The 55,335-nt window shown below is 56.3% G+C and carries 61 protein-coding genes; 16 read left to right on the forward strand and 45 right to left on the reverse strand.

The features are described 5' to 3' along the window. Nucleotides 1-262 precede the first annotated feature (262 nt). Nucleotides 263-448 carry a hypothetical protein gene (locus OKC42_RS11755; protein WP_270819790.1) on the reverse strand — a complete coding sequence of 62 codons (186 nt, stop codon included), beginning with the start codon at nt 446-448 and terminating at the stop codon, nt 263-265. Between the two features lie 476 nt (nt 449-924). Here OKC42_RS11755 and OKC42_RS11760 point away from each other — a divergent pair, with 476 nt between their 5' ends. Beyond that, nucleotides 925-1,065, forward strand: coding sequence for a hypothetical protein (locus OKC42_RS11760; protein ID WP_270819791.1), 141 nt, complete (start codon nt 925-927; stop codon nt 1,063-1,065). A gap of 63 nt (nt 1,066-1,128) precedes the next feature. Here the strand turns inward: OKC42_RS11760 and OKC42_RS11765 are convergent, their stop codons facing one another. Next, on the reverse strand, nt 1,129-2,130 hold the full coding sequence (locus OKC42_RS11765; protein ID WP_270819792.1) for a Preprotein translocase subunit SecY: 1,002 nt from the start codon (nt 2,128-2,130) through the stop codon (nt 1,129-1,131). Nucleotides 2,131-2,385: 255 nt separating this feature from the next. On the opposite strand from OKC42_RS11765, the gene OKC42_RS11770 reads away from it, so the two are divergent. After that, nucleotides 2,386-2,682, forward strand: a complete 297-nt coding sequence (locus tag OKC42_RS11770) for a hypothetical protein (RefSeq protein ID WP_005348982.1) — start codon at nt 2,386-2,388, stop codon at nt 2,680-2,682. A gap of 19 nt (nt 2,683-2,701) precedes the next feature. Continuing rightward, a complete protein-coding gene (locus tag OKC42_RS11775) occupies nt 2,702-3,052 on the forward strand; it encodes a hypothetical protein (protein WP_270819794.1) in 351 nt (116 codons plus the stop codon). A 48-nt stretch (nt 3,053-3,100) separates the two neighbouring features. On the opposite strand, the gene OKC42_RS11780 is transcribed toward OKC42_RS11775, so the two are convergent. The 4 genes from OKC42_RS11780 to rpsF form a co-directional block, all read right to left on the reverse strand. Next, entirely contained in the window at nt 3,101-3,841 is a 741-nt protein-coding gene (locus tag OKC42_RS11780) for a ferredoxin--NADP reductase (protein WP_151286227.1), read from the reverse strand. 101 nt (nt 3,842-3,942) lie between these two features. Beyond that, nucleotides 3,943-4,389 carry a 50S ribosomal protein L9 gene (rplI, locus tag OKC42_RS11785; protein WP_005340490.1) on the reverse strand — a complete coding sequence of 149 codons (447 nt, stop codon included), beginning with the start codon at nt 4,387-4,389 and terminating at the stop codon, nt 3,943-3,945. A gap of 52 nt (nt 4,390-4,441) precedes the next feature. Next, nucleotides 4,442-4,672: a 30S ribosomal protein S18 gene (rpsR, locus tag OKC42_RS11790; RefSeq protein ID WP_005308890.1), complete on the reverse strand. Its 231-nt coding sequence runs from the start codon at nt 4,670-4,672 to the stop codon at nt 4,442-4,444. 30 nt (nt 4,673-4,702) lie between these two features. Next, nucleotides 4,703-5,089, reverse strand: a complete 387-nt coding sequence (rpsF, locus tag OKC42_RS11795) for a 30S ribosomal protein S6 (RefSeq protein WP_005308887.1) — start codon at nt 5,087-5,089, stop codon at nt 4,703-4,705. 237 nt (nt 5,090-5,326) lie between these two features. Here rpsF and OKC42_RS11800 point away from each other — a divergent pair, with 237 nt between their 5' ends. The 3 genes from OKC42_RS11800 to OKC42_RS11810 all read left to right on the forward strand — a co-directional run bounded on the left by OKC42_RS11800 (nt 5,327) and on the right by OKC42_RS11810 (nt 8,122). Further along, nucleotides 5,327-6,550: an Nramp family divalent metal transporter gene (locus OKC42_RS11800; RefSeq protein WP_270819796.1), complete on the forward strand. Its 1,224-nt coding sequence runs from the start codon at nt 5,327-5,329 to the stop codon at nt 6,548-6,550. A 111-nt stretch (nt 6,551-6,661) separates the two neighbouring features. Next, the gene (locus OKC42_RS11805) at nt 6,662-7,519 is read left to right on the forward strand and encodes a hypothetical protein (protein ID WP_270819797.1); all 858 of its coding nucleotides are present in this window, start codon (nt 6,662-6,664) and stop codon (nt 7,517-7,519) included. A gap of 159 nt (nt 7,520-7,678) precedes the next feature. After that, nucleotides 7,679-8,122 carry a PACE efflux transporter gene (locus tag OKC42_RS11810; RefSeq protein WP_005358045.1) on the forward strand — a complete coding sequence of 148 codons (444 nt, stop codon included), beginning with the start codon at nt 7,679-7,681 and terminating at the stop codon, nt 8,120-8,122. A gap of 142 nt (nt 8,123-8,264) precedes the next feature. Here OKC42_RS11810 and hupA read toward each other — a convergent pair whose 3' ends face one another. Further along, the gene (hupA, locus tag OKC42_RS11815; protein WP_005340484.1) at nt 8,265-8,537 is read right to left on the reverse strand and encodes a nucleoid-associated protein HU-alpha; all 273 of its coding nucleotides are present in this window, start codon (nt 8,535-8,537) and stop codon (nt 8,265-8,267) included. A gap of 337 nt (nt 8,538-8,874) precedes the next feature. Between hupA and OKC42_RS11820 the strand changes: the two genes are divergently transcribed. Next, nucleotides 8,875-9,357, forward strand: a complete 483-nt coding sequence (locus OKC42_RS11820) for an Rsd/AlgQ family anti-sigma factor (protein ID WP_005348975.1) — start codon at nt 8,875-8,877, stop codon at nt 9,355-9,357. A gap of 100 nt (nt 9,358-9,457) precedes the next feature. Then, a complete protein-coding gene (locus OKC42_RS11825; RefSeq protein WP_005340482.1) occupies nt 9,458-9,838 on the forward strand; it encodes a PilZ domain-containing protein in 381 nt (126 codons plus the stop codon). 81 nt (nt 9,839-9,919) lie between these two features. On the opposite strand, the gene radA is transcribed toward OKC42_RS11825, so the two are convergent. Beyond that, nucleotides 9,920-11,287, reverse strand: coding sequence for a DNA repair protein RadA (radA, locus tag OKC42_RS11830; protein WP_270819798.1), 1,368 nt, complete (start codon nt 11,285-11,287; stop codon nt 9,920-9,922). A 100-nt stretch (nt 11,288-11,387) separates the two neighbouring features. On the opposite strand from radA, the gene OKC42_RS11835 reads away from it, so the two are divergent. Beyond that, nucleotides 11,388-13,766 (forward strand): PilZ domain-containing protein, encoded by a 2,379-nt coding sequence (locus OKC42_RS11835; protein ID WP_019445559.1) that lies wholly within the window; start codon nt 11,388-11,390, stop codon nt 13,764-13,766. Nucleotides 13,767-13,820: 54 nt separating this feature from the next. Here OKC42_RS11835 and OKC42_RS11840 read toward each other — a convergent pair whose 3' ends face one another. After that, a complete protein-coding gene (locus tag OKC42_RS11840) occupies nt 13,821-14,726 on the reverse strand; it encodes an alpha/beta hydrolase family protein (protein WP_005340477.1) in 906 nt (301 codons plus the stop codon). 28 nt (nt 14,727-14,754) lie between these two features. After that, a complete protein-coding gene (gene serB, locus OKC42_RS11845; RefSeq protein WP_151286224.1) occupies nt 14,755-15,765 on the reverse strand; it encodes a phosphoserine phosphatase SerB in 1,011 nt (336 codons plus the stop codon). A gap of 120 nt (nt 15,766-15,885) precedes the next feature. Here serB and OKC42_RS11850 point away from each other — a divergent pair, with 120 nt between their 5' ends. Continuing rightward, nucleotides 15,886-16,506 (forward strand): YtjB family periplasmic protein, encoded by a 621-nt coding sequence (locus OKC42_RS11850; protein WP_005348965.1) that lies wholly within the window; start codon nt 15,886-15,888, stop codon nt 16,504-16,506. Between the two features lie 67 nt (nt 16,507-16,573). Here the strand turns inward: OKC42_RS11850 and deoD are convergent, their stop codons facing one another. The 7 genes from deoD to OKC42_RS11885 all read right to left on the reverse strand — a co-directional run bounded on the left by deoD (nt 16,574) and on the right by OKC42_RS11885 (nt 23,795). Next, complete coding sequence (gene deoD / locus OKC42_RS11855) at nt 16,574-17,290, reverse strand: purine-nucleoside phosphorylase (protein WP_005340471.1); 717 nt, start codon at nt 17,288-17,290, stop codon at nt 16,574-16,576. 76 nt (nt 17,291-17,366) lie between these two features. Further along, complete coding sequence (locus OKC42_RS11860; RefSeq protein WP_123173778.1) at nt 17,367-18,575, reverse strand: phosphopentomutase; 1,209 nt, start codon at nt 18,573-18,575, stop codon at nt 17,367-17,369. Nucleotides 18,576-18,589: 14 nt separating this feature from the next. Continuing rightward, nucleotides 18,590-19,921 (reverse strand): thymidine phosphorylase, encoded by a 1,332-nt coding sequence (gene deoA / locus OKC42_RS11865; protein WP_019445563.1) that lies wholly within the window; start codon nt 19,919-19,921, stop codon nt 18,590-18,592. A 109-nt stretch (nt 19,922-20,030) separates the two neighbouring features. Then, nucleotides 20,031-20,804 (reverse strand): deoxyribose-phosphate aldolase, encoded by a 774-nt coding sequence (gene deoC / locus OKC42_RS11870; protein WP_005340468.1) that lies wholly within the window; start codon nt 20,802-20,804, stop codon nt 20,031-20,033. Between the two features lie 424 nt (nt 20,805-21,228). After that, entirely contained in the window at nt 21,229-21,399 is a 171-nt protein-coding gene (locus OKC42_RS11875; RefSeq protein ID WP_005340467.1) for a XapX domain-containing protein, read from the reverse strand. Between the two features lie 125 nt (nt 21,400-21,524). Continuing rightward, entirely contained in the window at nt 21,525-22,799 is a 1,275-nt protein-coding gene (locus tag OKC42_RS11880; protein ID WP_005340466.1) for a NupC/NupG family nucleoside CNT transporter, read from the reverse strand. A 222-nt stretch (nt 22,800-23,021) separates the two neighbouring features. Continuing rightward, nucleotides 23,022-23,795: a TatD family hydrolase gene (locus OKC42_RS11885; RefSeq protein WP_106843900.1), complete on the reverse strand. Its 774-nt coding sequence runs from the start codon at nt 23,793-23,795 to the stop codon at nt 23,022-23,024. 41 nt (nt 23,796-23,836) lie between these two features. On the opposite strand from OKC42_RS11885, the gene OKC42_RS11890 reads away from it, so the two are divergent. Then, nucleotides 23,837-24,469, forward strand: a complete 633-nt coding sequence (locus OKC42_RS11890; RefSeq protein ID WP_270819799.1) for a type II secretion system protein — start codon at nt 23,837-23,839, stop codon at nt 24,467-24,469. 325 nt (nt 24,470-24,794) lie between these two features. Here OKC42_RS11890 and luxS read toward each other — a convergent pair whose 3' ends face one another. The 4 genes from luxS to OKC42_RS11910 form a co-directional block, all read right to left on the reverse strand. Beyond that, entirely contained in the window at nt 24,795-25,304 is a 510-nt protein-coding gene (gene luxS / locus OKC42_RS11895; RefSeq protein ID WP_005340462.1) for an S-ribosylhomocysteine lyase, read from the reverse strand. Between the two features lie 18 nt (nt 25,305-25,322). Then, on the reverse strand, nt 25,323-25,916 hold the full coding sequence (locus tag OKC42_RS11900; protein WP_290438965.1) for a transglycosylase SLT domain-containing protein: 594 nt from the start codon (nt 25,914-25,916) through the stop codon (nt 25,323-25,325). 61 nt (nt 25,917-25,977) lie between these two features. After that, nucleotides 25,978-26,316: a nitrogen regulatory protein P-II gene (gene glnB / locus OKC42_RS11905; RefSeq protein WP_005308848.1), complete on the reverse strand. Its 339-nt coding sequence runs from the start codon at nt 26,314-26,316 to the stop codon at nt 25,978-25,980. 9 nt (nt 26,317-26,325) lie between these two features. Next, nucleotides 26,326-27,948 carry an NAD+ synthase gene (locus tag OKC42_RS11910; protein ID WP_151286220.1) on the reverse strand — a complete coding sequence of 541 codons (1,623 nt, stop codon included), beginning with the start codon at nt 27,946-27,948 and terminating at the stop codon, nt 26,326-26,328. A gap of 11 nt (nt 27,949-27,959) precedes the next feature. Here OKC42_RS11910 and OKC42_RS11915 point away from each other — a divergent pair, with 11 nt between their 5' ends. Next, on the forward strand, nt 27,960-28,643 hold the full coding sequence (locus OKC42_RS11915) for a GspH/FimT family pseudopilin (protein ID WP_270819800.1): 684 nt from the start codon (nt 27,960-27,962) through the stop codon (nt 28,641-28,643). Nucleotides 28,644-28,742: 99 nt separating this feature from the next. Continuing rightward, nucleotides 28,743-29,270 (forward strand): GspH/FimT family protein, encoded by a 528-nt coding sequence (locus tag OKC42_RS11920; protein ID WP_043826143.1) that lies wholly within the window; start codon nt 28,743-28,745, stop codon nt 29,268-29,270. Nucleotides 29,271-29,297: 27 nt separating this feature from the next. Here the strand turns inward: OKC42_RS11920 and tapY2 are convergent, their stop codons facing one another. The 12 genes from tapY2 to murJ all read right to left on the reverse strand — a co-directional run bounded on the left by tapY2 (nt 29,298) and on the right by murJ (nt 43,197). Beyond that, the gene (gene tapY2, locus OKC42_RS11925) at nt 29,298-29,579 is read right to left on the reverse strand and encodes a type IVa secretion system protein TapY2 (protein ID WP_043826141.1); all 282 of its coding nucleotides are present in this window, start codon (nt 29,577-29,579) and stop codon (nt 29,298-29,300) included. Further along, nucleotides 29,576-33,238 carry a pilus assembly protein gene (locus OKC42_RS11930; RefSeq protein ID WP_270819801.1) on the reverse strand — a complete coding sequence of 1,221 codons (3,663 nt, stop codon included), beginning with the start codon at nt 33,236-33,238 and terminating at the stop codon, nt 29,576-29,578. Before OKC42_RS11930 ends, tapY2 begins: the two co-directional genes overlap by 4 nt. A gap of 10 nt (nt 33,239-33,248) precedes the next feature. Next, a complete protein-coding gene (gene tppD, locus OKC42_RS11935; protein WP_074042661.1) occupies nt 33,249-33,686 on the reverse strand; it encodes a type IVa pilus pseudopilin TppD in 438 nt (145 codons plus the stop codon). After that, the gene (locus tag OKC42_RS11940) at nt 33,683-34,678 is read right to left on the reverse strand and encodes a PilW family protein (RefSeq protein ID WP_151286219.1); all 996 of its coding nucleotides are present in this window, start codon (nt 34,676-34,678) and stop codon (nt 33,683-33,685) included. Before OKC42_RS11940 ends, tppD begins: the two co-directional genes overlap by 4 nt. Beyond that, a complete protein-coding gene (pilV, locus tag OKC42_RS11945) occupies nt 34,675-35,244 on the reverse strand; it encodes a type IV pilus modification protein PilV (RefSeq protein ID WP_151286218.1) in 570 nt (189 codons plus the stop codon). Before pilV ends, OKC42_RS11940 begins: the two co-directional genes overlap by 4 nt. Before the next feature lie 3 nt (nt 35,245-35,247). Then, nucleotides 35,248-35,652, reverse strand: a complete 405-nt coding sequence (locus OKC42_RS11950) for a type IV pilin protein (RefSeq protein ID WP_151286217.1) — start codon at nt 35,650-35,652, stop codon at nt 35,248-35,250. A 110-nt stretch (nt 35,653-35,762) separates the two neighbouring features. After that, nucleotides 35,763-36,698 (reverse strand): 4-hydroxy-3-methylbut-2-enyl diphosphate reductase, encoded by a 936-nt coding sequence (gene ispH / locus OKC42_RS11955; RefSeq protein WP_076494544.1) that lies wholly within the window; start codon nt 36,696-36,698, stop codon nt 35,763-35,765. Beyond that, nucleotides 36,698-37,150, reverse strand: coding sequence for an FKBP-type peptidyl-prolyl cis-trans isomerase (fkpB, locus tag OKC42_RS11960; RefSeq protein ID WP_042059691.1), 453 nt, complete (start codon nt 37,148-37,150; stop codon nt 36,698-36,700). Before fkpB ends, ispH begins: the two co-directional genes overlap by 1 nt. Then, complete coding sequence (gene lspA / locus OKC42_RS11965) at nt 37,147-37,644, reverse strand: signal peptidase II (protein WP_005340447.1); 498 nt, start codon at nt 37,642-37,644, stop codon at nt 37,147-37,149. Before lspA ends, fkpB begins: the two co-directional genes overlap by 4 nt. Next, the gene (gene ileS, locus OKC42_RS11970) at nt 37,644-40,505 is read right to left on the reverse strand and encodes an isoleucine--tRNA ligase (protein WP_151286216.1); all 2,862 of its coding nucleotides are present in this window, start codon (nt 40,503-40,505) and stop codon (nt 37,644-37,646) included. The genes lspA and ileS overlap by 1 nt, the downstream gene beginning before the upstream one ends. Beyond that, complete coding sequence (gene ribF, locus OKC42_RS11975; protein WP_151286248.1) at nt 40,505-41,479, reverse strand: bifunctional riboflavin kinase/FAD synthetase; 975 nt, start codon at nt 41,477-41,479, stop codon at nt 40,505-40,507. The genes ileS and ribF overlap by 1 nt, the downstream gene beginning before the upstream one ends. A gap of 155 nt (nt 41,480-41,634) precedes the next feature. Further along, on the reverse strand, nt 41,635-43,197 hold the full coding sequence (gene murJ / locus OKC42_RS11980; protein ID WP_270819804.1) for a murein biosynthesis integral membrane protein MurJ: 1,563 nt from the start codon (nt 43,195-43,197) through the stop codon (nt 41,635-41,637). Nucleotides 43,198-43,388: 191 nt separating this feature from the next. Here murJ and rpsT point away from each other — a divergent pair, with 191 nt between their 5' ends. Next, nucleotides 43,389-43,652, forward strand: coding sequence for a 30S ribosomal protein S20 (gene rpsT / locus OKC42_RS11985; protein ID WP_005308808.1), 264 nt, complete (start codon nt 43,389-43,391; stop codon nt 43,650-43,652). A 49-nt stretch (nt 43,653-43,701) separates the two neighbouring features. Here rpsT and OKC42_RS11990 read toward each other — a convergent pair whose 3' ends face one another. From OKC42_RS11990 to rppH, 8 genes are all read right to left on the reverse strand, one after another. Continuing rightward, on the reverse strand, nt 43,702-44,004 hold the full coding sequence (locus tag OKC42_RS11990) for an ArsR/SmtB family transcription factor (protein WP_201908104.1): 303 nt from the start codon (nt 44,002-44,004) through the stop codon (nt 43,702-43,704). 51 nt (nt 44,005-44,055) lie between these two features. Further along, nucleotides 44,056-44,988, reverse strand: a complete 933-nt coding sequence (gene nhaR, locus OKC42_RS11995; RefSeq protein ID WP_005340434.1) for a transcriptional activator NhaR — start codon at nt 44,986-44,988, stop codon at nt 44,056-44,058. Beyond that, nucleotides 44,975-45,382, reverse strand: coding sequence for a hypothetical protein (locus tag OKC42_RS12000; protein ID WP_270819805.1), 408 nt, complete (start codon nt 45,380-45,382; stop codon nt 44,975-44,977). Before OKC42_RS12000 ends, nhaR begins: the two co-directional genes overlap by 14 nt. Next, the gene (nhaA, locus tag OKC42_RS12005; protein WP_270819807.1) at nt 45,379-46,569 is read right to left on the reverse strand and encodes a Na+/H+ antiporter NhaA; all 1,191 of its coding nucleotides are present in this window, start codon (nt 46,567-46,569) and stop codon (nt 45,379-45,381) included. The genes OKC42_RS12000 and nhaA overlap by 4 nt, the downstream gene beginning before the upstream one ends. Before the next feature lie 223 nt (nt 46,570-46,792). Continuing rightward, a complete protein-coding gene (gene thyA, locus OKC42_RS12010) occupies nt 46,793-47,587 on the reverse strand; it encodes a thymidylate synthase (RefSeq protein WP_005340427.1) in 795 nt (264 codons plus the stop codon). Further along, nucleotides 47,587-48,411 carry a prolipoprotein diacylglyceryl transferase gene (gene lgt, locus OKC42_RS12015; RefSeq protein WP_041201849.1) on the reverse strand — a complete coding sequence of 275 codons (825 nt, stop codon included), beginning with the start codon at nt 48,409-48,411 and terminating at the stop codon, nt 47,587-47,589. Before lgt ends, thyA begins: the two co-directional genes overlap by 1 nt. A 67-nt stretch (nt 48,412-48,478) precedes the next feature. After that, the gene (ptsP, locus tag OKC42_RS12020) at nt 48,479-50,758 is read right to left on the reverse strand and encodes a phosphoenolpyruvate--protein phosphotransferase (RefSeq protein ID WP_127006948.1); all 2,280 of its coding nucleotides are present in this window, start codon (nt 50,756-50,758) and stop codon (nt 48,479-48,481) included. Between the two features lie 14 nt (nt 50,759-50,772). Then, a complete protein-coding gene (rppH, locus tag OKC42_RS12025) occupies nt 50,773-51,300 on the reverse strand; it encodes an RNA pyrophosphohydrolase (RefSeq protein WP_005340421.1) in 528 nt (175 codons plus the stop codon). A gap of 733 nt (nt 51,301-52,033) precedes the next feature. Here rppH and mutH point away from each other — a divergent pair. Both mutH and OKC42_RS12035 read left to right on the forward strand, forming a co-directional pair. Continuing rightward, nucleotides 52,034-52,708: a DNA mismatch repair endonuclease MutH gene (mutH, locus tag OKC42_RS12030; RefSeq protein ID WP_270819808.1), complete on the forward strand. Its 675-nt coding sequence runs from the start codon at nt 52,034-52,036 to the stop codon at nt 52,706-52,708. A gap of 80 nt (nt 52,709-52,788) precedes the next feature. After that, a complete protein-coding gene (locus OKC42_RS12035; protein ID WP_005348910.1) occupies nt 52,789-53,112 on the forward strand; it encodes an isoamylase early set domain-containing protein in 324 nt (107 codons plus the stop codon). A gap of 108 nt (nt 53,113-53,220) precedes the next feature. Here the strand turns inward: OKC42_RS12035 and rplS are convergent, their stop codons facing one another. Genes rplS through rpsP form a run of 4 tightly spaced genes read right to left on the reverse strand, consistent with a single transcriptional unit; the run spans nt 53,221 to nt 55,179 of the window. Next, the gene (rplS, locus tag OKC42_RS12040) at nt 53,221-53,568 is read right to left on the reverse strand and encodes a 50S ribosomal protein L19 (protein ID WP_005313505.1); all 348 of its coding nucleotides are present in this window, start codon (nt 53,566-53,568) and stop codon (nt 53,221-53,223) included. A gap of 32 nt (nt 53,569-53,600) precedes the next feature. Beyond that, on the reverse strand, nt 53,601-54,350 hold the full coding sequence (trmD, locus tag OKC42_RS12045) for a tRNA (guanosine(37)-N1)-methyltransferase TrmD (protein ID WP_005340400.1): 750 nt from the start codon (nt 54,348-54,350) through the stop codon (nt 53,601-53,603). A 34-nt stretch (nt 54,351-54,384) separates the two neighbouring features. After that, entirely contained in the window at nt 54,385-54,906 is a 522-nt protein-coding gene (gene rimM / locus OKC42_RS12050) for a ribosome maturation factor RimM (RefSeq protein ID WP_005340394.1), read from the reverse strand. 24 nt (nt 54,907-54,930) lie between these two features. Beyond that, nucleotides 54,931-55,179, reverse strand: a complete 249-nt coding sequence (gene rpsP, locus OKC42_RS12055; RefSeq protein WP_005340392.1) for a 30S ribosomal protein S16 — start codon at nt 55,177-55,179, stop codon at nt 54,931-54,933. Nucleotides 55,180-55,335: the final 156 nt, after the last annotated feature.

Raw genomic sequence — 55,335 nt, forward strand, 5'->3', positions numbered from 1 at the left:
GGAAAAGGCGTAAATATCAAAGCATGTTTGCATGAGGCGCTGGGGCGCCCCATGCAACACGTAATTGGGACATAGCCTTTTTAATCCCGCACAACTGGGTGGTGGCCTCTCCCTTGTCGGAACAGTTTGGCAATCACATCCGTGAGAAAGGCAGTTACCGCAACAATCAGGAGTACGGTGTAGAGTAGTAATGACCTTATTCACTATCGAAGACTTAGCTGATCTAAGTGCCCTGAGCGAGTCAGAACAAGTCGAGTTTAAGCTAGCTGGTGGCCGAGATGGCAAAGGTGCTCTGCCGCAAGATTTCTGGGCCAGCTATTGCGCCATGGCTAATAGCCTCCTGGCGGATCTGGGTGAGGTCATCCCAACCGGCTGCTTTGACGGCAGGCAACAGGAACTTTGAGATGATGTCAGCTTCGGTCAGCTTGGCTTTGTTGATGGGCGACACTGGACGCTCCTATGCAAGTGAAGAATCGTCCTAACGTTCTCATTAATACTGGTGTGTACGGGAAAGAAATGAGTCCAAAACTTGAGCCAAGTCGGCTCTATTATGCCGGTATGGGAATCCACGTAGCCATAAGCCGTGGGTTGCACAGTTTCAAAGAGATGGCAATGCGCAAGGTCACCGGATATACGCGGTCTGAATGACAACGTGGACAATGAACGAGGATGGTGGCATTGAGGAATATCGAGCCTCAAAAGCAGCCATTACACTAGATGTTCGACCGTTCGAAGGCATTACCTGAAAATGTAAGAAAATGGCTATTTTTGCGCAAAAACAGCCAATTAAATGACATGCGCAATTAAATTTGTAATGAAATTATCGTATGAAAAGCTAGTTTTAGTAATGATTTCAGTGCAAATCAGTCAGTCATACAACCTGATTTTGTTCTATTTTTTCACCATACGAAATATATTCCTCTGTTGCTGGCACTGGGGTGGTGGGCATTTCTGCTCTACTTCCGCATCCCGCTCAAACAGGGGGCCAAGGGGTTTTACGGGATCATCGGCATCGGTGGCGGACTGGCCGCCTTCCTCAGCCTGATGATGGTGCTGACTCACTGAGTGCCACAGCCACTCGATAACGAAAAAGGCCACCGAGTTCCGGTGGCCTTCTCACTATCCGGGTTACTGCTCCAGCGCCGGATTGAGGTAGTAGTGTCGATTGCTCCCCTGCCCCAGCACCCCTTGCGACAGCAGATGGTGGAACACCCGATCCACCTCCTCCAGCGAGAGTGATAGCGCCTGTGCCACCGAGCGCTTGCTGCACTTGAGCTCACCGCTCACCAGCGCACCGCGCACCTGCGCCAGCACCTCGGGGGCGGGCTCGGGCGGCAGCATGGGCTCGGGCTGGGCCGCCATCGCTAACGCCTCCTGCGCCTCTCTGCGAGCTTGATCCTGCTGCCAGCGCCACATCCGGCGAAAGCGGTTCTCCTCGCCGATAAGACTGACGAAAAAGGCACCGAACACATCGAGCAACACCGAGAGGAAGCAGACCAGCAGGAACTGCACCTGACTGATGCTCATCCCCACTCCGTCCGCCAGACTGCTCATCAGCCCCAACATGGAGGATTGTTCGTTGACCGGTTTGGCATCGCGCTGCTGACGCAGCTCATCCTGCTGCAAGCGCAGCTTGGTGTTGGCGTGCTGCAACGAGGAGACGCCGCTGGAGATGCGCTCCAGCTCGATATATTTGCGGGCCGCCTCCTCGTTGAGCTGGATCTGCCGCTCGATGCTGGCGATCTGCTCGTCAAAACGGGCAAGCTCCCGCTCGTGGCGCGCCTGCTGGCTCAACACCGTATTGGTGGCGCTGTTGATGCCACCGATACTGCCGCCGATGGAGATGGCCGCCAGCACGCTGTAGAACAACAGCGACCAGAAAGCACCACTCAAATCCCGCCGCGCCTTGCGCTCGCCGTACTCGTACCAGACGTAAAACTTGCCCAGCTCGAAGATGATGGCCAAGCCGCCGAACAGCCACTTCATCAGCGGGTTGTCATCGATGGAGAGGAACAGCAGCAGGGAGAAGATAATGGAAGCCAGAATGGCCAACCCGGTGAAACTGTATACCGTCGTCAGAGCAAACCACCCCTTGGGGTAGCGCAATGTGGAGGAGTCCTGTGTGGTCATGATGAAGGGGTGTGCTGTGCAGGAAAAGTTGGCTGCCGATTATAGTCGCCAGACTCGCCCAGAGAAGGGCAAATGACTGAATTCCTTCAGATTGGCAACCAGCTGCCCAGAGTGCGACCAAAACGGACAAATCGGCAGCAGAAAAGCGATACAATCCCTCCCTGACTTGATCATGTAGTGAGATGGGGAACAGTTCCGCCCGGGTTCAGCTCCGGTCTGTACACTCATCCACCGTTGCAATTATCCGAGGCCATCATGAACAGTAAGACCACTTTGCTACTCTCCCTTCTTCTGGTTACCGGCAGCGCCGCAGCGACCCAGCAATATCAAGAGAGCAGTGGCTCCGAATTCTCCGTCGATGAGCTTAAATTCAATCTGGACTGGGATGACAAGCAGTTCGGCTGGACCCAGAACGACTGCCTCGACTTGGGGGTTGGCGAAACCGCCCCGGCCGACTGCAGGGCGGTCAAATTCAATCTGGAAGATGAAGAGAACCGTAACCAGCCACCGCAAACCAACCAGCTCCCTGCCAACTCGCAGAGTGGCCAATAACGACAGGAGTACCCTTGCGATGACCCAAGCCAAACATAACCCCGTTATCCAGCGTGGCGCCCTGCTGCTCTCCCTGCTGATGGCACATGGCATCGCGGTTGCGGCACCGCCAAGCAAAAATGGCGATGGCATCAAGATCTCCGGTGATGACATCAAGTTCAATCTCGACTGGGATGACAAAGAGTACGACTGGTGGCAGGACAACTGTCTGGATCTTGGCATTGGCGACAGCCGGATCAAACTCAACTGCGACAAGATAGATGGCAAGTACCGGGATCACTACAACCGCAGTATCCACAGCGGCAATAACCCCGGGCAAGGTCACGACAAACAGAAAGATAAAAACAAGGGCAATGGCAAGAAGAACTGAACGCCCTCTCCTGATGCAACAGGGGCTTGGCGCCCCTGTGCTGATTGTTTACCAATAATTCTCCGCACTGATATTGCCCGGCGCACGCCTCAGATTCTTGGCCAACCCCAGCGCCAGCAAGGTCTGCTGGGTCTCTTTCACCATCTCCGGATTACCGCAGATAAGCACTTGGCTCAGCTCGGGTGAGAACTCCAACCCCACTCTAGCCTGCAACTGACCATTGGCAATCGCCGCCGGGATCCGCCCTGCCATTGCATCGGGCCAGGGCTCGCGGCTGACAAAGGGGACATAGCGAAAGCGCTCGCCATATTGCTCGGCAAAGCTGGCGATCAAATCCTGATAGCTCAGCTCTTCGCCTTTACGCACCCCGTGCACCAGCACCAGATTCTCGAAACGGTTGAAGACCTCGCCATCGGCCAGCATAGAGAGGAAGGGGCCGATGGCAGTGCCGGTCGAGAGCAGCCAGAGATCGCGCCCAGCGGGCACCTCATCCAGCGTCAGAAAGCCGGTCGCCTGGGATTGCACCAGCAGGGTATCGCCTGCTTGCAGCGAGCCAAGGGACGGAGTCAACTCACCACTCGGGATCTCGACCAGATAGAACTCGTGGTATGGCGCAGAGGGGGGATTGACAAAGGAGTAGGCGCGCTGAATGCGGCGATCGCCCTGCTCGAGGGCAAGCTTGGTGAATTGGCCTGCCTTGTAGGGGGCCAGCTCGGCCGCTACCCGCAGGGAGAACAGGGTGGGTGTCCATTCGATGCGTTCGATGACGCGGCCTTCTACCCAAGCCATAAAGATCTCCTCCAGTGGAACAGACCTTCACTCTACCCCCGGGCCGGAAAATAAAAAACCCGCGCAAAAGCGCGGGTTTTCTCTGCAAAAGCGAATCGCTATTACAGGGCAACAACCTGGATCTGTACGGTTGCTTTAACGTCAGCGTGCAGCTGAACAGCAACTTCGTAGTCACCGGTGTTACGCAGAACGTTGCCCATGCGGACTTCGCTCTTGGCAACGGCTACGCCGGCAGCAGTGATGGCTTCAGCCACGTCACGGGTACCGATGGAACCGAACAGCTTGCCTTCGTCGCCAGACTTGGAAGCGATAACCACGGTAGCCAGTTCGGCCAGCTTGGCAGCACGCTCTTCAGCAGCAGCTTTGTTGGCAGCCAGTTTGGCTTCCAGCTCAGCGCGACGAGCACCGAAAGCTTCGATGTTGGCCTTGGTGGCCATAACAGCTTTGCCTTGCGGGATCAGGTAGTTACGGGCATAACCAGATTTCACGGAAACTTGGTCACCCAGACCGCCCAGTTTGGCGATTTTGTCGAGCAGGATAACTTGCATTACCTTTCCTCTATAAATTTCGTTGAGTTAGGCTTAAGTGCCGGGCCGATTCTTACTTGTTGTGCAGATCGGTGTACGGCAGCAGAGCCAGGTAACGAGCACGCTTGATGGCGCGTGCCAGCTGACGCTGATACTTGGCGCGGGTACCGGTGATACGGCTCGGTACGATCTTGCCAGATTCAGTGATGTAGTTTTTCAGAGTAACGATATCTTTGTAGTCGATCTCGGTAACGTTCTCGGCGGTGAAGCGGCAGAACTTACGACGACGGAAATAACGTGCCATGGCCTTTATCCTCTAGTCAGTGATCCAGAATTACTCTTCGGAAGCAGCTTCAGTAGCTTCTTCGCGGCGCTCGTCGTCACGACGGGTGAAGCGCTCTTCTTTGGCCTTGGCCATCGGAGAAACTTCAGTCACGGCGTGCTTGGTGCGCATGATCATGTTGCGGATAACGGCATCGTTGAAGCGGAAGTTGGTTTCCAGCTCATCGATAACGGCTTGCTCTGCTTCTACGTTCATCAGAACGTAGTGGGCTTTGTGCAGTTTGTCGATCGGGTAAGCCAGCTGACGACGGCCCCAATCTTCCAGGCGATGAATGGTACCACCGGAGGTGGTGATGGCGCCGGTGTAACGCTCGATCATGCCGGGAACTTGCTCGCTCTGGTCCGGATGAACCATGAAGACGATTTCGTAATGACGCATTTTAGCTCCTTACGGATTAATTCAGCCTCCGCCCAGGTGCAGCCAGACCTCGGAGGCAAGGAACATAAAGGTGTTTAGTCGCTGCTTTTCTAGGGCGGCGTATTGTACGAAATCACATCCCTCACTGCAACTGACTGCCTTAAATGTTTTTCCCGATGGAAATCATCAGAAACAACAATTGATAATGATTATCACTTAGATCTATTCTCTCTCCATATCCTTATGGAGGGTGATGCCATGCAACCCGCACTGACGACTACGATTCCAGCCCGCAAATTCAAACTGACCCTGCTCGGGCCTGCCTTTATCGCCGCCATCGGCTATATCGACCCGGGCAACTTCGCCACCAATATTCAGGCGGGCTCTACCTTTGGCTACCAACTGCTCTGGGTGGTGGTATGGGCCAACCTGATGGCCATGCTGGTGCAGACCCTCTCGGCCAAACTTGGCATCGTCACCGGCAAGAATCTGGCGGAGCACATCCGCGACCGACTGCCGAAACCGGCGGTCTGGGCATATTGGGTACAGGCCGAGATCATCGCCATGGCCACCGATCTCGCCGAATTTATCGGCGCCGCCGTCGGCTTCAAGCTACTGCTTGGCGTGACCCTGCTGGAGGGTGCCTGTATCACCGCCGTGGTGACCTGGGGGATCCTGATGTTGCAATCTCGCGGCCAGAAACCGCTGGAGTTCGTGGTAGGCGGTCTGCTGCTGTTTGTCGCGGCGGCCTATATCGTCGAGCTGATCTTCTCCCGCCCCCATCTGCCCAGCCTGCTGGAGGGCGCCCTCTTCCCCGGTCGGCCCAACAGCGATGCCGTCTATCTGGCCGCCGGTGTGCTCGGTGCCACAGTGATGCCCCACGTTATCTATCTGCACTCGGCACTGACCCAGCACACGCAGGATCAGGGCTCGGTCAGCCAGCGGCTGCACACCACCCGGGTCGATGTGGCGATTGCCATGACCATCGCCGGCTTCGTCAATCTGGCGATGATGGCGATGGCGGCCGCCGCGTTCCACAGCTCGGGCCACCAGCAGGTAGCAGAGCTGGAATCCGCCTACCAGACCCTCACTCCACTGCTGGGTCAGGCTGCCGCCACCCTGTTTGGCCTCTCGCTGGTCGCCTCCGGCATCAGCTCTACCGTGGTGGGCACCCTGGCCGGGCAAGTGGTGATGCAGGGCTTTGTCCGCTTTACCATCCCGCTCTGGCTGCGTCGCGCCATCACCATGGCTCCCGCCTTCGTGGTGATCGCCATGGGTCTCAACACCACCGAAATTCTGGTACTGAGTCAGGTGATACTGAGTTTTGGCATCGCGCTGGCCCTGATCCCGCTGTTGATGCTGACCGGCGATCGGGCGCTGATGGGGCAACATCGCAACCATCCGGTCACACAAGCCATCGGCCGCCTTATCGTTGCGCTGGTGATTGGCCTCAACGCCTATCTGCTGGTCGCCATGATCTAGCGAACCGTAAAACCGAGAAGAGGGGCTCATTAACTCTGGTTAATGAGCCCTTTCGCACTTTGGCGTATGCTGCCGCTTTCTCTTCTCATTTATCGTTGCGGGAGCCTTGCCATGGAACATACCCGAGCCAGCTTCGTACTGGGCCATCATCAGGAGCAGGCCAGCGTGGTCTGCTGCCAGCGTGGCGACACCACGCTGCTGGTCACCAACCTCACCCCCTTTCATCCCCAGAGCCACCTCTGGCCCGATCAGCCGGGGGATGTGGGCCATGTTCGCTGGGAAGGGGGCGAAACAACCATTGGCCCTTGCCGAATGGGGGCCATCAGCCCGGATGGCGAGCTGTTCGTCGATACTGCCATTCCGGTCAAGCGGGGAGCAGAGGAGTGGCGTTTCGTGGTGGTCCATCCGCTGACCGGTGACCATGAGCTGGCCGTTGGCAGCCAGGTCGAATTACAAGTAGATAGCGCTGCCCGCCACGCCCTGAGTCTGGGCCATAGCGGCTGCCATCTGGCGGCACTAGCCCTCAACCGGGTACTCATCCCCTACTGGCGCAAGGAGGTAAGCGAGTGTGATGCACTGGGCCAGCCCGACTTCGACCGCCTGGCTATTCAAAGCTCTCGGGTCGAGCCTTGCGGATCACGGGAGCAGTACCGCATCGGCAAGAGCCTGCGCAAGAAGGGGGTCAACAGCGAGGCGCTGCTGGCAGATTTGGCGGTGATTGAAGAGAAGGTCAACCAGCAACTGGCCGACTGGATCGCAGCAGGGAGCGAAATCCGCCGCAGCCGCGCTGGTGAGGCGATCATCGATTCCCGTTACTGGCACTGCATGCTGGAAGGCCAGGAGGTGACCATTCCCTGTGGCGGCACCCATGTTGCCTCGCTCGCCGAGTTGGGAGAGGTCAAGGTACAGCTCATTCTGGTGGAAGAGGGCTTTGCCATGCTGACCCGGGTCACGCCAACCGACGCCTGAGTCGCAGACTTGACCACTCAGGGCTAACGCCCAAATTGGCAATGAAGTATCGCAAAGAGGGGCATCATCATGCCCCTCAACGCCAGTCATGACGGACCGATGCTTCTCTTTTAACCACTCCCTGATTAGAATGCGCCTCCCACAGGAGGCACATCACCCATGAGTAGTACCCAACTACGCACCACCCCGGATCGACTTCGTTATCTGGTTCTCTACGAAGGCATCGGGCTGGCACTGGTCGCGCCGCTGATCAGCCAGCTGTTCGGTCAGGGCGTCGCCGAGGTCGGTTCACTGGCCATCTTCTTCTCCATCGTCGCCACCGCCTGGACCTATGGCTGGAACCTGTTGTTCGACAAGGGGTTGCTCAAACTTTGCGGGCGCACCAACAAGCGACCACTGGACCGCTTCCTGCACGCATTTGGCTATGAGGCGAGCTTCATGATGCTCTCCCTCCCTTGCGTCATGTTCTGGCTCGATTTGGGAGTATGGGACGCCCTGATGCTGGATCTCGGTTTCGTCGCCTTCTACCTCGTCTACATCATGGTCTTTACCTGGGCCTATGAGCGGATCTGGCCGCTGCCATCCAACCCGCAGACGGCATAAGGCCTCAGCCGCAACGAGGCTGACAGAAGAAACCAAAAAGGCAGGAAAAGTCAGGAAGGACTAATAGGAAGGATGGGAGAATCCCATAAAAACAATGCCAGTCAGCAAGCTGACTGGCATTGGACAAAACAGACTTTCGGACTTACTTGACGGCGTCTTTCAGAGCCTTGCCAGCCACGAATGAAGGCACGTTGGCAGCAGCAATCTGGATCTCTTTACCAGTTTGCGGGTTACGACCGGTGCGGCCTGCGCGGTGGGTGACCTTGAAGGTGCCAAAACCGACCAGTTGCACAGCATCGCCTTCTTTCAAGCTCTGGGTAATACCATTGATGATCTCTTCCAGAGCCACTTTGGCCTGAGCTTTGCTCAGATCTGCTTTGGCGGCAATCGCATCGACAAGTTGAGCTTTGTTCATAACATTTCCTTTATGATCGGGCATTTAGCGCTGGGTCACTCTATGCAAAAAAAAACGTACAGGCAAAGCCTTTATCGAGCCGAACGCGTCAAACGCTGGGGTTTTCATCAAGATCTGCGGAAATAGTCACATTCCACACGCGAAAAACCGTGAGCAGGCCTGAAACCTGCTAGCACGCAGACACAATCCACTGACTATTTCTTCGCCACTTAACATTATCCCCCCATGGCTATTGACGCTTGCCCAGATTTTCCCTAGTTATAGGTTGTGTCACTGCTCAAACGGCTCGGAATACCGAACAATCGGCCAGCCTTTGCCCCACGGAGGGATAGGGATTATGTTGACGAAACTGGAACAGACCAAGCAGGCGCTGGCAGGCAAGCATAAAGCTATCGACGACTGGCTGGATGCAAGGCAAGCGCTGCTGGTTGGATACATGCAGCTGGCAGGCCTTACTCCGGCGCGGACCAAGCAACGCAGCCTGCCCAAAACAGAAGAGCTGCATCAGTTTTGCGACCGCCTGGTCGACTATGTCAGCGCGGGCCATTTCGAGATCTACCACCACGTCGTCACCGCCTTCGAGCAAGCCAGCGGCGAAACACTGGAGCTGGCCAAGCGCATCTATCCCCATATTCGTAACAGCACTGAATTCGCCCTCGAGTTCAACGACAAATACAGTGATGCCGACGAGGCCCAATTGCTGCTACTGGATGATGATCTCAATGAGTTGGGTCCGGTTCTGGAAGAGCGGTTCAAACAGGAGGACCGCCTGGTCAAGGCGCTTCATGTGGTGGAATCCTTGAGTACCCAGCAAGCCTGAATGCCATTTTCGGAGCAAGTTCAAGATACTGGCAACCAAGGTGGATTACACTCAGAGCAATGACCCTAGCGTCCACACTTATTGCATACAGGAGATGAGCATGTCTGAGCGCCGCCGTTTTGCACGGATCCTCTACTTGACCATGGCAGAACTCACCCAGGGGGAACAGAAGTGGCAGACCCAGCTTGTCGACGTCTCCTTGCAGGGCGCCCTGCTGATCCGCCCCGACGACTGGGAGAGCCGTGACAACAAGGAGTACCAGCTCAGCTTTATCCTGAGCGGTAGCGATATCGAGATCAAAATGCAGGTCGAGCTGACCCACGAAGCCAGCAAGAAGCTGGGTTTCTACTGCCACCACATCGATATCGACAGTGCCACTCATCTCAAGCGGATGATCGAGCTTAACGTCGGCGACGAAGAGCTGCTCCACCGCGAGCTGGAACAACTGCTGAGCGAGCATCTGGAACACAGCCAGCCCTGATGGCAGGTGCCAGCCCATAAAAAAGAGCGCCGAGGCGCTCTTTTTTCGTTGTGCGGTTGTCTCGATTGCAATGCTGAGGGATTACAGCGCCTCGAGTGCCTCGGACAGCTTCTTGACCGGCACCACTTCCATCCCTTCGATGGGATGCTTGGGGGCATTGGCGTGCGGCACGATTGCGCGACGAAAACCGTGTTTGGCCGCCTCCTGCAACCGCTCCTGGCCGGACGGCACAGGGCGAATTTCACCGGAAAGGCCCACTTCGCCGAACACCACCAGATCCTTGGGCAGCGCCTGGTCCCGGAAGCTGGAGACCATCGCCAGCAGCAGCGCCAAGTCCGCACTGGTCTCCTCGACCTTGACCCCGCCAACCACGTTGATGAAGACATCCTGATCCGCCATCTGCAACCCGCCGTGACGGTGCAGCACCGCCAGCAACATGGCGAGCCGGTTGTGATCCATCCCCACCGCCACCCTGCGCGGGTTGGAGAGCTGGGAGTAGTCCACCAGCGCCTGCAGCTCCACCAGCAGCGGCCGGGTGCCCTCCCAGATAACCATGACGATGGAACCGGGCGCCTGCTCCTGCCCTCGGCTGAGGAAGATAGCGGAGGGGTTACTCACCTCGCGCATCCCCTGCTCGGTCATGGCAAAAACCCCCAGCTCGTTGACCGCGCCGAAGCGGTTCTTGTGGGAGCGCAGAGTCCGAAAACGGGAATCATGGCCACCATCAAGCAGCACAGAGCAGTCGATGCAGTGTTCCAGCACCTTGGGGCCCGCCAGACTGCCATCCTTGGTCACATGGCCCACCATGAAGATGGCCACATGATTCTGCTTGGCATAGCGGGTCAGCAGCGCCGCCGCTTCGCGCACCTGCGAGACAGAACCGGGGGACGATTGCACATCCGCCACATGCATCACCTGAATGGAGTCAATCACCATGATTTGCGGCTGCTCCTGCTGGGCAATCAGGCAGATCAGCTCGACGCTGGTCTCGGAGAGCATCCGCAGCTTGTCGGTGGGCAGCCCAAGGCGGTTGGCCCGCATCGCCACCTGCTGGAGCGACTCCTCGCCGGTGACATAGAGGGTTTTCATCCGTTCAGCGAGACCACACATGGTCTGCAGCAGCAGGGTCGACTTGCCCGCCCCCGGGTTGCCGCCGATCAGAATGGCCGAGCCGGGCACCACACCGCCACCAAGCACCCGATCCAGCTCCTTGAAACCTGAGGTAAAACGGGGAATTTCGGTGGTGGCAATCTCTGCCAGTGTCTGTACCTGACTGCCGACCGCGCCGGCATAACCGGTGTAACGGGCACTCTTGCCAGCTGGGCTCACCGAGCCGAGGCGCACCTCGGTGATGGTATTCCACTCCTTGCACTCGCTGCATTGACCTTGCCAGCGTGTGAAGTCGGCACCACATTCGGAACAAACATAAGCAGTTTTATTTTTGGCCATTGATAACTCGGGGACAGGATGAATTCCTGCTTGATATACTTGTTTGCGACCGACAGATCAAACCCAGAATCGGAAAAGTGACTTTCCGTGGCAGGAACAAATGGATTCAGAACACCAGCAACATCTGATTGAACAACTCGTCCCCTTGCTGCGGGAGAAAGATTTCGAGGAGATCTTCAACCGCATGACTCAGGAGGAAAACAGCAACAGCCGTTTTCTGATCAAGATGGAGCTCAAGCGCAAGTGCTCCCCCTGCCGCAGGGTCATCGACATGCGCGATGAGCTGGAGGATGAGTGCCTGGTGCATGAGTTCGACGGCATCACTCACTTCATGCCCGCCGATGCGATTGCCCTGTTCCAGTCCCAGTGCTATCTCTACCGCGATATCTATACCCTAGGTGTCTACGAGGCGCTGCAACAGTGGCAAAAACAGCACCACAACGCCCGCGTGGATGGTCAGCTGTCGCCGCCGGCCAGCCCCTTCCGGCAATATGATGTCAACACCATTGCCTTTGCCAGCTACTACGGCCGCCGTCAGGAGCGGATGCACTTCAGCTCGCCGGTGCTGATCAAGTTTCAGGATGGTGAGAAGCTGTTCGCCAAGAGTTCCGATCTCTCGCTGGGTGGCATGCGGGTCTCGGTTCCCTATCTGCCGAACTATCACACCGGCGCCCAGGTGGAGGTCTTCTTTACCGGACTGGAGCGGGATACCCCCAATCCGGTGCTGCACCAGCCGGTCGGCTATCAGATCCTCGGCGAAGAGAGCAAAGAGGGGAAATACTGGCTGCGGCTGGTACGCTCCGGCGAACAGCCAGCCTTTGATGCCTTCCTCAGCGACTTTATCGATGCCAACAAGATCCGCTATCGGGTCAGTGTCGACTATCTGCTCTCCGCCGCCATCATCAAGGGGTATGAGCAGTTCTATCTGCCACGGATGACCGGTATGCCGCTCTTCTTCGGCACAGGCGACAGCCCCAATCTCGAGATTGCCCTGCGTACCGAGAACAACCAGCACCTGCTGGAGTATTGGCGCGATGAAAAAAACCGCGATGCCCTCGCGGGGCTTTTCAGCGCAGAGCGGATGAAACGGCTCTGTCCGGCCCCCGGCACCACCACCGAGACCATCATCTACTGCTTTACCCACACGGTGCGCAGCCACATCTACTTCTTCTCCGCCACCGCCGAGGAGCTGCGCCAGAGTGGCCTCACCGCCCTCTTCTTCCAGGTGGGCTCGCGCCGCCCCAGCTGGCGTGTCTACAAGTTCACGCTGGAGGCATGCGATCTGGTCGAGGCGGATGTGGGGCAACTGCAGGGGCAGGACAACCCGCAGTTACAAGACATCCTGCTGCTCGAGCGGCTCAAGCAGATCGGCTACTGCGGCCTGCTGCAGGAGATCGGCCTGGAGTCCCAGCGGGAAGAGTTCCATCAGGAGGGGGTCAGCAACAACGCCAACGAGCTGCAACGCTTTGGTCACGAGCAGGGGGTTGCCCCGTTCGAGATCGAGACCCTGCACTATGTTCAGTTGCGCAAGGAGTCGCGCTACATCCACAAGACCGCGGTCGCCATCCATCACAACGGCAAATCCTGGATCGGCTGGACCCGCGATATCTCGACTCACGGCCTGCAAATCGAGCTGGAAGATGCCTTTATCGGCGAGAAGAACGATGTGGTGACCATCGCCCTGCCCCGCTTGCAGGAGCTCTCCAAGAGCATGGATCTGCAGCGTCTCTCCTACCGGCTGGTCAGCCTCAACATGACCCGCACCGTGCTGCACCTCTGCATCGAAGGGGATTCGGATCGCCATACCGGCCGCCAATTCTTCAGTTTGCTGATCGAGAGCAACCAGAACAAGCTCAAGGCGGCGCAGGAGCAGCGCCGCTATCGTGGGCTAGCACGGGCACTGCGCAACATCTACACACACCACTTGTTCAACTCGCCGGTCTACGTCAACAAGCTGAAGGGGGCCCCCAAACCGGCCTCCATCGGCAAGTCTCTGCAACCACGCAGTCTGCAGCGGCTGCTGCAAGCCTGTGCCGAGCTGCCGGAGCAGGAGAACCTCTACCCGCTGTTTCAGGGGGAGTTGCTCAAGGAGCTGTTGATGAACCCGCTGCGCGCCATCGAGCGGGAGGACAAACCGAGAGAGGACGAGGTCTATATCGCCAGCATCCAGACCAAGGCCGGCCTGCCCATCTTCAGCAGCCGACTGGCCAGCAGCTTTGCCAATGTCAAAGAGAAGCGTCAGTTCATCGAGCTGGCGCAGCAACAGGGGGAGTTCTACTCGGTGCTGGTCGGCATCTCCCGTACCGGACGGCCCGACACCAACTTCATCGCCAACGAGCTGGACTACATCGCCAAGTTCGCCATCCACAAGGCGCGCAAGCTGGAAGAGGAGCTGTGGAGCGTGGTGGGGGTGGGCGAACTGACCGATACCACCCAGGCCACCCTGTTCCGCTTTGGCATCACGCCACCGCTGAACTGATGATCCGGAAACAGACAGAAATGAAACAGGGCGCTCGAGGCGCCCTGTTTTTTGTCATGCCGCCTGCGGGTTGAGCAGCCAGTCGAGGATCTGGGGGAAGTGATCCTCCTGGGCCTGCGGGGCGGTCAGCATATTGATGTGGTCGTAATCGAGGCGGTTGCCGTTGTCCCGCCCCAATCGGGTGTGACGAGTTGCCGAACCCATCTCGTCGCTGAAGCGGCGCACATCGGTCGGGTGACCCAGCACCTTGTCCGCTTTGGCCGAAATCATCCAGAGCGGTGGCCAGTTGACCCGTGCCGCCGCCTCGTCATAGGCAAAACCGTCGTGAGGATCCTGCCAGGGGCCGCACTTGACCCAGGGGATGGTCTCCTGCAGATAGCGCAGCGGCTCGTCGTCAGCACCGATCTTCAGAGTGCGAGCCGCCAGAAAACCACGGCGGCGAGCCAGCCAGGGGGCCAGCCGATTCCAGATCAGATCCACCTTCAGCCAGCGCTCGGGATTGTGCACCGACACACCGCGCTTGGTGCCAAAAAACAGCAGGCTGGCCACCTGATCCGCCAGCTCGGGGAAGCGCACCAGAGTCGAGGCCATGATGACACCGCCCCAGGAGTGGGCCACCCAATGCACCTTGAAGCCATGATGGCGCTCGGCAATCCAGCGGTGCAGGGCGGGCAGATCCTCGGTGATCAGCTCATGCTGACCGTGCTCCGCCTGCTCGGCGATAGCCGGAGTGCTGAGCCCCCGCCCCCGCAAATCAGCCACATAGACCTGATAGCCGTGGCGGGCCAGAAAGCAGGCCAGCCCCTTGCCCGATTCGGTATAGAAGATCCGCCCGTTCTCGATGGCACCGTGCACCATCAGGATCGGCTCGCCATGCACGGCGACCCGGGGTTTGATGTGGCGCACATGCAATTGATGGCCACCACAGGGGATAAACAGAGACTGCTGCAACAATTCCATTTTAATGGGTTTCCTCCTTGAAACACTGTCAGCGCTTGTCCCAGCGTTGCTCGCTGCAAGCCCGCGCCGCCAGCAGGCAGATCACCCCCTCCAGATCGTGATGATTGAGGGTGGCCGCCGCCTGCGCCCGCACCAGCGGCTTGGCGTGAATGGCGATGCCAAGGCCCGCGATCCCCATCATCTTGAGATCGTTGGCACCATCGCCGATGGCCACGGTCTGGGCGGGTGCAATGGCATATTCGGCAGCCAGCTGCTGCAACACCTCAGCCTTGACGCTGGCATCGACGATACGCCCGCTCACCTTGCCGCTCAGCTGACCCTCCTCCACCGCCAGCTCGTTGGCGAAGATAGCATCGAGCCCCAGCTCGCGCTGCAACTGGCCAGCAAAACGGGTAAAACCGCCGGAGGCGATGGCCACCTTCCAACCCGCCCCTTTGAGGGTATCGACCATCAGCTGCAAGCCAGGCATCCAGGGCATCCATGCCGCCACCTCGTCGAGAATGGTGACCGGCGCCCCTGCCAGCAGGGCCACCCGGTTGCGCAGACTGTCGGAGAACTCCAACTTGCCCTGCATGGCAGCAGCTGTTACCGCCGCCACCTGATCGCCAACCCCGGCAAGGCGGGCAATCTCGTCGATGCACTCGATGCGGATCGCGGTGGAGTCCATGTCCATCACCAGCAGGCCGGGCTCATTCAGGGTCGGTAGCGCGGGCAGATGGCAGAGATCGATCTCCCACTCACCGCTCTTGAGCTCGGCCACCAGCTCGGAAGAGAAGCGATCGCAGCCAAGCAGCAGCAACGGCACGCCCGCCACCTCGGTGGGAGGATAGAGGGTGGCCGCCAACTTCTGTGCAGCCAACAGTGGCGACAGACGCGCCAGATGGGAGGCGCCCAGCCCCTTGCCAAACAGCACCAACCAGCCGCCAGCCTGCGGAGTCTCTGTCGGTTGCAACGCATCTGCGTGGAGCTGCCAACAGGGTGAGCCGGACAACAACGCGGGCCAATCGGATAACAGAGGGGGGAGCCGGGACAACAACATAAGGGATACGCCTTCCTTGGTGATCAGGGAGTTAACAATGCTGGCCCAGAGTAGCGTATTGCTTTTTGTACAGGCAAGCGCCAAGATCCCGCCACTCCTTGTTACCATGAGGTCTCGCGCTTGCAGCGTCATCTTCCCATCAAACGTGTTCTCAGCCTGGGTGCCGGTATCCTGCTCGGATGCTGGGTGCTTGGTGTGCTTATCCATATGCAGGGTGAAAGCCAAGCCTCGCTGCACAGCGAAGCGCGCAACCGGGCGCAGGCGCTGGTCGCCTATGCCGCCCGAGACATGAAACGCTGGATCAAGGAGGAGAAGAGCAGCGAGCTGGAGCGGCTGGCGCGGGATCTGGCGGCGGAGCCGGAGATCCTCGATGCCACCCTCTACGACGGACGCGGCATTCCCCTCGCCCAGTCTGAGCAGGCGGTGCCGCTGGAGAGCCTGCTGCCCATCGGCAGCGATAACAAGTCACTGCCGGAGCAGGGCAAGGGGCGGATCCAGTTCGTACAGGAGATCCGGGATGGCGAGCAGACCATCGGCTTCCTGCGCATCACCCTGGAAGAACAGCAGATGCTGGCAGACAAGGACACCCGGCTCAAGGTGGTGCAGGAGAAACAGCGCCTGATGCTGCTGGTCGCCCTGCTGGCCGGGGTGCTCATCTCCTACGGCGTGCGCCGCAACTACATGCGGGTGCGCAAGCACAAGAAAAAGAGTACGCCCCCCGCGCCACCTCCGGAAAATTGATGGCGCAACCAATGAGCAGATACAAAAACGGCGGCCAGAAGGCCGCCGTTTCTTATTCGCAAGGGAATTACTTGTCGCCCAGCAGGACGGAATCCAGTGCGATTTCGATCATGTCGTTGAAGGTCAGCTGACGCTCTTCAGAGGTGGTCTGCTCACCGGTACGGATATGGTCGGAGACGGTGCAGATGGTCAGTGCCTTGGCACCGTATTCTGCGGCCACGCCGTAGATACCGGCGGCTTCCATCTCGACACCCAGGATGCCGTACTTTTCCATGACGTCGAACATGGAGGGGTCCGGGGTGTAGAACAGGTCGGCGGAGAAGATGTTACCGACGCGCACGGCAACGCCCTTGTTCTTGGCGGCCTGCACGGCATTGGCAACCAGATCGAAGTCGGCGATGGCAGCGAAGTCGTGATCCTTGAAGCGCAGACGGTTTACTTTGGAATCGGTGCAGGCACCCATACCGATCACCACGTCACGCAGTTTCACGTCTTCACGCACAGCGCCACAGGAGCCCACGCGGATCAGGGTCTTCACACCGTAATCGGTGATCAGCTCTTTTGCGTAGATGGAGCAGGAGGGGATACCCATGCCGTGACCCATTACGGAGATACGACGGCCCTTGTAGGTACCGGTGAACCCGAACATGTTGCGCACATCGCAGATCTGCTCGACGTTCTCCAGGAAAGTTTCAGCGATATACTTGGCGCGCAGGGGGTCGCCCGGCATCAGCACGGTATCAGCAAAGGCGCCATCTTTCGCATTGATATGAGGAGTTGCCATTCTCTTGATTCCTTCACACTAGGTTGAGTTTTATTGTTTTATAAATTGCCCGCCGCCGAAGTGGCGGGCGGGTAAATTACAGGAAGCTGGTACCGTACGCCAGTTTCGGCAGGCCATGGTAAGCCGCGATGCTCTGGCCGATATCGGCAAAGGTCTCGCGACGACCAACGGAGCCGGCCTTGACCGGCTTGCCGAAGAACAGCACCGGAATGTATTCACGGGTGTGGTCGGTGCCACCCCAGGTCGGGTCACAGCCGTGGTCGGCAGTCAGCACTACCACGTCGCCATCTTGCAGCAGATCAAACAGCTCCGGCAGGCGGGAATCGAAATACTCCAGCGCACCGGCATAACCGGCAACGTCACGGCGGTGGCCGTAGGAGGAGTCGAAGTCGACGAAGTTGGTGAAGACGATGGTGTTGTCACCGGCCGCTTTCACCTCTTCCAGCGTGCGATCCCACAACTCGGTCAGACCGGTCCCTTTCACCTGCTTGGTGATGCCCTGTTGGGCATAGATGTCGGCAATCTTGCCGATGGAGACCACCTGACCGCCCGCATCTTTCATGTAATCCAGCACAGTCGGCGCCGGCGGCAGCACTGAGTAGTCGTGACGGTTGCCGGTACGCTTGAAGTTGCCCTTGCCAGTACCTACGAACGGACGCGCAATCACGCGGCCGATGTTGTAGGGCTCCAGCAGCTCGCGCACGATGTGGCACAGCTCATAGAGCTTCTCGAGGCCGTAGGTCTCTTCGTGGCAGGCAATCTGGAACACGGAGTCGGCAGAGGTGTAGAGGATCGGTTTGCCGGTCTTCATGTGCTCTTCGCCCAGATCATCCAGCACCTGTGTACCGGAGGCATGGCAGTTGCCGAGATAACCTGGCAGACCTGCCTTCTCGACTATGGCGTCCAGCAGCTCCTGCGGGAAGCTGTTGTGGTGATCCTTGAAGTAGCCCCACTCGAACAGCACGGGCACGCCGGCGATCTCCCAGTGACCGGACGGGGTGTCTTTGCCGGAGGAGAGCTCCTGAGCAAAGCCGTAGGCACCGACCACCTCGATATCTTTCTTCAGCCCTTCCGGGAAGTAGCCGGAGGCCTGCTCGCAGGCGTGGCCCAGACCCAGCTTGTTGAGGTTGGGCAGATTGAGGGCACCGCGGCCTTCAATTTCACCTGCCGCACACGCCTTGGCGATATGGCCAAGGGTGTTGGCGCCCACATCTCCGAACTTGTCGGCATCGGCAGCAGCGCCAATACCGAAAGAGTCCATCATCAGAATAAAGGTACGTTTCATGGGTCTTCCCCTTGTTACAAATCGGCCAGGGTGATACGGCGGTACACTTCAGGCAGTGCTTCCGGCCGCTCGCCACCAATCCGGACAGCCGCCTGCACCATGCTGGCAGCCTGAGCATATTGCTCTTCAGTCTGAGCGTGGATCATCGCGATCGGCTTGTCAGCATCGACGCTTTGACCCAGGCGGATAAAGTCGGTCAGACCGACCGCATAATCAAGTTTGTCACCGGCAGCGCGCCGACCACCGCCCATGGCGACCACAGCCAGACCCAGTTCGCGGGTATCCATGGCTGTCACAAAACCGCTGTTGGCCGCGTAGACCGGGCGCACGATGGCAGCCTTGGGCAGGTAAGCGTCATAACGCTCCATAAAATCGGCCGGGCCACCGAGACCTGTCACCATGCGACCGAAGATCTCGGCCGCCTTACCGTTATCCAGCACCGCCTGCAGCTTGGTGCGGGCATCGCGCTCGTCGCTGGCCAGACCGGCGGAGATCAGCATCTCGGCGCACAGCGCCATGGTCACTTCGTGGATGCGCGGGTTGCGATATTCACCGGTCAGGTAGCGCACCGCTTCACGCACTTCCACCGCGTTACCGGCGCTGGAGGCCAGCACCTGGTTCATATCGGTCAAGAGCGCAGAGGTGCGGCAACCGGCACCGTTGGCCACGGCCACAATGCTCTTGGCCAGCTCTTCGGACGCTTCGAAGGTCGGCATAAAGGCGCCGGAGCCCACTTTCACATCCATCACCAGCGCTTCGAGCCCGGAGGCGAGCTTCTTGGAGAGAATGGAGCCGGTGATCATGGCGACAGATTCGACGGTGGCGGTGATGTCCCGTACTGCATAGATACGCTTGTCAGCGGGGGCGAGATCGCCGGTCTGGCCGATGATGGCGACACCCGCCTCTTTCACCACTTTCAGGAAACGATCGTTGTCGACCGAGGTCTGGTAGCCGGGAATGGCGTCCAGCTTGTCGAGGGTACCGCCGGTGTGGCCCAGACCACGGCCGGAGATCATCGGCACGAAACCGCCGCAGGCAGCGACCATCGGGCCAAGCATCAGGGAGACAACGTCACCCACACCGCCGGTGGAGTGTTTGTCGACAATCGGGCCACCCAGATTGAGGTGATCCCAGGTCAGCACCATGCCGGAGTCGCGCATGGCGCAGGTCAGGGCAACCCGCTCATCCATGGTCATGTCTTTGAAGTAGACCGCCATCGCCAGCGCGGCGATCTGCCCCTCGCCGATGGTGTTATTGGTAATGCCCTGAACGAAGAATTGAATTTCTTGGGTACTGAGCGCTTCACCGTTGCGCTTCTTGCGAATAATTTCTTGAGGCAAAAACATCTTTCATTCCCTCCGCCATTGCTGGCGTTACACAAGCCTGAATCCTTGCCCACACACCGCATGGTGGGGGCTAACAGGGCGGACAGCCGTCCGCCCTCTCATCAACCTATTAGTAACCGCTGGTGTTGGCCGGCTTGTCGCCATGCCCCAGAGTGGCCAGCAGACTGGCCAGCAGGCTGGATGCACCAAAGCGGAAGGTACGGGCGGATACCCAGTCGTTGCCGAGGATCTCTTCGGCCATGGCCAGGTACTGACCGGCAACGGCTGCATCTTTCACGCCACCAGCTGGCTTGAAGCCGACTTTCGGATTCTTGGCCTTGATCACTTCCATCATGATCCGCGCCGCTTCTGGGGTCGCATTGACCGGCACCTTGCCGGTGGAGGTCTTGATGAAGTCGGCACCGGCATCGATACAGATCTCGGAAGCGCGACGGATCAGCGCCTCTTCTTTCAGCTCGCCGGTTTCGATGATCACTTTCAGCAGCACGTTGGCACCACAGGCCTCTTTACAGGCTTTGACCAGATCAAAACCGATCTGTTCATTACCAGCCATGAAGGCGCGATACGGGAACACCACGTCCACTTCGTCGGCACCGTAGGCGACAGCGGCACGGGTTTCGGCCACGGCGATCTCGATGTCGTCGTTGCCGTGCGGGAAGTTGGTCACGGTCGCAATGCGCACATCGGCAGCGCCGATCTCACGCAGGGTCTTGCGAGCGATAGGGATAAAACGGGGGTAGATGCAGACGGCGGCAGTCAGGCCAGCCGGTGACTTGGCCTTATGGCACAGGTCGATCACCTTCTGATCGGTGTCGTCATCGTTCAGGGTGGTCAGGTCCATCAGGTTCAGGGCGCGCTGAGCGGCCACTTTCAGATCAGTCATTCTGTTCTCCAAAGTCTCGATTTAATCCAGATAACCGGGCACCACCATACCATCCAGCGATGGATGCACAGGCAGTAATCCCCAGCTATACGGGAATGGAATTACAGTGCGAAGGCACCGGCACTATCGGGATGCTATTCAAAACACCCTGCAGGCACTGCGACTGTAAATAAGGCAAGAGCCCTGTCACTTTCTTACAAAAGTGCGGACTTGGTTCCATGAAGACTTGAGAAAGGCCGACAACATCTGACCCGACTTCCCAATCAATTCCATTTGACCGCCAACACCCGATTTCATCGAGTATTAGTCATTGCCAGCACCCTGCTGGCAACGCCTATTTCAGCCGAGATACCCCCTGTTTGCAAGCCGGATTTGCCAATTTCAGAGGTACCTCACATCTGGCAAATCCAGGTCTAAAAAAGCCTTACGAAAAGAAACGAGTCAGGATCCAGGAGTAGGCCAATCCCCCCAGATAGACCCCGACGATCCCCATTACCCCGGACAAAACGGGAGGCGCCGGGATCGGCAATTTGAGGAAAGAAAACAACAAACCAACTATAAAGCCGGCCACCATCGCCAGTAGCACTTCATTCATATAACCTCCGATTTGACTCATTTTATTATTAGTTTAGATAGGAAAACGGTTGTCACCGCTCCATACACGAACGCCACGGCAGATGCCGTGGCGTTCGTGTTTATACCCTGTCAGTCAGGCGGCGATTACATGCCGGACAGTGCCAGGAAGAAGCCTGCGATAGTGGCAGACATCAGGTTGGACAGAGAGCCAGCCAGTACGGCTTTCAGACCAAAGCGTGCAATGGTACCGCGGCGGTTCGGCGCCATTGACCCCAGACCACCCAGCAGGATGGCAACGGAGGAGAGGTTGGCAAAACCACACAGCGCGAAGGAGATGATCGCCTTGGTGTGATCGGACATGGCCACACCGTTGATCAGCACTTCGTCTTTCAGGTACGGAGCGAAGTTCAGGTAAGCCACGAACTCGTTCACTACCAGCTTCTGACCGATGAAGGAACCGGCAACCACTGCTTCATTCCAGGGCACACCGATCAGGAAGGCCAGCGGGGAGAAGATCCAGCCCAACAGCAGTTCCAGAGAGAGTTGCGGATAACCGAACCAGCCACCCACACCGGAGAAGATGCCGTTGATCATGGCAATCAGACCGATGAAGGCCAGCAGCATGGCGCCGACGTTCAGGGCCAGTTGCATACCGGCAGAGGCGCCAGCAGCAGCAGCGTCAATGACGTTGGCAGGCTTGTCATCCAGCTCGGCATCGGCAGAGCTTTCGTCGTAGTTCGGGGTCTCGGTCTCGGGAACCAGCAGCTTGGCGAACAGCAGACCACCCGGTGCAGCCATGAAGGAGGCAGCAATCAGGTACTCCATCTTCACGCCCATGGAGGCGTAACCTGCCAGTACGGAACCGGCAACGGAAGCCAGACCACCACACATGACGGCGAACAGCTCGGAGTCAGTCATCTTGGCGATGTAAGGACGAACCACCAGCGGCGCTTCGGTCTGACCGACGAAGATGTTGGCAGTTGCAGACAGGGATTCGGTGCGGGAAGTACCCAGTACTTTCTGCAGACCGCCGCCCAGCAACTTGATGACCATCTGCATGATGCCCAGGTAGTAGAGCACTGCAATCAGGGAGGAGAAGAAGATGATGACCGGCAGAACACGGAAGGCAAAAACAAAGCCGCCGCCACCGAACACTTCAAACATCTTGTTGCTGACCAGACCGCCAAACAGGAAGTCGATCCCGTTCTGGCCGTAGCTGATCACGCTGGATACCGCGTCGGACACGCCGACCAGGATATCGCGACCAACCGGAACATAGAGAACAAACGCCCCCAGACCGGCTTGAATTGCGAACGCACCGACAACGGTACGGACGTTGATTGCCTTGCGATTGCTGGAGAACAGCACCGCGATAAGGACGAGCGTCGCCATCCCTACCAGACCCATGAACAAATTCATTATTATCTTCCTCTAGTAGCACCTGGCTTGTTAGCGAGTTGTTATCAAACCCAACTAATCAAGGGGAGCGCATTATACTAATTAAAGTCCGATAAAATAGAATGCTGGTCACATTTTATCGTTATCAAAATGTCCAAGTGTCACAAAATTAGACAGCAAACGATTTTTACGCTCATTTTTTTTCCTGACAACTAAATCAGGTGTTGCGAATTTGTTTCATGGCTATTGGTCGTGATGGAAAATATGCCGGGCAGTTTCAAATAACACCTCGGCAACATCTGCCGATGGTTCATCCCGCAAGGTCATCAATATTTCCGCTATTTTCGGCAGCGCTTCCGGGGTATTCCGGGTGCCTTGTGCGCCTTGCAACGGCATATCTGGCGAATCGGTTTCCAGCACCAAAGCCTCGAGCGGCATAGCCCGAAATACCTCTCGCGTCTTGTTCGCCCGCTCAAAACTGATTACCCCGCCCACCCCGAGTCGAAAGCCTAGTTGCCAGAAAGCCTCCGCCTGCTGCAACGAACCGCTGAAAGCATGGATCACCCCGCCACGAGGCGGCTTGAAACGGCGCAACAGCTTGGCCACAGTGTCATTGGCACGCACCGAGTGGATCATCAGGGGAAGCCCGACATCGGCAGCCAGCCGGATCTGAGCCTCAAACAGCGCAAGCTGCCCCTCCTGCGGCACGTGAGAACGGAGGTCCAGCCCGCACTCGCCAATGGCCACCAGCCCGGCAGGCTGGCTCATCACCAGCGTTCTCAACCGCTCCATCACCCCCTCCCGCTGTTCACCGGCATACCAGGGATGAATGCCCAGACCATAAAAGAGGCCGTCATGTTGCTCTGCCAGTGCCATCACACGAGTCCAGTTATCCTCTGCGATGGCAGGAATGATATACTCCGTCACCCCTAATGCCCGACAACGGGCCAGCAGCGCCTCCCTGTCCTGGTCGAACACCGGAAAGTCGAGATGGCAATGGGTATCTATCAGCTGCATATCACTCACACCTGTTTGCGGTATTTAATGGGTCATTGAACATGATGAACAACAGAAACAACGGCTTTACCCTGATTGAACTGGTGCTGGTGATCATAGTGCAGGGGATCCTGGCCGTCACCGCCCTGCCCCGCTTTATCAATATCAAGGATGATGCCCTGAAAAGCACGGTCTCGGCGACCGCAGGCAGCTTTGCCAGTGCAGTTCAGCTGGCTCATGCTGGGTGGACGGTGAAAGTACAGGGGCAAGCGATCGCGCTCTACAACCTGAGCAGTTTTGGCGTGAAAAATATGGATATCAATATGTATGGCTGGCCTGTTGGTTCTGATGAAGACCAAGGTCAAAAAGGACTGGATGAAATGTATATAACAGGCCAGTCCGATTACATATCCGTTAGCAGCGGAGCTGATTGCCGCTTTCTATTTGAAGACATGATGGATAGCGACTATAGCGTAGAAGCGGTAAATTTTGGCCCGGTGATTGATAGTAAAGCGGATTACTTAACAGATGTTGTCTCCACAGGAGCGATTGATGCGAATGGCGAAGAGCATCTTAACTGCCGCTATATCCTGCGCGACTCAATCAACCGCTTCCAAACCAGCTCGGATTATCTAAATGGCCTCGGCTTCGAGTACAACAGTGTTACCGGTGCCGTGACCCGCAATTTTGATTGAGCTCAGCCTCTTCTGCGCAAGCTCGCTCTTTAGTTGAATCATCATCATAACGAACCGGCGTGCAGCAGCGCCGGTTCTCCTGGGTGAGCTCCCACTCCTCGCACCACGCGTCATAACGGGCCAGCCAACGCAGCAATACCCCCTTCATCGTCACACCTCCGCCAACGGATTCGGTTCAAGAACCATCCTAATCAGAGTCGGCAAAGTGAGCAAGCCATCCTCACTATTGCGGTCGGGCGAGATAAAAAAGAGCCTGTCAGCATGGCTGACCGGCTCTTTTAACATTCCCTGAAGAGGTTATCCGATGAGCGACAGCTCATCAGCCTCACAGACTCTTCAGCTTCTCTTCCGGCAGGGCCAGCTCGTCGTTGTGGTTGACGCCGATACCGCGCTCCAGCACATGACGGGCGATGGCGTGCGCCTCTTCCAGCGAGTGCATGCTGTAGGTGCCGCACTGATACTCGTTCAGCTCGGGGATCTTGGCCTGATCCTGCACGGTCAGCACGTCGCTCATGGCTGCCTGCCAGGCTGCGCCAACACGGGCTTCGTCCGGCGCGCCGATCAGGCTCATGTAGAAGCCGGTACGGCAACCCATGGGGGAGATGTCGATGATCTCCACGCCGTTGCCGTTCAGGTGATCACGCATAAAACCGGCGAACAGGTGCTCCAGCGTATGGATACCGCGCTCGGAGAGGATCTCCTGATTCGGCACACAGAAACGCAGGTCGAACACGGTAATAGTGTCCTTGTTCGGGGTCTGCATGGTCTTGGCCACACGCACCGCTGGCGCTTCCATACGGGTGTGGTCAACGGTAAAACTGTCCAATAACGGCATTTCTGACTCCTGATTTGGTTACCAGAACCAGCCCCCACGGGAGAGCTGATCCTTGCATTGACGGTACTGGGCGCCGTAGCGCTGGGCGCGAGCTTCCACCTTGCGAGAGGTCTTCATCAACCACCCCTTGCTGCGATAGCTGCCACGCCGGTAGCCACCCCACCCTTCGTGATAGTTGAGGTACTGGCCATAGGCATCCCACTTGGAGGTGCCATTGAGCCGCTGAGCTTTGTTAGTGTACCAACCCATAAAATCGATGGCGTCGGCAAAATCATCGCGGTCACTCCAGCTGTTGCCGGTTTCTCGCTGGTAATCCGCCCAAGTTTCATCTTTGACCTGAGCATAACCATAAGCCGAACTGGCCCGCCCGGTCGGGATGAAGAGGAAATACTGCATCGGCGGCTGGGCATCATGTACGTACGAGGACTCCTGATACATCATGGCCATCACCACATGGATCGGCGTCCCCCACTTCTCGTTCATCTTGAGCGCGGCCTTGTGCCAGTCAGGCTTCTCGCGAAAGATCTGGCACAGATTCTCCGGCTGGGCCGGCGGCCGGGTACTGCAGGCGGTCAGACCGGCCAGCAGGCCGGCCACCGCAACGAGACGCATCCAGGACATCAGCGGGATCGAGTCTCCATTCGTTGGCTCATCACGAGGTACGGCAATCTCATCAGATCGCGTCTTCGTTCTCTTCGCCAGTACGGATACGAATGACACGCTCCACCTCGCAGACGAAGATTTTGCCATCACCAATCTTGCCGGTGCGAGCGGTATTCTGGATCGCTTCCAGACAGGCATCGAGATCCTCGTCCTGTACCACCAGCTCCACCTTCACTTTCGGCAGGAAGTCGACCATATATTCGGCGCCGCGATAGAGCTCGGTATGGCCCTTCTGGCGGCCGAAGCCTTTGACTTCGGATACGGTCATGCCGTTGATGCCGATCTCGGCCAGGGCCTCGCGCACATCGTCCAGCTTGAACGGTTTGATGATGGCTTCAATCTTCTTCATGGTGACTCCTTACCAGTTCTGTTTGCCGAACCCGGATGTAATGGGGTAACGGCGATCCTTACCAAAGTTGCGAGCCGTAATGCGGGGCCCGACCGCCGCCTGGCGGCGCTTGTATTCGTTGAGATCCACCAGGCGGATCACCTTGCGCACCACCGCTTCCTCGAAGCCTTCTGCCACCATGTCGGCGACCGAGGCGTCCTCTTCCACGTAACGCTTGAGGATGGCATCCAAGATGTCGTATGGCGGCAGGCTGTCCTGATCCACCTGATCCGGTGCCAGCTCTGCTGAAGGGGGGCGGTCGATAACCCGCTGCGGGATCACATAGTCGACCGAGTTGCGATATTCGCACAACTTGAAGACCAGCGTCTTGGGCACATCTTTCAGCACGTCGAAGCCACCGGCCATGTCACCGTACAGCGTGGCATAGCCAACAGCCATTTCACTCTTGTTGCCAGTGGTCAGCACGATACGACGACGTTTGTTGGAAAGCGCCATCAGCAGCACGCCGCGGCAGCGGGCCTGCAGGTTCTCTTCGGTGGTATCGCGGGCGGTACCTTCAAAAAGCGGCGCCAGCTGGGTCATAAACCCTTCGAACATCGGCTCGATGGAGATGATGTTGAACTCAACCCCCATCCGCTCGGCCTGCTCCTTGGCATCTTCCACACTAATCTGTGCTGTGTAGCGGAACGGCATCATTACCGCCTGCACCTTGTCGGCCCCGATGGCATCGGCCGCGATGGCCAACGTCAGTGCCGAGTCGATGCCGCCAGAGAGACCCAGCACAGCACCGTGGAAACCGTTCTTGGTGACGTAGTCGCGCACTGCCAGCACCAGCGCCTGATAGGTCTCGGCCAACGGCTCCAACGGCGCAGCGGGTTCCCGCTCCTTCACCGGCTGGCCATCAGCAAAACGTACCAGCGCCAGCTCTTCGGCAAACGGGGCCAGCTTGTGGGTCAACTCACCCTGGCTGCTGAACACCTTGGAGCAGCCGTCGAAAATCAGCTCGTCCTGACCGCAGACCTGATTGAGGTAGACCAGCGGCAGACCGGTCTGATCGCAGCGCTCGGCCATCAGCTCGCGGCGGATCCAGGGTTTTTCCTGATCGTAGGGCGAGGCATTGATGGTGAGCAGCAGTTCGGCCCCCGCTGCCTTGGCGGCCAGCGCCGGACCCGGCTGCCACAGGTCTTCGCAGATGAGCAGCCCCAGCTGGTGACCCCGGAATGGCACCACGCAGGTCTCGGTCGCGGCGGTAAAGTAGCGCTTCTCATCAAACACGCCGTAGTTGGGCAAATCCTGCTTGAAGTAACGGGCAATCAGCTGGCCCTGCTCATAGAAGGAAGCCGCGTTGTAGAGCGCCTCTCCTTCACGCCAAGGGTGACCCACCAAAATGGCACAGTTGCCCTGCCATTCGGCAACACGAGCCAACGCGGCTTCGACCCGCATCATCAGATCGGCGCGCAGCAGCAGATCTTCCGGTGGATAGCCGGTCAGGGCCAGCTCGGAGCAGACAAGCAGATCGGCACCTTGCTGTTCGGCCTGAGCTGCCGCAGCGAGCACTTTGTCAGTGTTATCTTCGATGGCGCCTACCGTCAGATTCAACTGGGCAAGCATCAGAGAGAGGGCTTTTGCCATGGCGATGCATCTTGAATTCGAAAATGATGGGGAATGATAAAGAAAAGGGGGGCAATCTGCCAGTTCAAGACGGGCGTAACCGTGTGACAGCAACCAGCGGGAAGGATAAGCTGTACATAGTCACGGAACGACAGGCCTTCGCAGATATGAAAAACGCCGGATTTACCCTGATGGAGTTGATGATAGCCATTGCGCTGGGCGTCATTCTGTTGGGGATTGGTATTCCTTCCCTCTCTAACCTGCTTGGCAGTAATAATTTGGCGACCCAGGAAAAAAGTCTTCTCAACCACTTAAACTATGCCAGACAACAGGCTATCTCTAACCAGCAGACCGTCACACTTTGCCTGACCACCGTGACACTGAGTAATAACATTGCAGTCGAAGGTTGTATCCCTGCCAATCAGCGTGGAACTAACCGGCTACTCGCCTTTATCGATAGTAATGGCGATCTGAAGCTTAATGGTAACGAAGCAACTATTGCTGCCAGTCCAGAGTTGCCTGCAGAACTGACCATTTCCGCCGATGCACAGGCGCTGCGCTTCAACCCGGTCGGCACCATAACGGAAGTCCCGCCTGATGAAGCCAATATTGAAGTTATATTTTCGCTTTGTATTAGCGGTGAAAATAGTGTGACGATTAATGTAATGCATGCTGGACGTGCCCATAGCCAGGCAAGTGGTGCTGTATGTCCATGATCAGCATTAACTACCGCGAAACACACACGAGCACAAAAAGGATCCATTTCAATCCAATAGCTATGCTTAGAGTCTCCTTTGAACAAGGACTCATACGCTATGGCACGAAATGGATTTACCCTGCTTGAGTTTTTAATATCTGCAAGCCTGACAACCATCCTGTTGACCTTGGGACTGCCGTCATTGGCAAATCTGCTGACATCTACCAACAGCGACATCTACACAAGAAACCTGCAGGACCACCTGATCTTCGGCCAACGGCAAGCTATCACACAGCAGCAACCCGTCACAGCCTGTCTTGCCATGCCTGTCATAAACTCCACAAAAGAAGGCTGTGTACTCGCAAATCAAACCGGCGCCCAGCGCATGCTTGTCTTTATCGACATCAATCAGGATCGCCAATTCGATATTGCAAGTGGCGATATCTTGTTATCAGCAACAGAACCCTTTCTTGAAAAACATACCGTGACGGCCAATCGACAATTTGTGCGATTCAGTCCAGATGGCACTGCGATTGGCACCAACATGACACTCCGGTTTTGTATCGACCAGGCCCCCCGAGTCGATATCATCGTTTCCCCATCCGGCAGAAGCAGAAGCGAAAAAAAGGGGCTGAGTTGTTCTTAGCCCCTTTACCCTACTCAATAACCAACGTTATCTGGGTTGGATTTCATCTTGTTTTTTTGCATCAGCCAGCGAAAAGGTGGCCGCCAAAGGAACGCACTCGATTACCTCTGTGACAAGATGCACCACCCCATCAATCTCATAACCTTTCTGTTTAAACACCCTGACCAGATTTGCCTTGCTCGTATCAGTTACCGGTTGCTGCAACACCATCTGCACGCCACCTTCCAGAGTGACATAACATTTTATGTCTTCCGTTTGGGCATGAACCAACAAGGGCAAGCCCACACACCAGAGCAGCATGCGTTTCATCCCTGTTCTCCTTCATAGAGATAGATTTTCTTGGGAGACATATCCATTTTTGCCTCTTCCGCACCTTGTGAGCATTCTCCTTCACCGGTACAGCGCTCAGGCTCTCCCTTCCCATCATCTTTGAGGATGACCTCCTTGCCCGGAGCACCACCTATAATCCTGATCCGGCCATCATCCCCACCATGAATAACCAGATCATCAGCAACCTTATTTTGCACCTCTACGTAACGCTGAATAACTTCCTGATTGTTGCTATCCAGTACATATTTGAAAGAAGTGCCATAGTGCATATCAATCATATATTGGCGCATGGCACCGATCGATTGAATCGTACATTGTTGGAAGTCCTGTACCTGAGGCAGGAAGGAGGTGAAATAAAGCTTGCCTTGCAACACCAAACCAGCCCCCATTGATTTTTCACCGCTTTCATTGAGCCAGAATTTCCATCCCAACTTGCTGGTCAACGCCTTGGTGGTGTTTACAATCTGCTCTTCATTCAAACCCGTAAAGGGATCGCTGGTCACATCGTAGAGATCGTTCAGTGTGATACTTGATGGCACCGCTGGTTCAGACGTTGCCCCAAACAAGGTTGGATTAACATTGTAGTCACGTAGCATCACATACACATTTTGGGTTGTCGCCTCCGAGGAGGGGCGGTTTCTATCACCACTGCCTATCAATACGGCATCAAACGGACGCTCGCTGTAAAGATAATTTGTCCCATCATACTTCCAACCTTTATTGATGGTGCGCACCAATACGGGCTGGGTAAAGAAACGGCGATCATCTTCCAGCTTCTTGGCAGTTCCACTTAAATGTGCATTTCCCAAACTGGCAAACTTGATGGCCGTCCATTTGGATTTTTCTGTCCCCTTCATGTCGATGCGCCAGATCTGACCGCCGGTATCACCCGCATAAACCCGGTCAGATACACCATCTCCATCGCTGTCCAGCACAGAAACAGCGCCTGGCATGCTATAAACCATGCCTGCAACCTGTTTGTTGGTTGCACTGGCCACATCTGGGGTAAAGCTAAACAACAGCGTGCCGGCCTCAGCATCCACGATATAAATACCCAACCCTTCACTGTCTTCAGCCCCCTGGCCCAAATAGCTCTTGGCCTGATCATAACCTCCAGAGAATATCAGGACTGGCTTATAGGTTTTTTTACCATTGGTTTCTGTGTAATAACCAGGAATGAACGCAACCTCGGGGATCGACCAGGTTTCGCCCAGGTTGCTGAAACCGGCGCTGTTTTTATCCAACCGCCACATAAGCGAAGGGGAGTCCGGATCGGATATATTCAACGCATAATAGGCCTTGCCACCACCGCGCAACCCGGTAAATAACCACACTTTGTCACCTTGTGACGACTTGATATGACCATCTTTGACTTGCTCATTGACCAGCACAGTGGGCGATGAATCTACACCATATAGATGAGCCGATGAATCCAAGTTTTCTCGCAGCGCTTTCTGATTGGCAATAAATTGATAGGGCATAACGGCCCAGCTTTCATCAACCGTGGTGCCGCTGTCTTTAAACATATGCAAGAAGCCGGCATTACTTCCCATCACAATGCGCAAGTCAGGTGTACATGTAGTCTGTCCTGTCGACTTTGTACAACCGTAGTTGATCACTAATGGCCGTGAATGCAACGGGTCACCAAGAATATGCTCCCGATTATCTGTTCTATCACCATCCTGATTCTCATCAAACGCATCAATACCCTTGGTCCAATTAAGCAGGTCATCCATGCTATCAGCACTATCAAGTTTCATGACAGTGCGTAGCTGCGTCGCCCCGCCTGCCATACCCTCAAGAGCAGACTTGCTAAAGGGAGTTAATGTATTAGTGGAAGGGGGAATAATATAAAGATTGCGATTGGTTTTAGCTGCCAGCATCTCTTGTACCCCACCCTCGGCAACCTTGTTACCATCACTGGTGGATGACCAATAGGTTCTTGCTGACTCAAGAATTGTTCCATCACTGGATATCGCAGGTAAGCCACTCTGATCGACTACATAACCCTTATCTGGATTCAGAACCAGCTTTTTAAGATTGCCCTTCCATCGTGGACCAGAACCAGGCTCAAACATTGCATAATAAATATTATTCAGACTGCGAGTACGGTCAAAGTTATTAGTGGCAATGGCGGGAGAGACCAACGAGGTATTCATTTTCAAGATAGCTAGTAATGATGATTTTAATGCTTCGTTAAGTTGGGTTGCATCGGTTGCTGGATAGTATTTACCCCCACCACGACGAGCGGTCTCTGCCAATAATGCACCGGCCCCCTTAATTGCTTCATCTCCAAAACCCACGGTGAATGTTGTGACTGTTTGTTTGCCTATAGCCGAGGTGTTTACATCATTGTTTTTCATATATCCGGCAAGTGCAGCAAGATAGCTTTTTTCACCGGAAGACCCATAACTAACCAAGCCGCCATAAGCAACCTTATCCTCTGTAGATAACGTGCTGATCAGGTTGGCGACAAGGGAATCTGCTGCTTTATCATTGGTTGGTTCACCATCTGTCATATAGATGATATAACCATTATTGGAACATTTATCATAGGGGGTTTTATATATACCCGATGTTACTTCAGCATTGCTATCCCGCTTTGGAGTACGATTTACATCATCGTCACCAAAGTACACCCCCAAACCGCCAAAGTATCTATATGATTCATATAGTGTTTCACATAAGGGAGTCCAAGTGTCAGAGCTCAAACTATTTACCTTGTCAATCAAATCCTGCGCACCGCTTTTACCAGAGGTGAGGATGGCATCGTTACCTACAATATTGCGGATTATTCTTCCGCCATTTCTACTACCTGGTTCATTGCCATCATTGTAGTTAAAAACAGCCAGACCAAAATCGACAGCTGGCGTAGCCAAAACCAGTTCTTTGACTGCATCCTGAGCAACTTTCAATCGAGTTTGTGTTGACACACCTGTACTACCGTAATACCAACGGACATAATTTGCCGTAAATAATGAGATCTGGGTAGAACTACCACTAGCAAGAGCATTGGCTACATTTGATGTGTAAAACCAGCTTCCCGTTGTGCGATTTGGCTTGTCAACGGGATAACCATCAACAATATATGTTGAATATGGACCTGAATATTGATTGTTTGCGTTTTTCTCATCAATATCTTGCTGGCAATCTGCAATTATTATACTGTAAATATCAAAATCATTTAGAGAACGCCAACGCCCCTTTCTATTTTTATCATATATTTCATATCCCCAAACTCGTGACTGAAATCGGCCCACATTATTTAGAGGGCCTTTAGATGTCGCACATGCATTTAAATTCTCACTAAAACGTTTGGTACTGTTGATAGTGGGAACTTTTCCATCACTGGAGAAATAGATGAAGCGATTACTATTATTAACATCTGGATCATTAGCCAATGATGGATAACTTATCGATGAGTCATAAGGCTCTTTAGCAACTTCGGTTGTATTTTTCATACTCCCCGAGTTATCGAAAATAAAGAGCACCTTAGGGCGGAAGTCCCCCGCCTTGGCAAAGTCATAAATAAACAACTCGGTATCATCGGAATAACCAGTACCTACCGCCAAAGATCCCCCTGATATTCCGCAACACAATACCAGCAAGCTTGTAAACAAACAGTTCCTTATGTTCATCACCCGCTCCCTAATTGGCACTGAGCAAGGGTTGTTCTACCCCGGCAGTAAAGGTCATTTGGCTATTCACCTTGCCATAAGCACTGGATGTGGTGGCTTCAGCATAACGACAAGCTGGCGTTACATTCTGGCTACTGGCTTCAAATTTTCGTTTGCATACACTTTCTGTATTGACTGTCAAAGTAGTAGCAGGAGTGGTAGTGCCTATTGCCGCCGAAGTACCAATTGCCTGCGTTGCAATTTGTGTTGAGAGAGAAGTATCGCTCAATGCAGACTCCAGAGTACCTTCAACTTCGTGCTCCGCTCGTTGCAAACTGGCACTAGAACCCGCCATCTTCAGACTCATACCACTGGATTGCATGACGACTACCGCAATCAGAGTCAAGGGAACCAGAATAACCAGTGCAACAATCAATGCTACACCCTGGTTTTTTTTAACCAATCTCATGTTCCACCTCGGGTGGTTATTTGTTGATTGCGTAATGCAATACTGCTTTCCAAGAGCAGACGGCGATAACCATCACCACCACCATTAACCGTAATATTACCGAGTTGATAGCTATTGTTATTCTTATAGCGACTTGATTCCCGAGCGGCTCTAATCAGTAAGAAAAGCCGAGCCCCCAATACTCGCCCCTCATTCCAGCGCTGTGTTGTCATTTGGTCCGTTGACATATATCTGTCTATGCGTCCATCAGGGATCAAGGAATCGTCAACACCATACATTAGCACCATATGTTCAACGCCCTCAGCCATAGCGCCACCAATCAGAGCAGAGCCACCATTGACGGTCAAATAGCGCTTGCGTAAAACAGGAATACCATCTTCTTGTGATAGGTAATAAATGTAGTGCTGGTATTCCCAGATCTGGCTCTCATTATTGGCACCAAAGAGTGGTCTGGTTTCGCTTCCCTTGATGACTCTCGCCTCCTGACTATTGGTTGCCATATAAAAGCGGTTTGTATCCAATCCCTCTGATGCTGGTATAGGACGCCCTACCAGTCGCTTGATACTGATAACATCCGAGTTTGCCACCCGATCAGCAGCGAGAATACAAGCGAATCCAGCCAATCCTTTGGTGGTTGATACCCGGCTTACCCATAGCCCCCTGATGGGACCAGCATTTGATGGCAAACTACCGACAGAGCGCTCATCCAGGCAATCGCTACTGGCAGGAACAATGCTGCCAGCACTGAGGCTCAGAGAAGAACCAACTTGTGTTGACTGACCAGTATAAGCTCCAAAAAAGCCAGCCCATTTGATATCCTGGCTAATCAACCGAATGGCCAATCGACCATTTTCCTGTAATTCACTTTGATCAAAGGCATCTTCAGAGCTGGAGCGAGACATCACAAAAACTGTGAATACCCCCGCCAACAAAAATAGACCGAGCAGCATAGCGACCAGCCACTCTACCAGCGTGAAACCGCGAGAATTCATAAAGTCGTCGTCAGAATAAACTGGCGCCTCGAAAGATTATTTGCTGTCGAGAGTTGACACTCATTGATCAGCGTTGCTGCGGCGGCGGCAGCCCCCCCATCAGATATATCTTGTTTGCCAGCCCAGAATATCCCGACAGCCAATACATTATTAGCCCGCCGCACAACGCAGCCTATCGGTGAATTCAGGGAAGATGCAGCCCCCGAAACACTGGCCCCAAGCAGGGCTTGTTGCCAGTAGTGAAGGTCGGCATTACGTAAATCTGCGGCACTGCACGCACTGATTGTGCCATCTGCAGCGGCGCATGTCGGGCGTGGCAAGTTGGCGGCAAGATTGACGGTCACTGCACCGGATGCGGCCCAGCTATCGCGATTTATCCGTACCCGCTCAACCATATCGTTTGCCAACCAGCTGGCGATAGTACGCTGGCGAGCTTCATAACTGGCAAATTTGGAATGAGTTTGCAAAGCAACCAGACCAAGCAGCCCCAGCGACAGGATGACAGCGGTGATCATCACCTCCAACAGGCTGAATCCTCTCTCATGTGATGAAGCATGAATGGCCATGGGCTATTCCCAACAGCTATTGCTAGCTGCACCAGAAGCACTTTTGACACCCAACTGATTAATGGAAAACACTGTGCAATCGGTATCTTTGGCTTGGGCCGTCGCCGCGCCAGCACTGGCTGACAAGGTGTAGGTGTTACCTGATACGGCAATGGATAATTGATACAGACCATTCTCAGATACACTGCTGATACCAAGAGCAGCAGCAGAGGATGCATACTGATTGAAATCCATAAAATAGGTTTCTTGCCGATTGGCCGCATTCAACAGCATGCTCTTGGCTTCGACACGATGACTGGTCAGCACATATTGCTGATAGGCGGGATAAGCGATGGTGCCAAGAATCGCCACGATGGCGATGACAATCATCAACTCAATAAGAGAAAAACCACGAAAGTATCCAATCATATCCCATCCTTGGTGACAGACTGCTTCATAAGTTTAACGCCGAGCCTGTCTCATGAACAAACCCGGCGTCATTATCAACACACTTTATTCTTAAGCCTTCCTGGCTGCACTCAAATTATTCTAAGTTCGGGAGGAACCTCAAAGACTACGTTCTCTTCACGGCCAGGATGCTCGGCGACCACCTTGCCTCCCAGCTCCCGCAGGCGGGCAATCACGTTTTGCACCAGCACCTCGGGGGCGGATGCACCTGCAGTGACGCCGATCGCCTTCACCCCTTCCAGCCAGCTCGCCTCAATCATCGACGCATCGTCGATAAGATAGGCTCGGGCACCTACCTTTTCGGCCAGCTCGCGCAGACGGTTGGAGTTGGAAGAGTTGCGAGACCCCACCACCAGCATGGCGTCCACCAGCCCCGCCATCTCCCGCACCGCATCCTGACGGTTCTGGGTGGCGTAGCAGATATCGTCCTTGCGCGGCCCCTGGATCTTGGGGAAGTGCTTGCGCAGAGCATCGATGACGTCAGAGGTCTCATCCACGCTCAGGGTGGTCTGGGTGACGAAGCAGAGGTCATCCGGATTCTTCACCTTGAGCTTGGCCACATCTTCCGGCGTCTCCACCAGATACATGCCACCCTCACGGTTCTCGTACTGACCCATGGTCCCGATCACCTCGGGGTGGCCGGCATGACCGATAAGCACGGCTTCTGAGCCCTTGCGGCTGGCACGATGCACCTCCATATGCACCTTGGTCACCAGCGGACAGGTGGCATCGAATACCTTGAGGGCGCGGGACTTGGCCATCTCGCGCACTGTCTTGGCCACGCCGTGAGCAGAAAAGATGACGATGCTGTCGTCAGGCACCTCGTCCAGCTCCTCGACGAAGACAGCGCCCGCATCTTTCAACTTGTTCACCACATACCGGTTATGCACCACTTCGTGGCGGACATAGATGGGGGCACCGAACTTCTCCAGCGCACTCTCGACAATACTGATGGCGCGATCGACACCGGCGCAAAAACCGCGAGGGTTAGCGAGCAGAATATCCATTAATGCACCTTCTCCTCATCATCAACGCCCAGGATCTCCACCTCGAAGGTGACGGTATGACCGGCCAGCGGGTGGTTGAAATCGACCGTGACCGACATCCCGGCTACCGCCCGGATAATGCCCGGCAGCTCGCTGCCATTGGGCTGATCGAACAGGATGATGGTGCCGACTTTTGGCTCCACATCGGCGCCAAATTTGGCACGGTCGAGATGGTAGATGTTGTCGGGATTGGAGAGACCAAAGGCCTCTTCCGGCGCCAGAGTAAAACTCTTGCTCTCCCCTTCGCACAGGCCCAGCAGACACTGCTCGAAGGTGGGGGTCAGGCTGCCATCGCCCATCCGCAGGCGGGCAGGTTTGCCGTGCAGCGCCGTGCTGTCGGCAACCGAGCCATCTTCCAGCTTGATGGAGAAGTGGAACAGCACGCTGCTGTTAGCGGTGATCTGCTGGCTCATGCCTGCTCCTTTTTCTCACCACGGAAACCGTCCAGCACGATCATGGCGGCCCCGATAAAGATAAAGCTGTCGGCCAGATTGAATGCCGGCCAGTGCGCACGCTGCCAGTAGAAGTCGAGGAAATCGACCACATGGCCCAACACCAGTCGATCAAAAACGTTGCCGAGGGCGCCGCCGATGATGAGTGAATAGGCGATACCGCTCCAACGCTGGGTCACCGACTGCTTGCGCAGCCAGTGGATCAGCAATCCACAGATGGCAAAAGCCAGCACCGCGAAGAACCAGCGCTGCCAGCCCCCCTGATCAGCCAGGAAGCTGAATGCGGCGCCCTTGTTGTAGACGTGAACCAGATTGAAGAAGGGGGTGATCTCCACCCCCGGGTAACCAAATGGCAGCAACTTGACCACGGCGAGCTTGCTCGCCTGGTCCAGTACAAAGGCCAGCACTGCCAGCCACAGCCAACGCAGGCCGCTTTTATGTTGAGTCATGTTCATCAGGCAAATTGACGCGTTTCGCCGTCACCCTCAACGTTGGTCACACAGCGACCACAGATCTCTTCGTGACCCGCGATAGTGCCCACATCTTCTACATGGTGCCAGCAGCGGTCGCACTTGGCGGCGGCAGACTGGGTCACGCTCAGCCACAGGTCATCACGCTCGGTCGCCACAGAGCCTTCCGGCGCAGTGTCAGCCTCAACAACCTTGGCCTTGGAGGTGAGCAGCACGAAGCGCAGCTCATCAGCCAGGGCGTTCAGGCGTGCAGCCAGCTCAGGCTTGGCGAACAGGGTCAGCTCGGCCTGCAGGGAGCCGCCGATACGCTTCTCGCCACGGGCCACTTCCAGCGCCTTGTTCACTTCACCACGCACGGTGAGGATCTCGGCCCAGAAATCGTCGTTGAGAGATTCACCCGCTTCCAGACCGAACAGGCCGTCGTACCACTCTTCGGTGAAGACGAACTCGCCGCGCTCACCCGGCAGCAGTGCCCAGATCTCATCAGCGGTGAAGCTCATGATCGGCGCCATCCAGCGCACCATGGCCTCGGCAATGTGATAGAGGGCGGTCTGGCAGGAGCGGCGGGCCAGGCTGTCAGCCTTGGCGGTGTACTGGCGATCCTTGATGACATCCAGATAGAAGGAGCCCATCTCGATGGAGCAGAACTGCATCAGCTTCTGGGTCACACCGTGGAAGTTGTACTCATCGAACGCTGCCATGATTTCGGCCTGTACAGCTTTGGCACGACCCACGGCCCAGCGATCCACCACCACCATGTCGGCAGGCGCCACCATGTCGGTCGCCGGATTGAAGCCGTTCAGGTTGGCCAGCAGGAAGCGGGCAGTGTTGCGAATACGACGATAAGCATCGGCAGAGCGCTTGAGGATCTCGTCGGAGACGGTCATCTCGCCGGTGTAGTCAGTGCTCGCTACCCACAGACGCAGGATGTCGGCACCCAGCTTGTTCATTACGTCCTGCGGGCTCACCACGTTGCCGATGGACTTGGACATCTTGCGACCCTGACCATCCACGGTGAAGCCGTGAGTCAGCACCTGGTTGTAGGGCGCCTTGTCTTTCATGGCCACACCGATCATCAGGGAGGACATGAACCAGCCACGGTGCTGGTCAGAACCTTCCAGATACATGTCGGCTGGCTTGCCGTTGAACTCGGGACGGGCATCAACCACGGAAGCGTGGGTAGAACCGGAGTCAAACCAGACGTCCAGAGTGTCAGGCACCTTGTCGTACATGTCTGCATCGGCACCCAGCAGCTCGGCCTTGTCCAGATCCCACCATGCCTGAATGCCGGACTGCTCGACACGCTTGGCTACTTCATGCATCAGGCGCACGGATTCCGGATGCAGTTCCTGGGTCTCTTTGTGGACGAACAGGGAGATAGGTACACCCCAGGTACGCTGACGAGAGATACACCAGTCAGGACGGTTCTCAACCATCGCCTGAATGCGGTTTTTACCCCAGGCCGGTACCCAGCCGCTCTGGCCTTGCTGGGCAATGCCGTCCTTCTCGATGCGCTCGATCTCTTCCAGCGCGCGCTTGCGCAGACCCTTCTGCTCCATGCTGATGAACCACTGCGGTGTGGCACGGAAGATGATCGGGGTCTTGTGGCGCCAGCAGTGCGGATAGGAGTGGTTGAACACCTTGTGATGCAGCAGGGCGCCGCGCTCGGTCAGCACTTCGATCACGGTGGCATTGGCCTTGAACACATGCTGGCCGGCAAACAGTTCGGTATCCGGCAGGTAAACACCGTTGCTGCCAACCGGGTTGGCCACTTCCAAACCGTACTTCTGACCGACCACGAAGTCTTCCTGACCGTGGCCAGGGGCGGTGTGAACGGCACCGGTACCGGCATCCAGGGTAACGTGGTCACCCAGTACCACAGGTACATCGAAGCTGTAGAAGGGGTGGTTGAAGCGCAGCAGCTCGAGCGCGGCACCCTTGGCATAGCCCAGATTGTGGAACTTCTCGATACCGGCGCGATCCATCACATCCTTGACCAGCTCGGCGGCCAGGATCAGACGCTCGGGGTGCTCACCTTCAACCTGCACCAGCGCATAGTCGAGGTCGGCGTGCATGGCGATGGCGCGGTTGGCTGGCAGGGTCCACGGAGTGGTGGTCCAGATCACCGCAGAGAGCGGGCCCTTGCCGGTGTGGCCTTCAGCGCAGTCAAACTTGGCGGCAACGGTCGCCTCATCAACGGCCTTGAAGCGCACATCGATGGAGGGGGAGTTCTTGTCGTAGTACTCCACTTCGGCTTCAGCCAGCGCGGAGCCGCAATCGGTACACCAGTGCACCGGCTTGGAGCCTTTGTGCAGGTGGCCGTTTTCAACGATCTTGGCCATGGAGCGGATGATGTTGGCTTCGGTGCCAAAATCCATGGTCAGGTAGGGGTGTTCCCAGTCACCCAGCACACCCAGACGGATGAAGTCGGTCTTCTGCGCTTCGATCTGGGTCTTGGCGTATTTGCGGCACTCGGCGCGGAATTCGGCAGCGGAAACCTTCTCGCCCGGCTTGCCGACCATGCCTTCCACTTTCAGTTCGATAGGCAGACCGTGACAATCCCAACCAGGCACATAGGGGGAATCGAAACCGGAGAGGCCCTTGGACTTGATGATGATGTCTTTGAGGATCTTGTTGACCGAGTGACCGATGTGAATGTTGCCGTTCGCATAGGGGGGGCCATCGTGCAGAATGAAAGAAGGCTTGCCCGCTTTGGCGCGGCGAATAGCGCCGTAGAGATCCTGATCGTACCAACGTTTCAGCATGTTGGGTTCGCGCTTGGCCAGATCGCCACGCATCGGAAACTCGGTTTCCGGAAGATTCAGGGTGTGTTTATAGTCGCTCATCAGTCCTGGGTTCCCTTCTTTTCTAAAAGAGTGCTGGGTAAATTGAATTGTGGCAGCCCGAACCAGGCTCGGGCCGCCAGGGCATCTCGTTCGATCTGCTCTTTCAAGGCAGTGAAAGAGGCAAACTTCTGCTCTTCGCGCAGCTTGTGGCGAAGCAGCACCTTGACCTGCTGACCATATAGATCACCAGAAAAATCAAATAGATGTACTTCCAATCTGGCTTGTGTACCGCTCAAGGTTGGCCGTACACCCACATTGGCTACACCGGGGAAGGTCTTGCCGGAACATATCACTTCCACCGCAAACACGCCACCGACCGGGATCACCTGACGCTTGAGGGCCAGATTGGCGGTGGGAAAACCTATGGTGCGCCCCAGCTTGTCGCCGTGGGCCACCCGGCCGCTGATGGTGTAGGGGCGGCCAAGCATCAGCTCCACCTCCGCCAACCGGCCCGACTTGAGGGCTTCACGCACCAGGGTGCTGCTGACCCGCTGCCGTTCGAGCTGGAAGCTCTGGGTGCTGATCACCTCGAAGCCGAAGCGATGACCCGCCTCCTCCAGCAGGTGGAAGTCACCTTCCCGCCCCTTGCCGAAGCGAAAATCGTCGCCGATCACCAGATAGCGCACCCCGAGCTTCTCCACCAGCAACTGCTCGATGAAGGTCGAGGCCGCCTGCTCGGCAAAGCGGTGGCTGAAGCGCACGCAGAGCATGCGATCGATATGCAGCCCCTGCAGCGCTTCGTACTTTTCCCGCAACCGGCTCAGCCGGGCGGGCGCTGCCGTGCCGGCAAACAGCTCCAGCGGCTGCGGTTCAAACAGCATGACGCAGGCGGGCAATCCCAGCTGGGCCGCTTTCTCCTTGAGACGTGCCAATACCGCATGGTGACCCTGATGAACCCCATCAAAGTTGCCAATGGTTAATACACATCCCCGGTGACGGGGCTTGAGATTGTGAATGCCGCGAATAAGCTCCATCAGTGCCTTGTGCGTTGCTGCCATGGAAATCGGCGGATTATATATCAGGCAGCAGGCATGGTCAGCCCTCATAGCCTGATTTCAACTATCCGGGCCCAAGCCCGCCCATCTGCGGCGCCATGAGGCACTATCCCCATGGCGCCGCAGGATCACGGCTACTGCTGCCCCGATTTAAGGTGACGCGGCCGAATGCCCAGCAGCAGCAACACCACGGCATAGACCGCAGCCCCCAGCGACAGCAGCATGGTCAGCTGCAAACTGGCCTTGCCCATGCTCCATGCGCCCCACTGGGCCAGATCCGGCGACAGATAGGCGAGCACGCCTCCCATCAGCACGCTGGCGACCAGCAGCTTGAGGCAGAACACGCCGGCATGACGGGAGGGACGATAGACGCTCTGCTGGTACAACCCTTTGAACAGCAAAGCCGCATTCAGAGTACCCGAGCAGGCGGTCGAGAGCGCCAGCCCCACGTAACCGAGCGGGTAGATGAAGATGAGGTTGCAGACCATGTTGGCAATCATCGACATCACCCCGATCCGCACCGGCGTCTTGGTGTCCTGACGGGCGTAGTAACCGGGCGCCAGCACCTTGATCAGCATCAGGGAGAGCAGACCGGTAGTGGAGGCCAGCAGGCTGGCGCTCGACATGGCCACTTCATGCAGGCCGAACTCGCCGCGCATAAACAACACCCGCAGAATCGGCTCGCGCATCACCGCAATGCCTATCATGGCAGGCAGACCGAGCAGCATCACCATCCGCACCCCCCAATCCATGGTGCGGGAGAAGTCCGCCGGATCGGCATCCACATGCTTCTTCGCCAGCGCAGGCAGGATCACGGTACTGATGGCCACTGCAAACAGACCGAGGGGGAACTCCAGCAGGCGATCAGAGTAGTAGAGGTAACTGATGGCACCGGTCGCGAGGAATGAAGCCAGCATGGTGTTGACCAGCAGGTTAATCTGGCTGACCGAGACCCCGAACAGGGCCGGGATCATCAGTGTGCGGATCTTCACCACCCCCGGGTGATTCCATCCCCATTTGGGCCATACCAGCATGTTGATTTGGCGCAAAAAGGGGTACTGGAACAAAAACTGCACCAAACCGCCCAAAAAGACACCAATCGCCAGCGAGATCTCCGGTTTGTCCATCAGTGGCGCAATCCACCAGGCCGCCGCAATCATGGTGATGTTGAGAAACACCGGCGTAAACGACGAGACCGCAAAGCGGCCGAAGGTGTTGAGGATAGCCCCCGCCATGGCGGTAAAGGTGATGAACCAGAGGTAAGGGAAGGTGATTTTGAGCATCAGACTGGCGAGCTCGAACTTCTCGGCCGCAGGGCCGCCGTGCAGCCAGTCCCAGAACCAGCCCCAGCCAAACAGCGCGGTCAGCACACCAGACCCCAGCACACCGAGCAGGGTGACCACAGTTACTATCCCCCCCAGCGTACCCGCCACTGCGGCCAGCAATTCACGCACTTCCCCCTCGTCGCCATTTTTCTTGTACTCCGTCATCACGGGAACAAAGGCCTGGTTGAAGGCACCTTCGGCGAACAGACGGCGCAGAAAGTTGGGAATGCGATTGGCAAAAAAGAAGACGTCGGCGGCCACCCCGGCACCAAGCAGATTTGCGATGACTACATCGCGAACCAAGCCCATTACGCGGGATGCCAGCGTCATTCCGGACACTATCATGCCGGATTTGATCAATTTCTTACTCAAGACGAGGCCTCTGGAACTGTCAGAATGAAAAGAATGCTGCTAGAATCGGCCGACAGTTTAACCGTCTCCCTACTGACACACCACCGGGAGGCGGTGTTTATTTGCACAAATCATTTGACAATATGTGGTTGGAAGGGCATATTTCCGGGCCTTTTCAATACACTCGCTAAGACAGTTTTAGGAGTTTTACCTTGGCTAACATCAAATCTGCTAAGAAGCGCGCTCTTCAGTCAGAAAAACGCCGTCAGCACAACGCCAGCCGTCGTTCCATGACCCGTACCTACCTGAAGAAAGTCATTGCTGCTATCGCCTCTGGCGACAAAGCTGCTGCGACTGCCGCTTTCGCTGTTGCTCAGCCGATCATGGATCGTATGGCGACCAAAGGCCTGATCCACAAGAACAAAGCTGCTCGTCACAAGAGCCGCCTGTCTGCCCAGATCAAAGCTATGGCTTAATCAGCTTCTGCTGATCAAAGCTGAAAAAACCGGCCTTAGTGCCGGTTTTTTATTTATCTGCGCTGCAATAAAGTCGATGCAGCAAACTGATCATTTCACGCACCTCATGGCTGTGCAGCGAATAGTAGACCGTCTGGGCCTCTTTGCGCGTCGTTACCAGCTCATCCCGCCGCAGCAGGGCCAGATGCTGTGACAAGGCCGACTGACTCAATCCCAATCGCTCGTTGAGCTCCCCCACCGACAGTTCACGCTCCAGCAACTGGCACAGAATAAACAGCCGCCGTTCGTTAGCCAGCGCCTTGAGCAAGGCCACCGCTTTACTCGCATTGGCTTCCATCTCTTCAAGTTGCATCACATCTCTCCTCTACCACTCATCGCCGATGATACGTGGTGACGGGCCGTTTTAAAACGACAGGGTGGCCGGCTGGATAGCGGAGAAGTTCTCCTGGCCGGAAAAGAGAAAGGTAAAATCGCTCTCGCAGACCCGCTTCACCGCCGGATGCTGGATCATCCGCTCGGCGAAGATGACGTAATACTCCTCCATCAGATCCTGAGTTTCCCCGATCAGCATCACCCCCTCCCCCTCGAGGATCTCCTCCCGATAGATGGTGGGAGCCATGAAGATTCCCTGATTGAAGAAGCCAAACGCCTTCATCAAGGCGGCATCATCAAACTCGCCAAGAATGCTGGGGGAGACACCTTGCTGTTCGAACCACTGGGTCAGCTGACGCCCCATGGCGGTACGGCGACCGGGGATCAGCAGCTTGCGCTCTTCCAGACAGGCAGGAAAGGGCTTTTCAGGCAGCGGCGCCTTGCAGAAGAAGCTGACGCCACAGCCGCCCAACCGCTTGGAGAGCAGCCCCGCATGCTGGCTGGAGTCTACTGGACAGTCGGAGAGGATCATATCGAGCTTGTGCTCGCTCAGCTGCTCCAGCAGTAGTTCGTGGGTAGATTCAAAACAGCGCAGATGGATGGAACCATCATTGGGGATGACGGAGAGCAGCACGCGGCTTGCAAGGCGCTTGGAGAGTGCATCGGCAATGCCGACGTCGAACAGGATCTGGCTCTCCTTGCGGTAGTTGACGATATCGAGCATCTCGTAGGAGAGGCTGAACATCTTGTCGGCATAGCGAAACACCAGCTGGCCCAGCTCGGTCGCCTCTAGGGAGCGCCCCTTGCGTTTGAGCAGCTTGCCACCGAGGCGCTGCTCCAGCAGCTTGATCTGGCCGGTGACCGTCTGCGGGGTCAAAAAAAGGGCTTCCGCTGCCTGGGTAACGGAGCCCTTCTTCTGAGTCATCCAGAAATAGTAGAGATGGTTGTAGTTAAGGTGTGACATCCGATGGGGTTCCCGCTTGACGCGGACTCCGGTAGCAGCTGAGTTCAACCGCCAGAATGTCATACATGTCGCTGACCGAGTCAACCTTGTTCGCGCCAAACTGCTCCATCAGACTGGCCTTGAGGCGTGCCTTGTCAGGCATCCGGTCAGCGCAATAACGCTTGTTGGAACGCTTTACCATCTCGCCAGCCCGGCTGCTCAGCGCCCGCTCGGAGAAGGTCTCGCCAAAGCGCGCCTTGGCCTGCTTGTCCCCCAGCAGCAGGGCGCTATCGACCACTCCGTTCAGATAGGCAGAGCAGTTCGCCGAGGCGGCGTTCTGTTTGCAATCCTCCAACCCGCCGGCCCATGCCGCGGGGCTCAACAACAGCATCAACAACCCTGTATGCAGCTTCATAGTCCCTCCGTACTCTGTTCCCCTTCACCCTTGGGAAGGGCCATGCGCAAGGCCAGATAGCCGACTACCGCCGCCATGGTGGAGCCCACCAGGATCCCGAGGCGAGAGTAGCTGCCGTAATCCAGCCCACCGTGCTCGAAGGCGAGCGACGCGATAAACATCGACATGGTGAAACCGATGCCACAGAGGATGCTGACCGCAAAAATCTGCTTGAAGTTGACCCCGGGCGGCAACTGGGCGATGCCCAGCTTGACCGACAGCCAGCTGATGGTGAACACCCCGAGCGGCTTGCCGATAAACAGCCCCAGCATGATCCCCATAGGTACCGGACTCAGCAGGGAGGAGAGACCAATCCCCTCCAGCGATACCCCAGCGTTGGCAAAAGCAAACAGCGGCAGGATCAGATAGGCACTCCAGGGGTGCAACTTGTGCTCCAGATACTTGAGCGGCGAGGCATAACGCTTGCCGTTAAGCGGAACCATAAAGCCCACCACCACACCCGCCAGGGTCGCATGGACACCAGACTTGAGCACCGCAACCCAGAGCACCAGACCGACCAGCATGTAGAGGCTGATCCTGTCCTCACCACGACGATTCATCCAAAGCAGGGTGAGGGTTGCCAGAATACCGATGGCCAGCGCCTCCAGCGACAGCTGCTGGGTATAGAAAAGCGCGATGATGATGATAACACCCAAGTCATCCATGATGGCCAGCGCCAACAGGAATACCTTGAGGCTCACCGGCACCCGCTTGCCGAGCAGCGCCATCACCCCGAGGGCAAAGGCGATGTCGGTCGCAGCCGGGATCGCCCAGCCAGCGCGCGCCACTTCATCCGAATAGTTGAAAAAGGCGTAGATCAAGGCCGGAACCAGCATGCCGCCCACCGCCGCGATGGCCGGAAAAGTCGCTTGCACCCGAGAGGAGAGCGCCCCTTCCAGCATTTCACGCTTCACTTCCAGACCAACCAGCAGGAAGAAGATCGCCATAAAGCCATCGTTGATCCAGAGCAGCAGCGGCTTGTTGATGTCGAGGGCCGCGATGCGCACCTGCACCGGCGTATCGAGAAATGCCTGATACCCGCCAGCCAGCGCGGTATTGGCCAAAATCATTGCCAGCATGGCAGCCATGATCAGAATAATTCCGGAGGCGGCCTCCAGCTTCAGGAACTTTTTGATTACGTCACTCATGGTTAAATTTTCCACCGTATTGCTTTGGTTTGAGTCTATCCCTTGCAACAACCAATGGAAAATCGTTTCTTGCTGCTCAATACAACGAAAAAACCGAAAGCAAAATAGAACATACCTGCTATAAGCAGGTTTTTCCTCGTCTCTGGCTACCGTCTTATTAATCAATAAAATGAATTTTCAATTATTTAACTGCATAAAAAAGGCGCCCTGAGGCGCCTTGCTATCAGATGGCGACGGGCGCCTTGATGCCGGGATGGGGGTCATAACCCTCGATCTCGAAATCCTCGAACTTGTAATCGAAGATGGAGTCAGGTTTGCGCTTGATCACCAAGGTCGGCAGCGGGCGCGGCTCGCGGGAGAGCTGCAGAGCTGTCTGCTCCATGTGGTTGGAGTAGAGATGCACATCACCGCCAGTCCAGACAAAGTCACCCACTTCCAGATTGCACTGCTGGGCCATCATGTGGGTCAGCAGGGCGTAGCTGGCAATGTTGAACGGCAGGCCGAGGAACACATCACAGCTGCGCTGGTAGAGCTGGCAGGAGAGCTTGCCGTCCGCCACATAGAACTGGAAGAAGGCGTGGCAGGGAGCCAGCGCCATCTTGTCCAGCTCGCCCACATTCCAGGCGGATACGATGATGCGGCGCGAATCAGGGTTGTGCTTGATGTCATCCACCGCCTTCTGAATCTGGTCGATGACAGAGCCGTCGGCCGCAGGCCAGGAGCGCCACTGCGCGCCGTACACCGGCCCCAGATCGCCATTCTCGTCGGCCCACTCATCCCAGATGCTGACGCCATTTTCCTTCAGATAGGCGGTATTGGTATCGCCATTGAGGAACCAGAGCAGCTCGTGAATGATGGAGCGCAGGTGGCACTTCTTGGTGGTCACTAGCGGGAACCCCTCCGCCAGATTGAAGCGCATCTGATGGCCGAACAGGGAGACAGTACCGGTGCCGGTACGGTCTGACTTGACGGTGCCCTCATCGAGAATTTTCTGCATCAGGTCGAGATAAGCTCGCATTATTTCGCCTCCTTCATGGCATTACCGAACAACTGCGGACGCTTGTAGGCAGCCCAAATCATCAGGGCACCGGCGATAATCATCGGGGTGGAGAGGATCTGGCCCATGCTGATCTCCTGGAAGTAGAGACCGAGCTGGCTGTCCGGCTGGCGCACAAACTCCACCAGGAAGCGGAACAGGCCGTAGAACAGCAGGAACATGCCGGAGATGGCGCCGCGCGGCGGATTCTTGCGCCAGAACAGGTTGAGGATGATGAACAGCACCACCCCTTCCAGTGCGAACTGGTAGAGCTGGGAGGGATGACGCGGCTCGGGACCCGCCTCCGGGAAGATGATGGCCCAGGGCACATCGGTGACCCGCCCCCACAGCTCGCCGTTGAGGAAGTTGCCGATCCGGCCAACGCCGAGACCGAACGGAATGAGCGGTGCCACAAAGTCGGCCACGGTGAAGAAGTGGCGCTTGGTTTTGTGGGCAAACCAGATCATCGCGGTGATCACTCCGATCAGACCACCGTGGAACGACATACCGCCGGTCCAGATCTTGAACAGGTAGGTGGGATCCGCGAGGAAGAGATCGAAGTTGTAGAACAGCACGTAACCGACACGGCCACCGAGGATCACCCCGAGGAAGCCGTAAAACAGCAGATCCGACACCTCGTTGCGGGTCCAGCCGCTGTTCGGTGCATCGGCGCGACGGCCAGCCAGCCACATGGCAAACGCGAAACCGAACAGGTACATGAGACCATACCAGCGTACCGATAGTGGTCCCAAACTGAATGCTACGGGATCAATCTGCGAGAAAACCCAATATCCATCGTGCTGCATATGCGGCCCCAGTCAAAATAAAAGCCGCATTTTCCGATCATTCGTCAGCAGGGACAAGGCATGATTATCAATCACTCTGTTTCGATTTATGACCGGCTCGCAGCAAACCGCCCAAACCATGCTCCTCCAGATAGCGGGCGAACAGGCCGCGCAGTACGTGGGGGTTGTCATGTTTGAGGCCATCGGCCATCAGTTCGGTCAACTCGCTCAGGGTGGATTGACGCAGCACGTACTTGATCCGGGCGATGTTGTGGGTGTTCATACTGAAGCGGCGATAGCCCATGGCAAGCAGCAACAGTACACCGACCGGATCACCGGCCAGCTCGCCACAGACCGACACCGGCTTCTGGTAGCGGTGGGAGGCATCAACCAGCTGTTGCAGGGCGCGGATCACCGCAGGATGGAAGGCATCGTAGATGTTGGCAACCCGGGAGTTGTTGCGATCCACCGCCAGCAGGTACTGGGTCAGGTCGTTACTGCCCACCGACCAGAAGTCGATGAGCGGCGCCATCTCCGGCAAGATAAAGAGGGCTGATGGCACCTCGATCATCACCCCGAGGCTGGGGTAGCGGATCACTGCATCGCGGCTCGCCGCCTCTTCCGACACCTCTCGCCACGCCTGATCCAGCAGACGACGGGAGGCTTTGATTTCGCTAACGCTGCTGATCATCGGCAGCATGATGGCCAGATTGTCCAGCCCTTCGCTGGCCCGCAGCATCGCCTTGAGCTGCACCAAAAACAGTTCGGGGTGATCCAGGGTGATCCGGATCCCCCGCCAGCCAAGGAAGGGGTTTTCCTCGACGATGGGGAAATAGGGTAGCGGCTTGTCGCCGCCCACATCCAGCGTCCGCATGCAGACCGGCCGGTTGCGGTAGGTCTCCAGAATGCCGCGATAGCGGGCTGTCTGCTCCCACTCTGAGGGGAAGCTCTCCTGCAGCATAAAGGGGATCTCGGTGCGATAGAGGCCCACCCCGTCCGCCAGCTGGTTGAGGGAGATCTCGGTATCGGCGCTGAGACCGGCGTTGAGCAACAGGGAGACCTTGGTGCCGTCGGCCGTCTCGGATGGCAGGTTGTCGACGCTGCGCACCAGGGTATCGAGCGCCCGCTCTTCGCTCAGCAGCTGACGATACTCGGTCAGGATCACCTGATTGGGCTCGATGAAGAGATCACCGCTGTAGCCATCGACGACCAGCATGCGACCACCGATGTCACCAAGGGGCAGATCGACCCCCATGATGGCGGCCACCCCCATGGCGCGGGCCAGAATGGCCGCATGGGAGTTGGTTCCCCCCTTGAGCGAGACCACCCCGGTCAGATACTCGCGAGGTACTTCTGCCAGAATGGTGGCGGTCACCTCATCGGCAACCAGCACCACCGGCTCACCGATGGAGATATGTTCCGGTTCATTCTGCACCAGTCGGCTGATCAGCCGCTGGGCAATATCCTTCACGTCGGTGGAACGCTCCTGCAGGTAGGGATCCTTCATCCCCTTGAACTGCTCGATCAAGCGATCGCTGATCAGCTTGACCGCAGAGACCGCAGTCCAGTGCTCCTTGCTCACCTTGTTGCGGATCGGCTTGATATAACCGGGATCGTTCAGCAGATGGAGGTAGATATCGAAGATCGCCACCGAATCCTGGCTGTAGCTCTCGCGAAAACGCAGCGCCAGACTCTCCAAGTCGTGCCGCACTTCCTCAACCGCCAGCTCCAGCCGCGCCAGCTGGCTGGCATGGTCTTCATCCTTGCGCGGGGTAATGGACGAGAGCGCCTTGCGGGGCCGCCACACCCAGGCCTTGGCCATGGCGATGCCGCTGGCACCGGCAATACCGCGCAGCGGCTTGCTCCAGTCGGTCTTCTGCAACCACCCCTTGGCCTGCGCCTGGGCAATCCGCGCCGCCAGCTGGGCCGCCAGGGTGACCATGAAGGACTCTTCCCCCTCATCGAAGCGGCGACTCTCCTTCTGCTGCACCACCAGAATGCCGACCACCTGACGCTGATGCATGATGGGTGCGCCGAGGAAGGAGCGGAACGCCTCTTCGGCCACATCGGGCAGGAATTTGAAACTGGGATGCGCGGGGGCATCAGCCAGGTTGATCAGCTCTTCCCGCTGACCGACCAGACCGACGATGCCCTGCTCGTAGGGCAGGGTCACCTTGCCCACCGCGGACGGGGCCAAGCCGTCGGTAGCCGCCAAACGATAGCGGCGCACCTCGGGTTCCGAGACATAGACGGAGCAGCAGTCCACTACCATGGCGTGCCGGGTCTGGCTCACCAATGCCTGCAAGGCCTGCTCGAGGGTATTGGCCTCGGCCATGCTCTCGACGATACGTCTCAGTTCCGTTAACAACTAATCTGTGCTCCTTAACGGGCGCGGTTGCGCCGCCCATCCTTCTTGTTGACCTGCACTGCCGGCACTGGCATCGCCAGCGGGGCAAACTCTTTCATGACCCGGCGATAAACCTCCCGCTTGAACGAGACGACCTGACGCACCGGGTACCAGAAGCTGACCCAACGCCAGTCGTCAAATTCGGGATGGCCATGACAGCCAAACTGGATCCGCGACTCCTTGCCCGAATTCAGCTGTAACAGGAACCATTTTTGTTTTTGGCCAATACAGACCGGTGAACTGTCCCAGCGGACAAGACGTTTGGGTAAACGGTACTTTAGCCAGTTACGACTGGTGGCCATGATGGTCACATCTTCGGGCTTGAGGCCAATCTCCTCGTACAGCTCTCGATACATGGCCTGCTCTGGCGTTTCACCATCATCAACCCCCCCCTGCGGAAACTGCCAGGAGTGCTGCCCATAGCGTTTAGCCCACAACACTTGTCCTTCACGGTTACAGATCACGATACCGACATTGGGACGAAATCCGTCGCCATCAATCACGTGATCACCTTATAAAGGCTGAATCTATAAGGAGATTGTTCCACATTCACTCCGTGGCAGCAAACAAGGAGTGAATCCCCTGTTTCATGAATAACTTTCGATTTCAAACATACTTATAAACAAATCCAAGGATCCGCGCCCCCAAGTTGCCCACCCAGGCTGTGCATAAAGCTGTTAGCAAACGGGTATATACAGTACTTTTTAACTGTACGCGAAAAGTGCCTCTCCGTCTCATCACGCGACATAAAATATAAAAAATCATTATTTTTTATAAACTTGGGATAAAACAACTGGATCTAGATCCATGTTACCCCAAGAGTCAGATCCATGATCCGGATTGTGAACAAGTTCAACTGCTCAAAGATCCACCGCGGCGAAATTATCCACAGGAGTGGCACAATATCTACCCCGTTTACCCTGTAAAAATGGGGTGGCATTCACAATTTTTTGTAACATATCAGCGACTCCAACCACTTTCATCCACTTATCCAAGATTTCTGTGGATAACTGTGTGTAACATCATGCACAAACCCTTGGACAACTATTTCGAGGTCAAACCAGACCTGGATTACTGCTCGATAAAACAGACAAAACCCTTTAAAATCATAATGATGAGCTGATAGCCTCCAAATTCTCTGCATTTGATCTTATCCACTCAGGATCGGTTATAAAAACAGCGATCCTTCTCGGGATCCTCCCCTGTTAGAATATGGCGAGCAAGATGGAGCCAACTATGCCAAGCAATCCCCAATCCGAGCAGGAGTTATTGAGCCGCGCCTATGCCATGGCCGGCTTCACGCTGGCGCAGCTGGCCGCCGAGGCTGGCGTCGCTGTGCCCAAAGACCTGCGCCGTGACAAGGGGTGGGTCGGTCAGTTGATCGAGCTGCAACTGGGGGCCAGCGCAGGGAGCAAGCCGGAGCAGGACTTCCCGGAGCTGGGGATCGAACTCAAGACGATCCCCGTGGATCCTCAAGGCAAACCGCTGGAGACTACCTTCGTCTGCGTCGCCCCGCTGATCGGCGTCAGCGGCCAGCGCTGGGAGGAGTCCAACGTACGCAACAAGCTCTCCCGGGTGCTCTGGATCCCGGTGGAAGGCAGCCGGGAGATCCAGGTTGGCGAGCGGCGGGTCGGTATGCCGCTGATGTGGAGCCCGAATGAAGAGGAAGATCGGCTACTGCGTCAGGACTGGGAGGAGCTGATGGACATGATAGTACTGGGAGAAGTGGAGCAGATCAGCGCACGCCACGGCCAGGTGATGCAACTGCGGCCCAAGGCGGCCAACAACAAGGCGCTGACTCGCGCCATCGGCCGCGATGGTCAACCCATCATGACCCTGCCGCGCGGCTTCTATCTCAAGATCGACTTCACCCACAGTCTACTGCAACGCTATTTTGCCTTGCCGACTTGATCTGCCTTATCAACATCTTTGTCATATGGTGGTATAAAAATAGACAGGAGCCATTTTTAACTCACAGACAAGGAGGCGTCATGCCACTGATCAAACAGTTTTTGAAGTCCAAGCCCGAGGTCAAGGTGACCTTTGCCGTAGAGAAAGAGGCAGCAGCAGGGGCGGAGCAGGTGATGCTGATCGGCGAGTTCACCCAGTGGCAACCGGTCGAGCTGAAGCGCATGAAGAGCGGTGAGTTCAAAGCCACCCTCAATCTGCCGACCGACGGCCCGGGGTACTTTGAATATTGCTACCAGCTCATCACTCCGGCAGGGGAAACCCTCTACGAGAATGACTGGGCAGCGGATGACTATGTGCCTGGCCCTTTCGGGCGAGACAACTCGGTAGTTCGGGTCATCCAGTAACGGCTCCCAGATAGCCAATAGACGGATACAAAAAAGGCTCGCCATTGGCGAGCCTTTTCACTACCTGTCGAGCGTTTCGCCGACATACCGACACCAATTCGAACCGAATTAGTTGAGCTTCTCTTTGATACGAGCAGCTTTGCCGGACAGGTTGCGCAGGTAGTACAGTTTGGCGCGGCGAACATCACCACGACGCTTCAGTTCTACACTGTGGATCAGCGGAGAGTGAGTCTGGAATACACGCTCAACACCTTCGCCGTTGGAGATCTTGCGAACGGTGAAAGCAGAGTGCAGACCGCGGTTACGCTTGGCAATAACGATGCCTTCGAAAGCCTGCAGACGCTCTTTACCACCTTCTTTAACACGAACTTGAACACGTACAGTGTCGCCCTGGGCAAAAGCCGGGATGTCGGTACGCAGTTGCTCTTGTTCAAGCTGCTGAATAATCTTGCTCATTGTCTTTCCTTACCTAGGATAAACTGAAAACTCTACTTAACGCTGTCACGCACTTCGCGGACATACTCGGCAAGAAGTGATTCTTGCTCGTCAGTCAGAGCTAGGTTGTTAATAAGTTCCGGCCTTCTTTGCCAGGTTCGTCCGAGCGACTGCTTAAGACGCCAGCGTCGAATCACTTCGTGATTGCCGCTTGTCAGCGCCTCGGGCACCGCCAATCCATCCAACACCTCCGGCCGAGTATAGTGGGGATGATCCAGCAAGCCATCCGTAAAGGAGTCTTGCTCGGCACTGGCCTGATCGCCCAAAACCCCGGGTACCAGACGCGAAACCGCATCGATCAGGGTCATGGCAGGCAACTCGCCACCACTTAACACGTAATCCCCGATAGACCACTCTTCGTCGACTTCGGTTTGTATCACGCGTTCATCGATACCTTCGTATCGACCGGCTACCAGAATCAGTTTCTGATTCGTCGCCAACTCGGTTACGCCCGCTTGAGTCAGCTTGCGTCCCTGAGGAGAGAGATAGATGACTTTCGCCCCGTCTCCCGCTGCTTGCTTGGCTGCATGAATCGCGTCACGCAGCGGCTGAACCATCATTAACATGCCGGGCCCACCACCATAAGGACGATCATCGACCGTACGGTGTTTATCGTGGGTAAACTCCCGGGGGTTCCAGCACTCAATCTGCAGCAGGCCACTCTTGACGGCCCGACCCGTTACCCCGTGCTCGGTAATGGCTCGGAACATTTCAGGGAAGAGGCTAATCACCCCAATCCACATAAGAAACCTCCGGCACCCGTGTTAGCGCGGGAAACTAGAAACCAGGATCCCAATCAACTTCGATTGTTCGAGCAGTCAGATCAATATTCTTGATCACCTGCTCTTCCAGGAACGGAATCAACCGCTCCTTTGCACCAAAGGCATCTTTTACATTGGCCTCAACCACCAACACATCGTTGGAGCCGGTTTCCATCAATTCGGTCACCTTGCCCAGGTCGTATCCCTTGGTGGTCACCACGGAGCAACCAATCAGGTCACGCCAGTAGAACTCACCTTCAGGCAACGCAGGCAACAGATCGGCGGGTACGCCAATCTCGACATTGGTCAATGCCAGAGCATCTTCGCGCACATCGATACCATCGAGTTTGCAAATCAGACCCTTGTTGTGACGTTTCCAAGATGAAACCCGAATTTCACGCCACGCCCCGTTCTGATTAATCAGCCAGGGGTTGTAATCGAAAATCGCTTCGGCAACATCGGTGAAGGAGTTCACTTTAAGCCAGCCCTTGATGCCATAAACGGTACCCAGGGTGCCCAGAACTACAGGTTTTTCCACCTTAACTCCTTACCGTTGGGCTGATTAAGCAGCTTTTTTAGCGTCTTTGATCAGCTTGGCAACGCGGTCAGAAACAGCGGCACCAGTAGCAACCCAATGCTCGATACGAGCCAGGTCCAGGTTCAGCTTTTCAGCTTGACCAGCAGCAACCGGGTTGAAGAAACCAACGCGCTCGATGAAGCGACCGTCACGGGCGCAACGGCTGTCAGAAACTACTACCTGGTAGAACGGACGCTTTTTCGCGCCACCACGTTGTAAACGAATGGTTACCATATCGTCCTCATTAACATCTAATGAACAAGGCCCGCAAACACGCGGACCCTAGCTTAAAATAAGCCGCGTAATTCTACTTGGATTCGTAATAATTGCAACCAAGCCAGCCATTTTTTGCGCAGAGCGGCAATGAAAAGGGGCCTGCAACTGCAGACC

Source organism: Aeromonas sp. Y311-2, from assembly GCF_027706025.1.
In the GTDB taxonomy this organism is placed as follows: domain Bacteria; phylum Pseudomonadota; class Gammaproteobacteria; order Enterobacterales; family Aeromonadaceae; genus Aeromonas; species Aeromonas veronii.

What these genes read in the sequence shown, in the direction of transcription:
- OKC42_RS11765 (WP_270819792.1), bottom strand. Translation starts at nt 2,130, where the DNA reads ATGACCACACAGGACTCCTCCACATTGCGCTACCCCAAGGGGTGGTTT.
- OKC42_RS11770 (WP_005348982.1), top strand. Translation starts at nt 2,386, where the DNA reads ATGAACAGTAAGACCACTTTGCTACTCTCCCTTCTTCTGGTTACCGGC.
- OKC42_RS11775 (WP_270819794.1), top strand. Translation starts at nt 2,702, where the DNA reads ATGACCCAAGCCAAACATAACCCCGTTATCCAGCGTGGCGCCCTGCTG.
- OKC42_RS11780 (WP_151286227.1), bottom strand. Translation starts at nt 3,841, where the DNA reads ATGGCTTGGGTAGAAGGCCGCGTCATCGAACGCATCGAATGGACACCC.
- rplI (WP_005340490.1), bottom strand. Translation starts at nt 4,389, where the DNA reads ATGCAAGTTATCCTGCTCGACAAAATCGCCAAACTGGGCGGTCTGGGT.
- rpsR (WP_005308890.1), bottom strand. Translation starts at nt 4,672, where the DNA reads ATGGCACGTTATTTCCGTCGTCGTAAGTTCTGCCGCTTCACCGCCGAG.
- rpsF (WP_005308887.1), bottom strand. Translation starts at nt 5,089, where the DNA reads ATGCGTCATTACGAAATCGTCTTCATGGTTCATCCGGACCAGAGCGAG.
- OKC42_RS11800 (WP_270819796.1), top strand. Translation starts at nt 5,327, where the DNA reads ATGCAACCCGCACTGACGACTACGATTCCAGCCCGCAAATTCAAACTG.
- OKC42_RS11805 (WP_270819797.1), top strand. Translation starts at nt 6,662, where the DNA reads ATGGAACATACCCGAGCCAGCTTCGTACTGGGCCATCATCAGGAGCAG.
- OKC42_RS11810 (WP_005358045.1), top strand. Translation starts at nt 7,679, where the DNA reads ATGAGTAGTACCCAACTACGCACCACCCCGGATCGACTTCGTTATCTG.
- hupA (WP_005340484.1), bottom strand. Translation starts at nt 8,537, where the DNA reads ATGAACAAAGCTCAACTTGTCGATGCGATTGCCGCCAAAGCAGATCTG.
- OKC42_RS11820 (WP_005348975.1), top strand. Translation starts at nt 8,875, where the DNA reads ATGTTGACGAAACTGGAACAGACCAAGCAGGCGCTGGCAGGCAAGCAT.
- OKC42_RS11825 (WP_005340482.1), top strand. Translation starts at nt 9,458, where the DNA reads ATGTCTGAGCGCCGCCGTTTTGCACGGATCCTCTACTTGACCATGGCA.
- radA (WP_270819798.1), bottom strand. Translation starts at nt 11,287, where the DNA reads ATGGCCAAAAATAAAACTGCTTATGTTTGTTCCGAATGTGGTGCCGAC.
- OKC42_RS11835 (WP_019445559.1), top strand. Translation starts at nt 11,388, where the DNA reads ATGGATTCAGAACACCAGCAACATCTGATTGAACAACTCGTCCCCTTG.
- OKC42_RS11840 (WP_005340477.1), bottom strand. Translation starts at nt 14,726, where the DNA reads ATGGAATTGTTGCAGCAGTCTCTGTTTATCCCCTGTGGTGGCCATCAA.
- serB (WP_151286224.1), bottom strand. Translation starts at nt 15,765, where the DNA reads ATGTTGTTGTCCCGGCTCCCCCCTCTGTTATCCGATTGGCCCGCGTTG.
- deoD (WP_005340471.1), bottom strand. Translation starts at nt 17,290, where the DNA reads ATGGCAACTCCTCATATCAATGCGAAAGATGGCGCCTTTGCTGATACC.
- OKC42_RS11860 (WP_123173778.1), bottom strand. Translation starts at nt 18,575, where the DNA reads ATGAAACGTACCTTTATTCTGATGATGGACTCTTTCGGTATTGGCGCT.
- deoA (WP_019445563.1), bottom strand. Translation starts at nt 19,921, where the DNA reads ATGTTTTTGCCTCAAGAAATTATTCGCAAGAAGCGCAACGGTGAAGCG.
- deoC (WP_005340468.1), bottom strand. Translation starts at nt 20,804, where the DNA reads ATGACTGATCTGAAAGTGGCCGCTCAGCGCGCCCTGAACCTGATGGAC.
- OKC42_RS11875 (WP_005340467.1), bottom strand. Translation starts at nt 21,399, where the DNA reads ATGAATGAAGTGCTACTGGCGATGGTGGCCGGCTTTATAGTTGGTTTG.
- OKC42_RS11880 (WP_005340466.1), bottom strand. Translation starts at nt 22,799, where the DNA reads ATGAATTTGTTCATGGGTCTGGTAGGGATGGCGACGCTCGTCCTTATC.
- OKC42_RS11885 (WP_106843900.1), bottom strand. Translation starts at nt 23,795, where the DNA reads ATGCAGCTGATAGATACCCATTGCCATCTCGACTTTCCGGTGTTCGAC.
- OKC42_RS11890 (WP_270819799.1), top strand. Translation starts at nt 23,837, where the DNA reads ATGATGAACAACAGAAACAACGGCTTTACCCTGATTGAACTGGTGCTG.
- luxS (WP_005340462.1), bottom strand. Translation starts at nt 25,304, where the DNA reads ATGCCGTTATTGGACAGTTTTACCGTTGACCACACCCGTATGGAAGCG.
- OKC42_RS11900 (WP_290438965.1), bottom strand. Translation starts at nt 25,916, where the DNA reads ATGCGTCTCGTTGCGGTGGCCGGCCTGCTGGCCGGTCTGACCGCCTGC.
- glnB (WP_005308848.1), bottom strand. Translation starts at nt 26,316, where the DNA reads ATGAAGAAGATTGAAGCCATCATCAAACCGTTCAAGCTGGACGATGTG.
- OKC42_RS11910 (WP_151286220.1), bottom strand. Translation starts at nt 27,948, where the DNA reads ATGGCAAAAGCCCTCTCTCTGATGCTTGCCCAGTTGAATCTGACGGTA.
- OKC42_RS11920 (WP_043826143.1), top strand. Translation starts at nt 28,743, where the DNA reads ATGGCACGAAATGGATTTACCCTGCTTGAGTTTTTAATATCTGCAAGC.
- tapY2 (WP_043826141.1), bottom strand. Translation starts at nt 29,579, where the DNA reads ATGAAACGCATGCTGCTCTGGTGTGTGGGCTTGCCCTTGTTGGTTCAT.
- OKC42_RS11930 (WP_270819801.1), bottom strand. Translation starts at nt 33,238, where the DNA reads ATGAACATAAGGAACTGTTTGTTTACAAGCTTGCTGGTATTGTGTTGC.
- tppD (WP_074042661.1), bottom strand. Translation starts at nt 33,686, where the DNA reads ATGAGATTGGTTAAAAAAAACCAGGGTGTAGCATTGATTGTTGCACTG.
- OKC42_RS11940 (WP_151286219.1), bottom strand. Translation starts at nt 34,678, where the DNA reads ATGAATTCTCGCGGTTTCACGCTGGTAGAGTGGCTGGTCGCTATGCTG.
- pilV (WP_151286218.1), bottom strand. Translation starts at nt 35,244, where the DNA reads ATGGCCATTCATGCTTCATCACATGAGAGAGGATTCAGCCTGTTGGAG.
- OKC42_RS11950 (WP_151286217.1), bottom strand. Translation starts at nt 35,652, where the DNA reads ATGATTGGATACTTTCGTGGTTTTTCTCTTATTGAGTTGATGATTGTC.
- ispH (WP_076494544.1), bottom strand. Translation starts at nt 36,698, where the DNA reads ATGGATATTCTGCTCGCTAACCCTCGCGGTTTTTGCGCCGGTGTCGAT.
- fkpB (WP_042059691.1), bottom strand. Translation starts at nt 37,150, where the DNA reads ATGAGCCAGCAGATCACCGCTAACAGCAGCGTGCTGTTCCACTTCTCC.
- lspA (WP_005340447.1), bottom strand. Translation starts at nt 37,644, where the DNA reads ATGAACATGACTCAACATAAAAGCGGCCTGCGTTGGCTGTGGCTGGCA.
- ileS (WP_151286216.1), bottom strand. Translation starts at nt 40,505, where the DNA reads ATGAGCGACTATAAACACACCCTGAATCTTCCGGAAACCGAGTTTCCG.
- ribF (WP_151286248.1), bottom strand. Translation starts at nt 41,479, where the DNA reads ATGGAGCTTATTCGCGGCATTCACAATCTCAAGCCCCGTCACCGGGGA.
- OKC42_RS11990 (WP_201908104.1), bottom strand. Translation starts at nt 44,004, where the DNA reads ATGCAACTTGAAGAGATGGAAGCCAATGCGAGTAAAGCGGTGGCCTTG.
- nhaR (WP_005340434.1), bottom strand. Translation starts at nt 44,988, where the DNA reads ATGTCACACCTTAACTACAACCATCTCTACTATTTCTGGATGACTCAG.
- OKC42_RS12000 (WP_270819805.1), bottom strand. Translation starts at nt 45,382, where the DNA reads ATGAAGCTGCATACAGGGTTGTTGATGCTGTTGTTGAGCCCCGCGGCA.
- nhaA (WP_270819807.1), bottom strand. Translation starts at nt 46,569, where the DNA reads ATGAGTGACGTAATCAAAAAGTTCCTGAAGCTGGAGGCCGCCTCCGGA.
- thyA (WP_005340427.1), bottom strand. Translation starts at nt 47,587, where the DNA reads ATGCGAGCTTATCTCGACCTGATGCAGAAAATTCTCGATGAGGGCACC.
- lgt (WP_041201849.1), bottom strand. Translation starts at nt 48,411, where the DNA reads ATGCAGCACGATGGATATTGGGTTTTCTCGCAGATTGATCCCGTAGCA.
- mutH (WP_270819808.1), top strand. Translation starts at nt 52,034, where the DNA reads ATGCCAAGCAATCCCCAATCCGAGCAGGAGTTATTGAGCCGCGCCTAT.
- OKC42_RS12035 (WP_005348910.1), top strand. Translation starts at nt 52,789, where the DNA reads ATGCCACTGATCAAACAGTTTTTGAAGTCCAAGCCCGAGGTCAAGGTG.
- rplS (WP_005313505.1), bottom strand. Translation starts at nt 53,568, where the DNA reads ATGAGCAAGATTATTCAGCAGCTTGAACAAGAGCAACTGCGTACCGAC.
- trmD (WP_005340400.1), bottom strand. Translation starts at nt 54,350, where the DNA reads ATGTGGATTGGGGTGATTAGCCTCTTCCCTGAAATGTTCCGAGCCATT.
- rpsP (WP_005340392.1), bottom strand. Translation starts at nt 55,179, where the DNA reads ATGGTAACCATTCGTTTACAACGTGGTGGCGCGAAAAAGCGTCCGTTC.